Annotated in this window: 48 protein-coding genes (2 of these 48 running past the window's edge); 34 read left to right on the top strand and 14 right to left on the bottom strand. The window is 40.9% G+C overall.

What is annotated here, in order from left to right; all coding sequences use genetic code 11:
• The 6 genes from QTN47_RS08285 to QTN47_RS08260 all read left to right on the top strand — a co-directional run.
• On the top strand, positions 1 to 413 hold the 3' portion of the coding sequence (locus tag QTN47_RS08285; protein ID WP_369328880.1) for a hypothetical protein. 310 nt of this gene lie to the left of the window's left edge; 413 of the gene's 723 nt are visible here — the last part of the coding sequence; the start codon falls outside the window, past its left edge; it ends in the stop codon at positions 411 to 413.
• A gap of 30 nt (positions 414 to 443) precedes the next feature.
• Positions 444 to 1,220: a hypothetical protein gene (locus QTN47_RS08280; protein WP_369328879.1), complete on the top strand. Its 777-nt coding sequence runs from the start codon at positions 444 to 446 to the stop codon at positions 1,218 to 1,220.
• A 171-nt stretch (positions 1,221 to 1,391) separates the two neighbouring features.
• Positions 1,392 to 2,111, top strand: a complete 720-nt coding sequence (locus tag QTN47_RS08275; protein WP_369328878.1) for a hypothetical protein — start codon at positions 1,392 to 1,394, stop codon at positions 2,109 to 2,111.
• Positions 2,112 to 2,417: 306 nt separating this feature from the next.
• Positions 2,418 to 2,816 carry a helix-turn-helix domain-containing protein gene (locus QTN47_RS08270; protein WP_369328877.1) on the top strand — a complete coding sequence of 133 codons (399 nt, stop codon included), beginning with the start codon at positions 2,418 to 2,420 and terminating at the stop codon, positions 2,814 to 2,816.
• 287 nt (positions 2,817 to 3,103) lie between these two features.
• Complete coding sequence (locus tag QTN47_RS08265; protein ID WP_369328876.1) at positions 3,104 to 6,070, top strand: SusC/RagA family TonB-linked outer membrane protein; 2,967 nt, start codon at positions 3,104 to 3,106, stop codon at positions 6,068 to 6,070.
• A gap of 15 nt (positions 6,071 to 6,085) precedes the next feature.
• Positions 6,086 to 7,813, top strand: coding sequence for a RagB/SusD family nutrient uptake outer membrane protein (locus tag QTN47_RS08260; RefSeq protein ID WP_369328875.1), 1,728 nt, complete (start codon positions 6,086 to 6,088; stop codon positions 7,811 to 7,813).
• A 165-nt stretch (positions 7,814 to 7,978) separates the two neighbouring features.
• Here QTN47_RS08260 and QTN47_RS08255 read toward each other — a convergent pair whose 3' ends face one another.
• The 3 genes from QTN47_RS08255 to QTN47_RS08245 all read right to left on the bottom strand — a co-directional run bounded on the left by QTN47_RS08255 (position 7,979) and on the right by QTN47_RS08245 (position 9,991).
• Entirely contained in the window at positions 7,979 to 8,617 is a 639-nt protein-coding gene (locus tag QTN47_RS08255) for a DsbA family protein (protein ID WP_369328874.1), read from the bottom strand.
• 188 nt (positions 8,618 to 8,805) lie between these two features.
• Positions 8,806 to 9,342: an AAA family ATPase gene (locus QTN47_RS08250; protein ID WP_369328873.1), complete on the bottom strand. Its 537-nt coding sequence runs from the start codon at positions 9,340 to 9,342 to the stop codon at positions 8,806 to 8,808.
• A 34-nt stretch (positions 9,343 to 9,376) separates the two neighbouring features.
• Positions 9,377 to 9,991 (bottom strand): TetR/AcrR family transcriptional regulator, encoded by a 615-nt coding sequence (locus tag QTN47_RS08245; RefSeq protein ID WP_369328872.1) that lies wholly within the window; start codon positions 9,989 to 9,991, stop codon positions 9,377 to 9,379.
• A gap of 76 nt (positions 9,992 to 10,067) precedes the next feature.
• Between QTN47_RS08245 and QTN47_RS08240 the strand changes: the two genes are divergently transcribed.
• Positions 10,068 to 11,222 carry an FAD-dependent monooxygenase gene (locus tag QTN47_RS08240; RefSeq protein WP_369328871.1) on the top strand — a complete coding sequence of 385 codons (1,155 nt, stop codon included), beginning with the start codon at positions 10,068 to 10,070 and terminating at the stop codon, positions 11,220 to 11,222.
• A gap of 249 nt (positions 11,223 to 11,471) precedes the next feature.
• Here QTN47_RS08240 and QTN47_RS08235 read toward each other — a convergent pair whose 3' ends face one another.
• Entirely contained in the window at positions 11,472 to 13,064 is a 1,593-nt protein-coding gene (locus tag QTN47_RS08235; protein WP_369328870.1) for a S41 family peptidase, read from the bottom strand.
• 209 nt (positions 13,065 to 13,273) lie between these two features.
• On the opposite strand from QTN47_RS08235, the gene QTN47_RS08230 reads away from it, so the two are divergent.
• The 5 genes from QTN47_RS08230 to QTN47_RS08210 all read left to right on the top strand — a co-directional run bounded on the left by QTN47_RS08230 (position 13,274) and on the right by QTN47_RS08210 (position 18,177).
• Positions 13,274 to 14,116, top strand: a complete 843-nt coding sequence (locus QTN47_RS08230) for an N-acetylglucosamine kinase (protein ID WP_369328869.1) — start codon at positions 13,274 to 13,276, stop codon at positions 14,114 to 14,116.
• Between the two features lie 216 nt (positions 14,117 to 14,332).
• Positions 14,333 to 15,160, top strand: a complete 828-nt coding sequence (gene murQ / locus QTN47_RS08225; RefSeq protein WP_369328868.1) for an N-acetylmuramic acid 6-phosphate etherase — start codon at positions 14,333 to 14,335, stop codon at positions 15,158 to 15,160.
• A 167-nt stretch (positions 15,161 to 15,327) separates the two neighbouring features.
• On the top strand, positions 15,328 to 16,074 hold the full coding sequence (gene rlmB / locus QTN47_RS08220; RefSeq protein ID WP_369328867.1) for a 23S rRNA (guanosine(2251)-2'-O)-methyltransferase RlmB: 747 nt from the start codon (positions 15,328 to 15,330) through the stop codon (positions 16,072 to 16,074).
• 242 nt (positions 16,075 to 16,316) lie between these two features.
• Positions 16,317 to 17,330 (top strand): hypothetical protein, encoded by a 1,014-nt coding sequence (locus tag QTN47_RS08215; protein ID WP_369328866.1) that lies wholly within the window; start codon positions 16,317 to 16,319, stop codon positions 17,328 to 17,330.
• Positions 17,317 to 18,177, top strand: coding sequence for a hydroxymethylglutaryl-CoA lyase-like TIM-barrel protein (locus QTN47_RS08210; RefSeq protein WP_369328865.1), 861 nt, complete (start codon positions 17,317 to 17,319; stop codon positions 18,175 to 18,177). The genes QTN47_RS08215 and QTN47_RS08210 overlap by 14 nt, the downstream gene beginning before the upstream one ends.
• A 304-nt stretch (positions 18,178 to 18,481) precedes the next feature.
• On the opposite strand, the gene QTN47_RS08205 is transcribed toward QTN47_RS08210, so the two are convergent.
• Positions 18,482 to 19,189: a FadR/GntR family transcriptional regulator gene (locus QTN47_RS08205; protein WP_369328864.1), complete on the bottom strand. Its 708-nt coding sequence runs from the start codon at positions 19,187 to 19,189 to the stop codon at positions 18,482 to 18,484.
• 172 nt (positions 19,190 to 19,361) lie between these two features.
• Between QTN47_RS08205 and QTN47_RS08200 the strand changes: the two genes are divergently transcribed.
• The 10 genes from QTN47_RS08200 (at position 19,362) to QTN47_RS08155 (ending at position 33,720) form a co-directional block, all read left to right on the top strand.
• Entirely contained in the window at positions 19,362 to 22,664 is a 3,303-nt protein-coding gene (locus QTN47_RS08200) for a SusC/RagA family TonB-linked outer membrane protein (protein WP_369328863.1), read from the top strand.
• 19 nt (positions 22,665 to 22,683) lie between these two features.
• Positions 22,684 to 24,219 (top strand): SusD family outer membrane lipoprotein NanU, encoded by a 1,536-nt coding sequence (nanU, locus tag QTN47_RS08195; RefSeq protein ID WP_369328862.1) that lies wholly within the window; start codon positions 22,684 to 22,686, stop codon positions 24,217 to 24,219.
• Positions 24,220 to 24,260: 41 nt separating this feature from the next.
• Positions 24,261 to 25,202, top strand: a complete 942-nt coding sequence (locus QTN47_RS08190; RefSeq protein WP_369328861.1) for a dihydrodipicolinate synthase family protein — start codon at positions 24,261 to 24,263, stop codon at positions 25,200 to 25,202.
• A gap of 103 nt (positions 25,203 to 25,305) precedes the next feature.
• Positions 25,306 to 26,475 (top strand): Kelch repeat-containing protein, encoded by a 1,170-nt coding sequence (locus tag QTN47_RS08185; RefSeq protein ID WP_369328860.1) that lies wholly within the window; start codon positions 25,306 to 25,308, stop codon positions 26,473 to 26,475.
• A gap of 1 nt (position 26,476) precedes the next feature.
• A complete protein-coding gene (locus QTN47_RS08180) occupies positions 26,477 to 27,694 on the top strand; it encodes an MFS transporter (protein ID WP_369328859.1) in 1,218 nt (405 codons plus the stop codon).
• Between the two features lie 35 nt (positions 27,695 to 27,729).
• Positions 27,730 to 28,926, top strand: a complete 1,197-nt coding sequence (locus QTN47_RS08175) for an AGE family epimerase/isomerase (RefSeq protein ID WP_369328858.1) — start codon at positions 27,730 to 27,732, stop codon at positions 28,924 to 28,926.
• A 97-nt stretch (positions 28,927 to 29,023) separates the two neighbouring features.
• Complete coding sequence (locus QTN47_RS08170) at positions 29,024 to 30,523, top strand: sialate O-acetylesterase (RefSeq protein WP_369328857.1); 1,500 nt, start codon at positions 29,024 to 29,026, stop codon at positions 30,521 to 30,523.
• Entirely contained in the window at positions 30,523 to 31,692 is a 1,170-nt protein-coding gene (locus QTN47_RS08165) for a sialidase family protein (protein WP_369328856.1), read from the top strand. Before QTN47_RS08170 ends, QTN47_RS08165 begins: the two co-directional genes overlap by 1 nt.
• A 214-nt stretch (positions 31,693 to 31,906) precedes the next feature.
• Positions 31,907 to 32,896, top strand: a complete 990-nt coding sequence (locus QTN47_RS08160; RefSeq protein ID WP_369328855.1) for a GSCFA domain-containing protein — start codon at positions 31,907 to 31,909, stop codon at positions 32,894 to 32,896.
• A gap of 17 nt (positions 32,897 to 32,913) precedes the next feature.
• Positions 32,914 to 33,720: a class I SAM-dependent methyltransferase gene (locus QTN47_RS08155; RefSeq protein ID WP_369328854.1), complete on the top strand. Its 807-nt coding sequence runs from the start codon at positions 32,914 to 32,916 to the stop codon at positions 33,718 to 33,720.
• A 3-nt stretch (positions 33,721 to 33,723) separates the two neighbouring features.
• On the opposite strand, the gene QTN47_RS08150 is transcribed toward QTN47_RS08155, so the two are convergent.
• The 3 genes from QTN47_RS08150 to QTN47_RS08140 all read right to left on the bottom strand — a co-directional run bounded on the left by QTN47_RS08150 (position 33,724) and on the right by QTN47_RS08140 (position 36,185).
• Entirely contained in the window at positions 33,724 to 34,719 is a 996-nt protein-coding gene (locus QTN47_RS08150; protein WP_369328853.1) for an N-acetylmuramoyl-L-alanine amidase family protein, read from the bottom strand.
• A gap of 285 nt (positions 34,720 to 35,004) precedes the next feature.
• Positions 35,005 to 35,490 carry a GNAT family N-acetyltransferase gene (locus QTN47_RS08145; RefSeq protein WP_369328852.1) on the bottom strand — a complete coding sequence of 162 codons (486 nt, stop codon included), beginning with the start codon at positions 35,488 to 35,490 and terminating at the stop codon, positions 35,005 to 35,007.
• An 86-nt stretch (positions 35,491 to 35,576) separates the two neighbouring features.
• Positions 35,577 to 36,185, bottom strand: a complete 609-nt coding sequence (locus QTN47_RS08140) for a MiaE family protein (RefSeq protein ID WP_369328851.1) — start codon at positions 36,183 to 36,185, stop codon at positions 35,577 to 35,579.
• A 601-nt stretch (positions 36,186 to 36,786) separates the two neighbouring features.
• Between QTN47_RS08140 and QTN47_RS08135 the strand changes: the two genes are divergently transcribed.
• The 9 genes from QTN47_RS08135 (at position 36,787) to QTN47_RS08095 (ending at position 47,841) form a co-directional block, all read left to right on the top strand.
• Entirely contained in the window at positions 36,787 to 37,893 is a 1,107-nt protein-coding gene (locus QTN47_RS08135; protein WP_369328850.1) for an aminotransferase class I/II-fold pyridoxal phosphate-dependent enzyme, read from the top strand.
• Between the two features lie 248 nt (positions 37,894 to 38,141).
• Positions 38,142 to 40,610, top strand: a complete 2,469-nt coding sequence (locus QTN47_RS08130; protein ID WP_369328849.1) for a penicillin acylase family protein — start codon at positions 38,142 to 38,144, stop codon at positions 40,608 to 40,610.
• Between the two features lie 46 nt (positions 40,611 to 40,656).
• Complete coding sequence (locus tag QTN47_RS08125) at positions 40,657 to 41,010, top strand: hypothetical protein (protein WP_369328847.1); 354 nt, start codon at positions 40,657 to 40,659, stop codon at positions 41,008 to 41,010.
• A gap of 75 nt (positions 41,011 to 41,085) precedes the next feature.
• The gene (locus tag QTN47_RS08120; protein WP_369328846.1) at positions 41,086 to 43,563 is read left to right on the top strand and encodes a DUF5686 and carboxypeptidase regulatory-like domain-containing protein; all 2,478 of its coding nucleotides are present in this window, start codon (positions 41,086 to 41,088) and stop codon (positions 43,561 to 43,563) included.
• A 698-nt stretch (positions 43,564 to 44,261) separates the two neighbouring features.
• A complete protein-coding gene (locus QTN47_RS08115) occupies positions 44,262 to 44,615 on the top strand; it encodes an MmcQ/YjbR family DNA-binding protein (RefSeq protein ID WP_369328845.1) in 354 nt (117 codons plus the stop codon).
• A 181-nt stretch (positions 44,616 to 44,796) separates the two neighbouring features.
• Positions 44,797 to 44,994 carry a 50S ribosomal protein L35 gene (gene rpmI / locus QTN47_RS08110; protein WP_369328844.1) on the top strand — a complete coding sequence of 66 codons (198 nt, stop codon included), beginning with the start codon at positions 44,797 to 44,799 and terminating at the stop codon, positions 44,992 to 44,994.
• Between the two features lie 79 nt (positions 44,995 to 45,073).
• A complete protein-coding gene (gene rplT / locus QTN47_RS08105) occupies positions 45,074 to 45,418 on the top strand; it encodes a 50S ribosomal protein L20 (protein ID WP_369328843.1) in 345 nt (114 codons plus the stop codon).
• 318 nt (positions 45,419 to 45,736) lie between these two features.
• Positions 45,737 to 47,206, top strand: a complete 1,470-nt coding sequence (locus QTN47_RS08100) for a type III PLP-dependent enzyme domain-containing protein (RefSeq protein WP_369328842.1) — start codon at positions 45,737 to 45,739, stop codon at positions 47,204 to 47,206.
• A 176-nt stretch (positions 47,207 to 47,382) separates the two neighbouring features.
• A complete protein-coding gene (locus tag QTN47_RS08095) occupies positions 47,383 to 47,841 on the top strand; it encodes a YybH family protein (protein ID WP_369328841.1) in 459 nt (152 codons plus the stop codon).
• Positions 47,842 to 47,994: 153 nt separating this feature from the next.
• Here the strand turns inward: QTN47_RS08095 and QTN47_RS08090 are convergent, their stop codons facing one another.
• Entirely contained in the window at positions 47,995 to 49,719 is a 1,725-nt protein-coding gene (locus tag QTN47_RS08090) for a peptidoglycan DD-metalloendopeptidase family protein (protein ID WP_369328840.1), read from the bottom strand.
• Between the two features lie 228 nt (positions 49,720 to 49,947).
• Here QTN47_RS08090 and QTN47_RS08085 point away from each other — a divergent pair, with 228 nt between their 5' ends.
• Together QTN47_RS08085 and QTN47_RS08080 are read left to right on the top strand one after the other, a co-directional pair.
• A complete protein-coding gene (locus QTN47_RS08085) occupies positions 49,948 to 50,955 on the top strand; it encodes a sensor histidine kinase (protein WP_369328839.1) in 1,008 nt (335 codons plus the stop codon).
• Positions 50,952 to 51,665, top strand: coding sequence for a LytR/AlgR family response regulator transcription factor (locus QTN47_RS08080; RefSeq protein ID WP_369328838.1), 714 nt, complete (start codon positions 50,952 to 50,954; stop codon positions 51,663 to 51,665). The genes QTN47_RS08085 and QTN47_RS08080 overlap by 4 nt, the downstream gene beginning before the upstream one ends.
• A gap of 19 nt (positions 51,666 to 51,684) precedes the next feature.
• On the opposite strand, the gene QTN47_RS08075 is transcribed toward QTN47_RS08080, so the two are convergent.
• From QTN47_RS08075 to QTN47_RS08060, 4 genes are all read right to left on the bottom strand, one after another.
• Positions 51,685 to 52,707: a LacI family DNA-binding transcriptional regulator gene (locus QTN47_RS08075; protein ID WP_369328837.1), complete on the bottom strand. Its 1,023-nt coding sequence runs from the start codon at positions 52,705 to 52,707 to the stop codon at positions 51,685 to 51,687.
• A 23-nt stretch (positions 52,708 to 52,730) separates the two neighbouring features.
• The gene (locus tag QTN47_RS08070; protein WP_369328836.1) at positions 52,731 to 55,019 is read right to left on the bottom strand and encodes a glycosyl hydrolase family 95 catalytic domain-containing protein; all 2,289 of its coding nucleotides are present in this window, start codon (positions 55,017 to 55,019) and stop codon (positions 52,731 to 52,733) included.
• Between the two features lie 144 nt (positions 55,020 to 55,163).
• Complete coding sequence (locus QTN47_RS08065; RefSeq protein ID WP_369328835.1) at positions 55,164 to 55,583, bottom strand: CBS domain-containing protein; 420 nt, start codon at positions 55,581 to 55,583, stop codon at positions 55,164 to 55,166.
• Positions 55,584 to 55,809: 226 nt separating this feature from the next.
• Positions 55,810 to 56,253: an LEA/WHy family protein gene (locus QTN47_RS08060; RefSeq protein WP_369328834.1), complete on the bottom strand. Its 444-nt coding sequence runs from the start codon at positions 56,251 to 56,253 to the stop codon at positions 55,810 to 55,812.
• 280 nt (positions 56,254 to 56,533) lie between these two features.
• Here QTN47_RS08060 and QTN47_RS08055 point away from each other — a divergent pair, with 280 nt between their 5' ends.
• Positions 56,534 to 57,160, top strand: a complete 627-nt coding sequence (locus tag QTN47_RS08055) for a WbqC family protein (protein WP_369328833.1) — start codon at positions 56,534 to 56,536, stop codon at positions 57,158 to 57,160.
• Positions 57,161 to 57,257: 97 nt separating this feature from the next.
• Here QTN47_RS08055 and QTN47_RS08050 read toward each other — a convergent pair whose 3' ends face one another.
• Positions 57,258 to 57,671 carry the 3' portion of a M56 family metallopeptidase gene (locus QTN47_RS08050; protein ID WP_369328832.1) on the bottom strand. 1,716 nt of this gene lie beyond the right edge of the window, so 414 of the gene's 2,130 nt are visible here — the last part of the coding sequence; the start codon falls outside the window, past its right edge; the stop codon is at positions 57,258 to 57,260.

The following is a 57,671-nucleotide window of genomic DNA, read 5'->3' as shown; positions in this document are numbered from 1 at the left end:
ATGGCGCCGGTACCTATGAAACATTAAGGAACGAGACCTTTGTTTATAAGGACTCAACTACAATCCTCACAAAAACATCTACATTATATCTCGATGGTAAAGGACGTGTTGTTAAAGAAGTTACCAACGCGCACGACAGCACCATTTATAAATATGATGAGCGTGGAAACCTGGTAATTCCAGGCGTTTCCTATACACTCAAACCGAACATAAGGCGGCTGCATCCTGCTTTTCAGTTAATTGATCGTAACTATTCCGTTAATACTGCGGTTGATGAATCAGGCCAGGTAAACAAAGCCGGATTGCCGATCACGTTGGCACGTGTTGGTCGCGACTTTTTAGGAATCTGGTATACGAATCCCAAAGGTGCATCAAACAAGCCTGATGCCACAATCGAGTATATCAATGAGTAATCTATCCTTCATCAATTAACAAAACTAATCATGAAAAATAAAAATATACTTTCTCTATTAGCGGTAATCTGCATATTGGTTATTCAGACGGGCTGTAAAAAGGTAGCCGATTTTTATACAGATATACATCTGGATGTTAAAGGCCGTTACCAGGTGAAAAATGTTTCGTTCACTACTGGCTATGGCCCTGAAGCGGTCAAGAACTACAACTTTTTTTATAGCGATGACAAAAAACTTGAAAAGATCCAATATGGAGAATATGATAGGATTGAATTCACTTATAACCCACAAGGTAAATTGCGCAAGATGATGACATTGGGCTACAGCGCTAAATATGGCGACTATGACCGCGCCGATCTATTTTCTTATCCCGATTCAAATACAATAATACAAACTATCTATTATGGTGGGCAAATCTGGGAACCGATCTGGGGGCTTGACAGTGCTGTTAAAGTAATGAAGCTTGATAACAAGGGAAGGGTGATCTGGGAAAAAACTACGGTAGCCACAACATACTCCGGAGAGATAAAGGGACGCATTCTTACCTACTCATATGATGCGGACGGCAACCGTGTAATTCCTGCTGTTACTTATACAAAGAAACCTTCCATAAGAAAGCTGGATGATGTATTTATGTTGTTGGATAGAAATTACAGCGTTAACACCGCTTCTGATGAAAGCGATCAATTCAACACTGCCGGACTGCCTGTCAGGTTGAAGCGCAATAAACGCGATTTTCTTTCTCTTGGATACTCTAATTTCAAGAACAATAGCATTCAGGACGTGGTTGTTGAATATACAAAATAGCCATAAGCACTGGGTGCGCGTCTGCTTGTTAATGCAGATTGAATGAGCGAAAAAGTGCCAACGTGTCCTACACTTTGAAGTGTAGGACACGTTGGCACTTTTTCGCTGTCGATTTCTCCCCCAACATTATTTAGTAATTTTGTTTCCATTTTTTATTTATTGAATAGAAAGATGATGGATAAAGCTGTTGTTGAAAAGTTGCGCGAAGTATTAATGGATCAAACAAAAGAGCGGCTTGTGCTCGAAATCCTATTGCTTTGTTCGGGTGATAAAGAGATTGAGGCAGATTTTAAAAAGCGGTATTTTCCGCGACCGCCAAAGCCTTCCATATTGTCGGATGAACAGATAAGTGCGATTGCTGAAGGGATTGATATGGGTAATGTTTTTTACGTAAACCTGGAAACCAGGGAAACGGAGGAAATGTTTAGTGATGAACATTTGTCATTATATGGCATTTCGATTGAAGATGACGAAGAGGAAGAAGATGATGATGAAAAAGATGATCAGGATGATGATGATGATGATGATGATGATGATGAGCCCAATCGTGATTTGCCAGATTGGCAAAATGAGATGGAGGAAGACGTAAGAAAGCAGGTAAAAAGAATTAAATCGTGGAAAAGCTCAATTCTAATTAAGGCTCCCGGTTCACACATTGCATACAATTTTATGCAGTTATTTGTGACAAGGAGAATTCCGGAAAATAAGCAGCAATACTTTGAAGATACATTGCAGGGCCGCAAACCTTTTGCCAGGTTCAATCACGCGATTCATAATTCGGCATACCGTGAAGATTGGTTTGCTTTTAAAAAACAAATGATGATGCAGTATGTGAAAGATTGTTTGGATGAAGCAGCCGGCGAACCTGATGAAGGGAGTAAAGGCGAGTGATGAGACAGTTGAGGCCACAAGGTATCCCGACATGCTGTGTAAATCTGTCCTACACTTTAAAAGTGTAGGACAGATTTACACAGCATCCGAAATCCTCCAGAAAGCCGGATCATCAAACAACATACGCATTAAACAATACAGACTTGTTTCGTTTAATGAAACGCTATAATTTTCTGACTCAATATTTCTACTCTCAACATTACCTCGCTGGCGCTAATTTATTCCTCCGCTTACTTTTTAATGCAATAATTAAGTGGCTGCCGCAATGCTTATATCTTACATTTGCGTTTTCGAACCCTACGCGATATGACCGATTATAACATCCATCATGGAAGAAATGTTAAACGTTTTCGTGAAATGCTGGGAATGAAACAAGATACACTCGCTTGCGAATTAGGTGCGCATTGGAGCCAAAAAAAGATTTCGCTTCTGGAAGCAAGAGAAAACATTGAACCCGAAATATTGGAACATATTTCAAAGGCTTTAGAACTGCCAAGGGAAGCTTTTGAAAACTTCAATGAAGAAACAGCCAGGAACATTATTTCGAAAATGTATCGCGACCATTCAAATATCAACGATTTAAATTATCACTCGTCTTTCAATCCGTTTGATAAAGTAATTGAGCTATACGAACGGATGCTGAAAGAAAAGGATGATACCATTTTCAGACTGGAAAAATTGCTTGAAAAACATATTAATAATTGAATAGCATTCTATGGAAGTACTGTTATAGTAAAGCAAACCATTGCCTCAACCTATCTTCCTCTGATTTTTTGTGATATTCCTGATAGAAAAGAATTTCCTTTTCATGTTACCAATGCTTTTCCTGCAATATTCCTCTTGTACTGTCAACAATGCGAAAATGCAATTAAGTTAACGATTCCCGGAATAACTTATGCCCGTCCTGAATAATTTAGATGCCTTTGCTTTATCGATTTAGCCGCACCTTAGTCATCGATCAAAAAATATTCTCTAATCCTTAACCTACGCGCATGAGAAAGAAAAAAAGTCTAAGCTTTTGCTTGCTGATTCTATTAACGTTTTCATTTTCGTCGTCAGCCCAACAATTAAAAACAATTACCGGGAAAGTCACCGATACAAGTAACGTTGCACTTCAGAGTGTTTCGGTGATCGTTAAAAACAAAAGCGCTGCTACAGAAACGCAGAAAGACGGAACCTTTTCCGTCAAGGCCAGCGATGAAGACACACTGGTATTCTCCCACATTGGCTTCGCCGACAAACATGTTTATGTCGGTTCAAAAAGTACTATTGACGTGGTTCTCAGTGAGGGCATTTCAGATCTCTCTAATGTAACCGTTACAGTAGTGAGTATTGGCTACGGAACGCTTAACAAAAAAGAAGTCTCCAGCGCCGTAACACATATTTCGGGAAAAGAGTTGCTTAGTGTCGGAGGAAATGGCGCACTAATGTCATTGCAAGGAAAGGTGGCGGGACTAACCGTTTCAAACACATTTACTGCTGACCCAAACTCTACGCCAACGATCCAGCTAAGAGGTGTTTCATCCAGGAATGCCGGGTTGGAACCTTTGTATGTTATCAATGGAATACCAGGTGGTAATATCAACAATATTAATCAAAACGATATAGAGTCGATAGATGTTCTAAAGGGTGGTGCTGCATCTGCTATTTATGGAACGCGCGGCAGCAACGGTGTAATTATCATCACTACTAAAAAAGGATCATCCGAACCGCGGCTATTTTACGATGGATACATTGGACTGGATTTTATCACCAATAAATTGAAGGTGCTGTCAAGGGATGAGTTCGTTGCACATAAGGAAAGAGGTAATGATTTTGGGCACAATACAGATTGGCTGAAACAAGTAAGCCGCGATCCTGCCATATCAACCAAACATACACTTCAGTTTTCCGGCGGTGGTGTTAAAACCAATTATATGGTATCTGCAGATTATCGCAGGGCAGAGGGGATTGATCTGCGTGCAACAAAAGAAGAATATGGAGCAAGGTTGAATATTAATCACACTGCAGCAAATAATCTGTATACAGCGTCAATAAATATAGCACCAAGGTATTATAAAGTGAATCACGCTTATATGGAAGGGTTCAACTATGCACTAACGCTGAATCCAACAATGTCGCCTTATGACAGCCTTGGCAGATATGCCTATATCCGTACCGGTTTTTTTGCCAACAACCCGATAGAAGAAGCAAAGGCTATACTTAAACAGCAAGATGCCAAACTCATTGACATGAGTGGCTCTTTTAAACTCAACATAACAAAGACCTTAAGCACAACTGTAACGGTTGGAGAAACTGGCTTCTCTTATCGCAATTATGATTTTACACCCTCAACCATTACTTATAAGCAAAAATCAAACGGAGGTAACGGACGCAGCACTGCGCAGCAAAAGCAGGAAGATACCGATCAAAAGAATTTTGAATGGATAGGCAATTATGATGTGAACATAAGCAAGCACGCGTTTAAGCTGGCTGGTGGATATTCTTATCAATATTCAACCTATTCTCAATTTTCTGCCGGTAACGAGGGGTTTCCGTCTGATGTGCTGACCTATAACAATATGGAAGCAGGTTGGTGGGATGCCGAAACTGGCATAAAGGGCGTTAGCTCATCGAAAAACAGTTCCAAACTAATTTCTTTTTTCGGCCGGGTAAACTATGACTTCAACAAAAAATATTATTTGTCTGCCAGCTTAAGACATGAAGGTTCCTCTAAGTTCGGAAAGTCAAACAAGTGGGGTAATTTTCCGGCCGTCGCTGTTGCCTGGCGGCTAACCCAGGAGAAATTCATGCAAAACATTCCCTGGTTGAACGATCTTAAATTAAGAGCGGATTATGGTACAACCGGTAATCAGGATTTTGGTAATTATAAATCATTAAATACATACGGAGGCTATGGCTATTATATATACAACGGAACGACTTACCAGGTTTGGGGACCCAATCAGAACGCGAATTACAATCTGAGGTGGGAGAAAGCGATCAATTTTAATGCAGGCGTGGATTTCGATCTGTTTCAAAGTTTACTTTCCGGTAGCATTAACTATTATCAACGAACCAACAAGGATTTACTAGGTGATTACAATGTGCCGAATCCGCCCAATATCAGACAGCAGACTTACGCAAATGTGGGAACCATGAAAAATGCCGGGCTGGAAATTCAGCTCAATGCAAATGTTGTAAGGCACAAAGACTTCAACTATAATATTTCGTTTGCGGGGGCTACCAATAGCAACAAATTCATCTCTTTTTCTAACGAAATATACAAAGGGCAAAAGTACGTTGATGTAGTTGGTATGCCTGGTCCCGGAACCCCCGGCAATGTTCAGCGAATAGAAGAAGGCAGACGTGTTGGGAGCTTCTATACATGGCGTTCCGCCGGAGTAGATAGCACCGGGGCCTTATTGGTATATACTAAAGATGGAAAGACAATAAGAGGAGATAAAGCCACTAATGATGATAAGCAATATACCGGTAATGGATTACCTCAATTCACTGCAAGTATGGGACACTATTTTAAATACAGGAACTGGGATGCAGGTGTGTTTCTTCGCGGAGTTTTTGGCTACAAGATCTTTAACACCTTCGCATTTAAACTGGGTACACCCGCTACGCAGCAAAATGCCAACGTGCTTACAACGGCTTATGACGGCGGTAAATATTCAAAGCTTACAAACGGCGCTACGTACGCAACTTTATCTGATTACTTTCTTGAGTCCGGCAACTTTGTAAAAATTGACAACATGTCTGTTGGTTATACCTGCCGGTTTAGCCAGAGCATCAAAATTCGGTCGGCACGTGTTTACGCTACTGCCAGAAATTTGCATTGCTTTACAAAATATAAAGGGGGTGATCCTGACCTTGTGCCAATCAATGGCTTATATCCGGGAGTAAACAACAGGCTCAATTATTACCCCTCGTCACTTCAGCTACTTTTCGGACTTCAGGTTAATTTCTAAGCAAAACCTTTAAAAATGATACATAATAAATTTATAAGCCGCGTGTTTAAATCTGCATTTTATATTGTACTTACACTTTCTGTAAGCTGTACAAAACTTGATGAGACTTTATATGATACGATCGATTCCGGCAATTTTCTGCAGACGAAAGAGGATGTGATCAGAGATTTTTTAAGGGCCTTTGAACATTCTTACTGGAGCATACAGGGCGGCAACACATTTATGTTGCAGGAAAACAGTACAGATGAACTAATGACGCTGAACAGGCAGGGCGACTGGTTTGATGGCGGGCAGTTTCAGCGGGTTCATTATCATACATGGACACCAAATGATGGATTTACAAATGATGCGTGGAACGCGCTGTATGAGGGCATTTGCCTTGCAACAAATTCATTGGAAGATCTGGAAGGAATTACTGATCCTGCAAAATTCAGTATGACACAAACAGAACTTGACGGCATGATTGCAGAGTTAAAAACGCTAAGAGCCTGGCTAAATCTACGGGCAGTCGATTTTTACAGGAATATTGTGTTGGTAACAAAAGTTAAAGGTGAAGTGCTCGGCGGTCCGCAGGTTTCACCACAAGAGACTTTTGATTTTATTGAAAAAGAATTGAAAGATGCGTTGCCAGCTTTGTTCACAAGGGATCAATTAGGCAACAATGCGATTGGGCGGTGGACAAAAGGTGGCGCCGCTGCTTTATTAGTGAGACTGTACCTGAATTCCAAAGCATATACCGGCATTGATAAATTCACTGAATGCGCTGCTCTTTGTGAAGATCTTATTAACGGCAAATATGGTTCCTATGCACTTGAGCAAAGATGGGACGCACCATTTGATTACAACAATGCACAATCATCCGAAACAATCTTTGGTTTCCCCGGAAGCTTTGGGCTTACACACTGGCAGTACGACGGTGGTATGTATTTTAATGCCATAACTTATGAGGCTCCCCGATATTTTGGTTTTACTGATTGGGGAGAAGCTAATCCAAAATTTGCCCTACAGCCAGGAAGAGATGTTGATAGTGTTGAATACAGCTTTGCATTAGGCAAACCTGTTGTTAAGTTTCAAAAATATCCGGATGATTTTCGGTTGAAAAAGTATAAAAATTTAGGCAATAGTAAAAGGGAAGGCATGTTCCTTTTTGGTTATCTCCCTTATACAACTGTTGATGGAAGAATAGACACTGTGCGTGGCAACAAAGGACCATATCCGTTGTTTATTCGTGACCAGGCAGGCATGTTCCTCGACGCAAAACCTGGAACTAAAATAGCAGACAAAGAATCCAACATGAATCATGGAGATCATAACTCCGGTTATTTTCCTGTAAAGTATCCGTTCTATCCAAGTGATGATGCTAATAAGATTTCGTCTGCTTATGCAGAAATAAGATTTGCAGAGATCTATTATTCATTGGCAGAATGCAAATACAGGCAGGGTGATAAAGCTGGTGCTGCTTCTTTGTTAAATGCGGTACGTGTTCGTAATTATCCTGATGGTTCCCCAAGTCTTTATAAAGCAGACGGAAGTCAGTTGACCAACCAGGAAATCCTCGATGAGTGGGGCAGGGAATTTTTGGTTGAAGGCAGAAGAAGAACCGATCTTGTTCGATGGGGTGTGTTTCATTCTGGAACGTGGTGGGATAAAAAGCCCGATGCAGACGACCACACAGTTATTTTCCCAATTGGTCAGAACGTATTAAATGCATCAAGACAATTAAAACAGAACCCGGGTTATTAGGATCAAACACCGTAGAGACGTTGCACTGCAACGTCTCTTTTTTATTGCATGACAACGTCATGCAACGGCGTTTTGGAATAATGTGAACGTTGCGGTGCAACGTTTTTGGAACGAGACGTTGCGGTGCAACGTTTTTTTAGAACGAGACGTTGCGGTGCAACGTCTCTACAGTTCTGTCAAAACATTATCAATCGTGTTTTTAAATTGTTCGTATTCCGTAAATCCGCGCGTTAACAAATAAAATTTTGATTCGCTAACCTGCAAAAACGCGGTTGGAAAACCTGTTACCTGTAACTGTTTACACAACGCAAATTCGTAATAGGCTTTTTCTTTGTATGCTTCATCACGCAGCTTGCGGTAAAAATCCTCTGCATCTATTTGATATTTCTCCAGCAAATGCCGGTAGGCTTCATCGTCGCACAAATCCCTTCCTTCGTAATGTAATGCATATTGCAGATCGGCAGCAAAAGCCACCTGCTCATCAGGATATATCCCCTTAAAAATACACATAGCTATAGCAGGTTTTTCAGAACTGGGGAACCAGTCACTTTTATCCGGATTGAAAACATGCCAGAGATAATCCTGACCAAATTCAATGCCGGTGCGTTCTTCAACCGTTTTATATGCTTGTTGAATATAAGAAGCTGTAGCGCCAATAGCTACAGGCTTTTCTGTAATGATCATGCCGCCGGATAGCACTTCGAAGGCCAGGCGATCTTTATATTCTTCAGCAATTCTCTTAATGATCGGACTAAATCCGTAACACCAGCCACAATAGGCATCGTAACAATAATAGACTGTCATGAGGCAAAGATAAGGCCGTAAGACGAGTAAGACGAGTAAGACGTGTAAGACCGTAAGACCGTAAGACCGTAAGATGGTAAGACAGTAAGATAGTAAGGCAGTAAGATAGTAAGACAGTAAGATAGTAAGACAGTAAGATAAAGCCTGAAACCTGACATCTGAAACCTGATACCCCAACGCCTTACGCCTTAAACCTCACACCTCAACTCTTTCTTCACAAACTCCACCCTTTCCTCTACACCCTGCCGCGGCACTTCGATGGGAGTGTAGCCGCAATCTTCATAAACCTGCTTCATCAGGTGAAAAGTGTATTCCGCCTCCTGCCAGTCCTGTTTGCGCTCGGAATCTGTATGATAGATTTCTGGCCATGGAGGAAGAATAAATACTTTCTCGTTGTACCGGTAACGTGAAACGGCATCGGATAAATGCGCCGTAATTGGTAGGTTAATCAACCGATGATAGCACATAACATCCGGTATGCCACGGTCGAAAAATACAATACTATTGCCTGCAGGTGCTGCATTGTATGAAGCAAGGGATCCGTCCAGCATGAGCGCTGCATACAATTCCCTGTTTTTCCACGGCAAGCCCTCACCATTAGTAGCCGATTGCTCTCGAATGATCTCCCTTGCCACTTCGGGCATGCAAATAAAATTTACTTTTTGTAAGGCCTCAATTAGTGTCGTTTTGCCCGCACCCGGACCTCCGGTAATAACACAAAACATATTGTTTGTTAAAAGAGTTGCGCAAAGCTTGTTCCTATTGCGCTGAATAAAATTTCTTTATTCCTTTGGGAGTAAGATAAGGATAGAAGTTTGAGAAGAAGACGTCCGTAAAAACTTTTATGGCGTTCTTTCCTTTAGCATTGCCAGTTATTGCATTGCTGCTGAGCCAAAAATCTGCAGTGATAAATAATCTTGTGATCAGGTGATGATATTGTTCCTCTGGAATTTCCTTCCTGAAATAACCGGATTCTACAAGCTTATGGATAATGGCCATAAACTGTATTTTCCGTTGACTGTTTATCGCCGCATATTTTTTTCCTATCGCAGGAATACGCCTGGCTATTTCCACAAAATGCAGAAAAATAAACCGGTAGTTGTAAATCAATGGAAATGTTCGATGAACAGAAAGCCACAGTTCCTCCGGTGCAAGATACTCACCTGTTTCAAGTGCTGATACAAGCTGGTTGAATTCCTGGGTTAGATTGCTAAAGAGCGCTTCAATAATCGTATCCACATTTTTATAGTGATATTGAAGATTCCCCTGGCTGATTCCCATTTCCGTCGCGATGGATCTTGTCGTTACAGAATTTATTCCGTTCTCATTAAACAAGTTAAGCGCCGTTTGTAATATTATTTCTTTCGTTGACATAAATGTATTTTCAAAATTAGGTCAATTGACCTAATTTTGAAAAATATTCCTGATTTATTTAAATAAAAAACTCAATATGAAAGCTTTGATTATTGGCGGCGGCATTGGTGGATTAACAACTGCTATAGCATTAAAACAGAGAGGGATCAGCTTTGAAGTGTACGAGGCGGCGGAAGAAATAAAAGCAGTTGGTGCCGGTATCTGGCTCGGTGCAAATGCCATGAATATGTTCGAAAAACTTGGCGTTGCGGAGAAAATAAAAGCTTCATCTGTTTGTTTGAAGAAAGCGTACATCAAAGATTATAAAGGAAATATACTTCAGACGATAGATAACGAAGCATTGCTTGATAAATATGGACACACTTCACAAGCCATACACAGATCCACGTTGCAGAAAATCCTTGCGGAAGAAATGGGTAATGCTATCCAACTGAATAAGCGATGTGTATCTGTAGAGCAGAATAAAGATGGCGTAAAAGTTTGTTTTGCAGATGGAACAACAGCAGCAGGTGATTTGCTCGTCGGAGCAGATGGCATAAGATCCGTTATTCGCGAACAATATGTAACAAATGCTTTTTACAGGTATTCAGGACAAACCTGCTGGCGGGCAACGGTTAATATGCAACTACCAGAAAATGAAATTAATGAGGCTGCAGAAGTATGGGGTTATTCAAGTGGTTTGCGAGCCAGTTATTCACAAGTGGGAGAGAACCAGGTGTATTTCTGGTACACAAAAGCTATGCCTGAGGGTAACCAGCTATCTAACGGAGATGCCTTGGCGCTTATTAAAAAAGATCTGAAACACTTTTACGGTAATATGAATGTTGTTGTTGACAATATAGACCCTGCGATGCTGATAAAAAGCGACCTGTATGATTTTCGACCAATTGATAAATGGTTCAACGGGAGAATTGTGTTGATCGGTGATGCGGCACACGCAACAACACCCAATCTTGGGCAGGGCGCCAGCCAGGCTATTGAAGATGCCTGGGTTTTGGCCGGCTGCTTAAAAGTGAATCAAACAATTACTGGTGCGTTTGAACAATACCAGCATCTTCGCATGAAAAGAGCAAAGAAAATTGTGAAAACATCTTACCAGATTGCCAGGGCTACAAATTTTAAGAGTGGCTTTGCCCGGGCGCTGAGAAACTTTCTTATAAAGAATACGCCGGCATCAATCACACAAAAACAGTTTGAAATGCTGTACAATGTGAACTACGAAATTGGGTGAATGTGCGAATGTGCAAATTTGTAGATGTGCAAATATGCGAATGTGTAAATGTGCGAATGTGCAGATCTGCGAATTGAGATTACAAAAAAATATCTGAAATGAATGAAAATTAAAAAGCTCAATAAACTTTTCTTTATTGAGCTTTCTAATTTCCAGGCTTTATGTGTCTATCAACTTAGATATCTGTATACATCCGGATTTTACAACCGCATTTGCACATTCACACACATGCAAATGCGCACATTCTCCTTACTTCACTGCCTCCAGCGCCTTACTTATCATCGGGTCAGTGATATTGTTCACTTCAAAAAATCCTTCAGTTCTCCAGATCTGGCGGGCAATTAGTGCTTGCAATCTTTTAAGCATATCAGTTTTTGCAGCAGTTGGAACTGTGGCAAGATCGATTGAATCTTTTTGTGCTGCAGATTCCAGTTGTTGCCATTCTTTTTCTCCCGCAGTAAACCCTTTGGCAAAGTCGACCGGAGATTTAAAAGACTGCAAATAGCTTTTATTCTGTATATAGTAGTTGTACACAAACTTGTTCAAAGTGCCTTTCATGTACATTTTGGTTATTTCTTTTGGTTGGGTTGTTGTGTCAAAAGGAACAAACACATCTGGTGTAATTCCGCCACCGCCATATACCAAACGTCCTGCCGGTGTTTTATATGCTTTTCCGGACGGTTTGCTTGTATCGCCCATCACTACTTCTCCATTATGAAAACGTTCTATCAGCTCGTCCTCGTAGGCATCTTTACCTTTGTTGTAGGGTTTTTGAATATTCCGTCCGAGCGGTGTGTAATAACGCGCTATTGTTAACCTTAGTGCAGAACCGTTAGTGAGCATAAATTGTTGCTGAACCAGGCCTTTACCGAAAGTTCTGCGGCCAATGATCGTTCCTCTGTCCCAATCCTGTAAGGCTCCGGAGAGAATTTCACTTGCAGATGCAGATGTTTCATCAACCAATACCGCAAGTTTGCCGCTTTCAAAAAGACCGTCACGCTTACATTTGTACTCCATTCTGGGAACGTGCGTGCCTTCTGTATATACGATCATTTTTTGATCGTTCAGAAATTCATCAGCAATATCTGCTGCTTCCTGTAGAATACCGCCACCGTTGCCTCTCAGGTCTAGTACAAGGCTTTTCATGCCCTCTTTTTGTAGCTTTTCCAGGTTCTGCATAAATTCCTCATACGTTGTTTCGGAAAATTTATTGATGCGAATAAAACCTGTCTGCGGAGTTAGCATATATGCAACGTCTACCGATGGTAAAGGAATAGTTCCTCTTTCAATATCGATCTTCTTTATCTCAGTACCTCTCAAAACAGTAATGCTCACTTTGGAGCTTCTAGGTCCGCGTAACAGGTTGCGGATCTCATCCGGTTTAATCTTGATGCCTGCTATTTTAGAAGTGTCATTTACAGTAATGATTTTGTCTCCAACCTGCACCCCGGCTTTATAAGATGGTCCGTCAGCAAGTACGTTCAGTACATTCACTGTATCATTAAATATCTGGAATTCAACGCCAATGCCTTCAAAATTGCCCTGCAGATCCTCGTTCACTTCCATCAGGTCCTTAGCAGGTATATATACCGAATGAGGATCAAGATGGGCCAGCATGTCCTGGATTACAAAATCATTAATACTATCCGGAATATTGTCAACATACTTGCTTTTTACAAGATCCATTATTTCCTGAAGTGTGCTTCTTTTTGTATTTCTCAGAAAGGTCATGTTATTGCCATTTCCCACATCTCCCTTAAGCTTAAACCCGAGCCACATTCCCGCTGTTAAAACAACAGCCATCAGAAACGGAAGCCCAATTTGTAATTTTTTATTGTTCATAAAAGTTGCTTCTTTGTACCTTAATTCTACAGAACACGAATATCACTATTAAATATTCACGTCAAAATAGTTTAATGTTAACATCGTGTTTTTGTGCGCTGAGTGGCAAAATGAGGGCCTTGAAGGCAGATTTTCAACAATCCGCAAACAATATCCAATGTAAACACTTACTTTTTAATGCTTCCTTACCGGAAGATAAATAAATTTTTATGGGTACAAAATTGATAGCAGACAGCGGTTCTACCAAATGTGAGTGGAGTTTTTTACAAGAAGGCAAAAAAAAGAAGATAGTTACACAAGGGATAAGCCCTTACTTTTTAAACAATGAGCAGATAATTGCAGTTCTGCAAAAAGAGCTGCTCCCCAGGCTGCGGAAGGTTGAAGTTGATGAAATCTATTATTACGGGACCGGACTTGCGAACCCGGATAATGCGAAATTGTTGAAATCTGTTTTTAAAAAATTGTTTCCCGCTGCTAAAGTGCAGGCCGAAATTGATCTGCTTGCGGCAGCCCGCGCGCTTTGCGGCAGCGAAAAAGGTGTGGTTTGTATTTTGGGGACAGGGAGCAATTCCTGCTATTATAACGGCAAAAAAATTATCAAAAACAGTCCCGGATTGGGATATGTGCTTGGTGATGAGGGCAGTGGCGCTTATATGGGCAAGAAAGTTATTCAACATTACCTCTATAATACTTTTGATGAAGATCTTATGTCGCGCTTTGTAGCCAGATTTCAGACAAATGCTTCTGAAATTTTGGAAAAGGTTTATAAATGGCCCCAGCCCAATCGTTACCTGGCTTCATTCGCGCTCTTTCTTGCAGAAAATAGAGGTCATTATATGATTGAAAACATTATTGAAGATAGCCTGAATGATTTCTTTTTTAACCATTTATACAAATACAGGGAAAGCTGGACATTACCCATTAGTTTTGTCGGCGGCATAGCTTACGGCTTTAAAGACGTGCTGAAAGACATGTGCTACACGTACGAACTGGAATTAGGCAGGGTGTTGAAAACGCCTATGGACGGGCTGATTGAGTACCATGGTGAATAGTGAAGCATGAATGGTGAAAGGTGAGGCAGGGTGTTGGTCTAAGTACGAATTACGAGGTACGAAGTACTTAGATTTGAGCAGGTTCACTTCTGGTAACAACGTAGAAGTGAATAGTGAGCATGCCTGCACCAAACGTACTTCGTACTTAAAATGGCTTATTAGAATCAATATATAAAAAACTCGCTGACGGCTAAAAGCTGACAGCTAATAGCTTTTATGTCACAATTTGTAAAAGTAACTGAACAACCATCCCTTTACAGGCATTTGGAAAAAATGTCGGTGAAAGAGCTGATCACACATATCAACGAAGAGGACCAGAAAGTACCTCTGGCAGTTGAAAAAGCATTGCCGCAGATAGAAAAATTAATAACTGCAATAGCTGATAAAATGCTTGCAGGCGGCAGGTTGTTTTATGTTGGCGCAGGAACAAGCGGAAGATTGGGCGTGCTTGATGCAAGTGAATGTCCGCCTACTTATGGTGTGCCTTTTGGGCTGGTGCAGGGCGTGATTGCTGGTGGTAGAGATGCGATTATCCGTTCAATTGAGGATGCCGAGGATGACACTGAACAGGCCTGGATTGATCTGAAAAATTTTGGTATTTCCGATAAGGATTTTGTTGTTGGTATAGCAGCCAGCGGAACTACGCCCTATGTTATCGGCTGTTTGCACAAATGCAGGGAAAATGGTGTATTAACCGGAGCCATTGCATGTAATGATAACAGTCCTATGGCGGCTGAAGCTGATTTTCCGGTTGAGGTGGTCGTAGGGCCTGAATTTGTTACCGGCAGCACAAGAATGAAAAGCGGCACTGCACAGAAACTGATTCTGAACATGATCTCTACAACAGTAATGATACAGTTGGGCAGGGTAGAGGATAACACCATGGTGCATATGCAACTGACCAATGACAAGTTGGTTGATCGTGGTGCGAAAATGGTGATGGATAAGCTTGGTATTACTGACTATGACCAGGCAAAGTCACTGTTGCTTAAACATGGCAGTGTTATTAAGGCGATAGAGGAAGTGAGAGGAAGGCAAATGTAAGATGTTAGATGTACGATTTTAGATGTACGGGTCAAATGTAAGATGTTAGATGTGCGATTTTAGATGTTGAATGTGTGATGTCTAATGTCTGGCTATGTGAGATGTAACGAATAATTAATGCTGTAGCCAAAGCTCATAGCTGATGGCTGACAGCTGAAAGCTTATATATGTTTCAATCAAAGAAGAATATTATTGCAGGGCGTAATCCGGTAGTGGAAGCGCTGAAAGGTGGTCAGCGTATTGACAAAGTACTGATGTTCAAAAACGCCAGTGGCGATGTAATTAACGAGATAAGACAGCTCGCGAAAGATAACAATGTACCGGTTCAATATGTACCGAATGAAAAACTGAAAGCGCTTACAAACGTGCAGCATCAGGGTGTGCTTGCTTTTAAGGCCTCAGTTGTTTACCAGGACTTACAACAGGTGATCGACTGGTTGAATGATCAGGGACAGGCACCTTTGTTTGTGATGCTGGATGGCGTTACCGATGTACGTAATATAGGCGCCATTGCGCGTAGCGCGGTATGCTGCGGCGCACAAGCTATTATTATCCCTGACAAAGGTGTTGGAGCACTTAATGAAGACGCAATGAAAAGCAGCGCTGGTGCGCTTGAGCGCATTCAGATATGTCGTGTAAATAGTCTTATGAAAGCTGTAGATACGCTTCATCTGAACGGCATTAAAGTATTTGCAAGCGAAATGGAAGCCAGGACAAAGCTGTATGATCTGGGACTTACAGAACCTTGTTGCATTGTAATGGGCGGAGAAGAAAAAGGTGTTTTTCCGGCTTTGATGAAAATATGTGATGAACAGTTCAAAATTCCAATGGCCGGCGATTTTGAATCACTAAATGTATCTGTTGCAGCCGGCATGATATTATACGAAGCCATGAAGCAACGCACCATTTCCTAAACCTATTATATCCTGCTATGCTTAAATCTTTATTAAACTAATATTAATGTCAGTTGATTAATAGCGCATTACAGTTTAAAAAAATGAAATTGTGACTTTGGCTGTAAAAGAATTATTTCCGATATAATCTTTTAATTATATTTCAATATTGTTAGCCGTATTTTATTCCAGGGTTATTTGCGCAGGTAGTTGGAGGCCTTTAAAATAACCAGGATTTTGACCCAGATATTAATCCGTTGCCCATGCAAGCTTTAGAATTGCAAACCGGTTTCTTTAAACTTATTAAAGAACGGTTACCTGCCCATATGTCACTGGTACATGAGATAGCTCAATTGCTTAACATCAGCAGCGATAGCGCTTATCGCCGCATACGAGGTGAAAAAACACTGCGCTTTGATGAAATTCAGTTACTCGTTTCCCACTTTAAGATTTCGCTCGATCAGTTTTTTCAATTGCCGTCCGATACTTATTTCTTTTTTGGCGATCTGCTGGAAAAAAATAAAATGGATATCAGGAAAACTTTCAGGAGTCTGAATGAGCATTTATCGATCGTATTACATTCCTACAAAAAAGAAATCACTGGTTATTTCAACGATATACCTTTTTTGTACAGCTGTAACTTTTTGCCATTAGCTGCCTTTCAATGCTATCTGCTTGAAAAGAAATTAATGAACGGAACCGAACCGGGTGAAGCAAAATTCAGAGTATCTGCTTATGGAAACTCTCTAGGCCTGGAGTTGGATAAAATGGCCGATGCATACTCACTTATTCCATCCCGTGAAATATGGAATGCCGGTTTTATGGATCATACGCTTAATCAAATGGAGTATTGCATTGCGAAAGGGTTGTTTGCTTCAGACAGTGATTTGAATGCAGTAAGAGATAGTATGGCAGGATTGATTGATCTTTTGGAAAATCAGTCATTGAAAAAATCCAAGACTGTATCAACCAAAACGATAAGCGAAAAAAACGAAGCTGAATGCCTGATGTATATCAATTACGATTTGCCTTTAAGCGACATGCTCCTGGTAGAAGCGGACGATCTTAGAATCGTCGGCTTGCAGCACAACATCATTAACTATGCATTTACCAGTGATGATTATTTTGTAAAATATACAAAGAATAGTATTGAGCATGTGATAAATGCATCTATAAGGCTGGATACGCTTAGTCCGGATGCTCATCAACATTTTTTTAATACCTTGCGTAAGACGCTTTACGATAAAAACGCAAGGAATGGTTATGCCTACTATTGAGCTTGTTGAATGTTCAAGAGATGCAATGCAAGGGTGGCCACGCATCATTGATACTGCTGAAAAAATAGCTTATCTGAATAGCCTGCTTAAGGTTGGTTTTGATGTGCTTGATTTCGGTAGTTTTGTTTCCCCGAAAGCCGTACCTCAAATGGCTGATACGGAGGCCGTGTTGCAGGGGCTTGATCTGGCAGGCAGCAGAACCAAACTGCTGGCCATTGTTGCAAATCTTCGCGGAGCTTCAGCAGCGGCCGAATTTGAGCACATAACGTATCTTGGATTTCCTTTCTCCATTTCACCCACATTTCAGTTAAGAAATACCAATAGTTCAATCGGGAAAAGTGTAACTACCATTGAAGAGATCCAGGAGCTCTGTGTAAAGAATAATAAAACGCTTGTTGTTTACCTCAGTATGGGATTTGGAAATCCTTATGGAGATCCCTATAATGAGGAGATCTTATTTAAATGGGCTGATGAAATGGTGGCAAGGGATGTTGAATTTATTTCCCTGGCTGATACTGTTGGATTGGCGATGCCGGATCAAATTACAGGGGCATTAAATGCCTTGTTGCCTGCGTACAAACATGTAAAGTTTAGTGTTCATCTGCATTCGCGAATGGATAACCGTGCAACAAAAATTGATGCTGCAATAGCTGCGGGCTGTACAAGATTTGAGGGTGCACTAAAAGGTATTGGAGGATGTCCGTTTGCTCAAGATGAATTAGTTGGGAATATTGATACAGCGTACTTAATCCGATTGTTTGAAGAAAAACAAATGTTGGGATCTATAAATCATACAGCTTTAAACACAAGCCTTGAAATGGCTGAAAAGATTTTCAGCGGGTTTTAGATCCGGTATGATGTTCGTGAGCTTTATTGGGATGCAATCATCAGTAAACGTGTACCTTCCCGAACTGAATATTTTATCTTCTCTTTTTACGTTCTTTCGGCTTGATCCAAAAGAACCCCCGCCTGAATGACTAGTCGGGTAGGAAAAGATCAAGGCAAACATCCGCCCGGATGCGGTCGTACGGACGGGCGAATTGCCGGAAACGGAAATGCCGTTTATCACGCTGTTCATTTTTTACTTTTAAATTATTCCACCGCGCTCCACTCCGAGAGAAACGTACTACGTATAACTTAGAACATACAACTCATTCAAACAGCCGCGCAAAATGATTCTCCAAATGGTTTCTCATTGCGTTTCTGAATAATTCAGGCGATCCATCTTCAATAATATCAACCAGTCCTTTGTGGGATACGAATTTTTTTAAGCTCCCCGGTTTTTTTAACAGCCCGCTGTGGTGCACATAGTCAAAAATAGGTAGAAGCATTTTCTGGAATTTCTTCATGGTATTGTTGCCTGTTATTTCATACAGTTTACCATGAAAAGCAATTTCATGTTCAATATTGAATAAGTGATACTGCGTTGCAGGAGGTTCATTGCGCACAATTTCTTTCAGGTCCTCAATATCCTTTCTTGTAATGCGCTGAAAAATGAAATCGGCCATACCAATTTCCAGCACAAGCCTTATTTCAAACATTTCCTTCAAGGTCTCCTGGTCAAGAATATGCGGGTTCATACTCTTACTCATCACGCCAAAAAGATCAGGGCTGGTAATAACGGCACCTTTCTTCTTTTTAGATTCTATCAACCCCATCACCTTAAGCCTTAGCAAAGCTTCTCTTATAACCGTCCGGCTCACGCCAAGCGTTTCAGCCAATTCAAGCTCCTTCGGAATTGAATCACCCACTTTTAGCTTTCTTTCCTGCAATAAAGCCACAAGGTTTGCCTCTACTTTATCGACCAAAGAACTGGTGTCGATAGATTTAAAACTCTTCTTGATCTCTTCAATCTCCATAGATATGTATTACTTAAAGCAAAAGTAGATAAACAGATTACAATTTCAATATTTTTTCAAATCACTGGAAATCACTTGTCTCGCAATAATTTAAGAAAAATCACTAAAAATTATTTGGTCAAGTTAATTTTACTTCTACCTTTATTATGTCATACATAATAAATTTTAAGCCATGGCTAACAAACTTGCTTGTTTTTTAATTCTACTCACTTTAAGCTGTTCACTTTTTGTGTTACAGGCGAAAGCACAAACCGGGAAAGTAACCGGTAAAGTGCTATCTGAAAATGGCTCCGCGCCGCTTCAAGGAGCAAATGTTAACGTTAAAGGAAAATTGACCACCGTCGAAACTGGTCCTGATGGATCCTTCACCATTCAGGCATCCGATGATGACATCCTCGTCATTAGTTATGTAGGCTATGTAAAAAAGGAGACGCCGGTGGCTGGCAAGACTTCCTTTTCTATCAGTCTGAGCCAGCAGGATGCTAAACTGGATGAAGTGGTTGTTGTTGGTTATGGCACCCAATCAAGGCGTAATGTAACCAGTTCAATTGCCAAACTTGATAACGCTGTTCTGCAAAATGCACCGCGCGCAAACGTGGGAGGTGCACTCCAGGGTACTGTTCCCGGTTTGCAGGTGGTAAACGCAAGTGGCGCTCCCGGAGCTGCTCCTTTAATTCTGTTACGGGGTGGGGCTTCTATTAATAGTCCCGGTGCTCCGCTGGTGGTTGTTGATGGTGTTATCCGTCCGTTTAATGACATCGCTGCGGAAGATATCGCTTCCATTGAAGTGTTGAAAGATGCCGCTTCCACGGCTATTTACGGCGCCCGGGCAAGTAATGGTGTAATTCTTATTACAACTAAACAGGGTAAAGCCGGCGCTGCACAGATCTCGTATAAATTCACCGGAGGGTATAACAAAAGAAGAGATGGCTACGAGTACATGAATGCGAAAGATTATATCTACTACAATCGTTTAGGCAATCTGAATGCAGGCAGAACCTTAAATGCAGTAAATGGCTCCAGAGGATATGGCTTGCTTACCGATGCAGCCAATCTTGCTTCTTTCGATATAAGAGCGTATACACCGGATAATTCAAATTTGCTTTCGATGGGCTGGGATACGGTTGGTGATCCCTATGGAGGAACGATTATTTTTAAAGATCATGGTAAAGAAATTGAAAACCTGGTATTCAGAAACACTTACACGCAAGATCACTACGTAAATGTGACCGGAGGTAATGATAGAGGTCGCTATTTCGCCAGCTTCGATTATTACAATGAAGATGGTGTGATTGTAGGCTCAAGCTATAAGAGATATTCAGGTGATTTAAGTGGCTCCTACAAAATAAAACCAAATGTGGAAGTTGCAACCGGTGTAACACTCTCTACTTCTTCGCAAATTGGTGCATTAGCTTCGGATGCAAATACACTATACAGATCAATGGCATTGTGGCCAACTTTTAATCCCTGGCTGGATTCTGCTAAAACAAAACCCAATCCGGGAAACAGCATCAGCGATGGTAATCCCCTTTACTGGTTAGGTAAATATAAAAGAAGCAATGAAGTGAATCGCATTGCGGCAAATGCATCTGTTAAATGGGACATTCTGCCTGGTTTGTTTTTCAAGGCTTCCGGAAATATTTATTTACAGGAAACGGTAAACCAATCGTTCACTCAATTTACTCAAACCTATTCGCAGTTGTTTGGTAATCCGCCTTCGGGAGATACAACAAGAACTGCTACTGCAGCTTTTTCAAGGAACTTTCAGCAGACATATAATGGCATCCTGAACTATACCAAAAATTTTGGAAAACATGGTTTCAATGTTATGGTTGGAGCTGAGTCGTATAATATTAAATCCCTTGGCATGCAGGTGCAGGGTACCAAAGCGGCAACAGATAATATATCTACAGTAAATGCATCAACACTTTTTGCCGCTGGCAACAATACAAGTTCATCTTCGGAGTTTGCTATTCTTTCAACATTCGGAAGATTGAATTATGATTATGCGCAAAAGTATTTGCTTACTGTGGTGTTCAGGCGTGACGGTGTTTCGAGCCTGGCGGCGGCTAATCGCTATGGCGTTTTCCCGGGTATGTCTGCAGGATGGAACATGCACAAGGAAAAGTTCTATACAAAAGCGGGGTTGGATAGAATCGTTAACACATTTAAGCCACGTATAAGCTATGGCGAAAATGGCAACGTAAACCAGAACAGCATTGGACCATATGATGTGCAGGGTGTTTACAGTTCACAGGGAAACTATAACGGTAGCGCAGGATTTTTGAATACAGGTATTATAAATTCCAGCCTCGAATGGGAGAAAAGTAAAACAACAGATATTGGTGTTGACTTCAGCGTATTGAATAACAGGGTTACAGTGATGTTTGATTATTTCGACAGAAGATCTTATAACCTGCTTACGAATTTGGCACTGCCAAGCTATGCCGGATTCAGTTCTGTATTAACCAACTATGGAACCTTTCAGAACAAAGGCTATGAGTTTAATGTGAATGCCAACATACTTAACCTGTCAAACGGTTTTACCTGGAACATGAGTGCCAATGGCTCTTTTGTTAAGAATAAGATATTGCAGCTACCTGCAAACGGTCAACCCAATAACAGGCAGGGTGGTTTTGACGTATGGGATGAGCACACAAAGCAGTTGAAGCATGTGGGCGGCCTGCAGGAAGGATCTGCAATCGGCGATATTTACGCCTACAAACAGGTTGGAATTTTTAAAGATGATAAGGAGATTGCTGCTGTAGCGGGCAACCGTTATGATGCAGTTGCTAAAATTACGGGACCTAATCTGGCTGCAGGCTCCGGTGGACGCATCACGCCTGGTGATGTTAACTGGCTGGATGTAAAAGGCAATGATACAATTGATTCGCGTGACCAGGTTTATATCGGTAATATTTATCCTAAATGGACAGGTGGTTTCACTACAACTTTTGGCTACAAAGGCTTTACATTATACAGCAGATTTGAGTTTGCTTTAGGACATACAATTTACAACGATCTTGTTGCGAGAACATTGGGTAACTACCAGGGTACATTCAACTACATAACGCTGCAGAAAAGTGCATGGTCACCACAGCATACAGAAACAGATATTCCTAAAGTTTATTACGCGGACCAGGTGGTGGGCAGTAAGCAAAATTATACAAGAGGTAACAATGCAAACGCTGTGCTGAACGGTAATAACTCTCGCTTTTACGAGAAAGGAGATTACCTGGCATGCAGGGAAATTACACTTTCATACGATTTTGCAAGACAGTTACTCGCACATACAAAAGTACTTTCCCAGGCAAGGGTTTATGTAAGCGCCAATAATTTGTTCTATGTAACAAAATTCAGCGGACCAAGTCCTGAACCTCCTGTTGCGCAAGGAACAAGCTCTATCACGGGTGTGTATGTAGGTTCTTATCCCACACCAAAAACATTTGTATTGGGCGTGCAGGTTTCATTCTAAATCAATAATAAATCAACTCATGAAAAATAGATTAATAAAGTTGCTGTACGCAACAACCTTAATGGCTTTGATCACATCCTGCTCCAAGCAGCTTGATCTGACACCGGTGAGCAGCATAAGCGATGCAAACTATTGGCAAACTCCAGATCAGTTTGATGCTTTTGTAACGGGCATTCACGCACGATTCAGAACAGATAATTTGTCCATGCAATATCTCGGCGAAATGCGTGCAGACATCTTTGGTACAGATCCGGGAAATAACGGTGCATCCTTTACGGGAGAAGCCACGCAGGGGCTTGAACACATGTGGCTGCAAACGCTTGATCTGGATAACGCGCTGGTAAATAATTACGGAGGATTTTATTACAATATTGATCAGATCAATCTGCTGATCAGTAAGATCAAATCGACAAATGTAATTACTGGAACAAACAAGAGTTATTATTTGGGTGAAGCGTACGGCATGCGCGCATTCTACTATTTTCAGATGTACAGATCATGGGGAAACCTGGTGATACAGACTGATCCGGTTACTTCAATCAACGTAGGAAATCTGAACAAGCCTGCAGATTCCAGTGAGCAGGTAATGAAGCTGATCAAAGCTGATATTGACAGTTCTGCAACCAGTTTTGCGTCTGACTATTCGTTCAGAAACACAAAATCATTCTGGTCTAAGCCTGCCACATTAATGCTGAAGGCTGAAGTTTATTTGTGGACGAGCTATCGCGGAGGCGGCGCAAATGATGCCACTACTGCGTTAAATGCTTTGGATGAAATTCAAAACAATACAGCGCTTTCTTTATTGCCTTCTTATGCGAGTGTTTTTGCAACAGATAATAAAGGAAATAACGAAATTATCTTCGCATCGCGTTATAAGCTAAATGAGGCAACGCTGGGATTTGTACAGAACTCTTTTGTTCCTCAAACCGGGTTTATTGCCAATTATTACGATTCGCTGAACAGCCGGAAATTTACAGTTACTACGGATAACTGGGGTGGATTGTTGCGGGCGCCTGTGAAGACCTCAACCTACAGAATGTTTAATGACAGGGACAGCCGAAAGTGGTCATCTATCCAGGGCGCATATAACTTTACTGGCACTGACTACACTATCGCAGGGTGCTTCTCTAACAAATACCAGGGCGAACAAAATGCGGGTAACAGGCAGATGACAAACGATTTTCCTGTTTACCGTTATGCTGATCTGTTGTTGTTGAAAGCTGAAGCTAAAATTGCATTGGGACAAAGTCCTGCAACAGAAATCAATTTAGTGAGGGCGAGAGCTTATGGTACAAATTTCAATGCAGCTGTTGACGGATACCCAAATCAAACTATCGATGCAAACCCACGCGAAGCGATTTTGCAGGAACGTTTGTTTGAATTTGTCTTTGAAGGAAAACGCTGGTATGATTTAAGAAGAATGGGTGATAATTTTGTTTACGAACATACAACGTTGCAGCCGTCCCAATCGTACAAGCTTTTATGGCCGATAGACCGGAACTCGCTAATCAACAACAGGCTTTTGACCCAAACTCCGGGATATACAACGTTTTAATGATCAGGAATTTCAACGGCATCAATAATAAAACAATTTAGATGGAACATTTAGAAGGATTAATTGCGGCGCCCTTTACGCCTATGCATAGTGATGGAAGCATAAACCCGGAACTTATACCTGCATACTATCGTTTTTTGAAAGCGAATGGAAATACCGGCGCATTTATTTGCGGCTCAACCGGAGAAGGTGTTTCTCTTACGTTAGAGGAGAAGAAGATCATAGCAAATGCCTGGGCCGATTGCGCAAAAGGAGATGCGGCATTCAAGGTGATTACGCTTGTGGGTGGGACGTGCATAGCGGATGCAATAGTGCTTACAAAGCACGCAAGGGAAATAGGATTAGATGCAGTGGCGTTTACCGCTCCGTTTTATTTCAGACCTGCTAATGTGCAAATGCTTGCTGCTTCATGCATTGCAGTTGCGGGTGCGGCGCCGGATCTGCCTTTTTATTACTATCATATTCCTGTGTTGACCGGGGTTAATTTTCCAATGATCTCCTTACTGGAGGAACTTGATGGACAGTTGCCGAATCTTGCAGGCATAAAGTATACACATGAAGATTTTATGGACTTTCTATCCTGCCTGAATTTCCGCGAAAATAAATACGACATGCTTTGGGGAAGAGACGAAAATTTGTTAGCGGCGCTGGCTGTAGGCGCAAAAGGAGGGGTGGGAAGCACCTTCAACTATGCTGCTCCGTTATATCATGAGTTGATAGACGCTTATAACAACGGAGATATGGAAACTGCCAGGAAAAAGCAACAGCAGTCAATTGATATGATTGCGCTGCTCGGTAAGTACGGGGGTATAGCTACCGGAAAAGCCTATATGAAATTGGTTGGTCTGGATTGCGGTCAGTTCCGGTTGCCGGTGAAAAATTTGACGGACGAGCAATTTACTTTGTTTAAGAAAGATGCCGAAGCACTTGGTTTCCGCGAATTTCAATCACAAATGGTTAATGAGCTATTAACAAACAAATAGAAGTTACAATTTAATAACCAGTTTTTAAGATGCTACAAAAACTGGACAGATTCGAGATTAGGTACTTCGTACTTCGTAAATCGTACTTAGTTGGCTTTCGCTTATGAAAAAGGTTTCTTTCATTCATTTATTTTCTTCAATTGCTATGTTGATATCAACGCATATAGTTGCACAAAAGGATTGTGGTATTCAGGTGAAGTGGGAATTGGCAGCTCGTATGGAGAATGCTGATGGTTCTGTTTCAACGGGGTTTGCAGGTGCAATATTCGGGAAACTTGGCAATGCAATAATTATTGCAGGCGGTGCAAATTTTCCGGATAAGAAGCCCTGGGAAGGAGGAAGAAAGAATTACTCAAACGAGATTCATGTGCTGGAAAGAAGTGCAAATGGATTTGTTTGGAACAAGCTACACACAAGTAAACTTGCAGAACCGGTTGCTTATTGTGGTAGCACACAAATAGATGATTGTATTGTTTATGCCGGTGGCGAAAATTGCAATGGCATAACGGCCAGGGCTTTTATGTTGGAATTAAATAAAGCGAACGATGGAATCACAGTTCATGAGGTGCCTCAACTTCCTGTTGCGTTGACAAATGTTGCACTTGCATCAATCGGTAAGGTTGTATATGCATTTGGCGGAGATATGACTTCATCTTCTTCAGATGCTTTATATAGCCTGGACATTGGTAAAGAAAAATTGCAATGGAAGCAATTAGCATCTCTTCCGGTGGCACTGGCTAATACAACGGCTGTTGTACAAAACGGTTGCTTATATGTAATTGGTGGTAGAACAAAAACAGCATCAGGCATTAGTGAATTGCACAACGCAGTATTTTCGTTTGATCCCCAAAAACAGGCGTGGAAAAACTGTTCTCCAATAAGTGATGGTAAGAATGTAATGAATTTTTCAGCAGGAAGCGGCGTGGCTGTCAACGATAGTTTAATACTTATAGCCGGAGGCGACAATGGAAAAGTGTTTCATGAAATTGAAACATATCTGTATAGAATAGCACATGCATCAACAGATGAAGAAAGGATGAAATTGACGGTAGAAAAGAACAAACTCAATACAGATCACACCGGCTTTTACAAAGGAATGCTCTTGTATAATACTGTTGCCGACAGCTGGAGAAAAATCGGCGAATTACCTTTTCCTGCACACGTTACAACTAAGGCAATTGTAGAGGGGAATAATATTTTTTTGTCGACAGGCGAAGTTAAACCCGGCGTTCGTACGCCCGATATAATGACCGGTAAAATACATATTGATTAGCATGAAGTATTCAAAGAGATATCCCTGGGTATTGGTGATGCTGTTATGGGGCGTTGCGCTGCTGAACTATATGGACAGGCAAATGCTTTCTACCATGCGGCCGGCGATGCAACAGGATATTGCCGAGCTTAATTCTGCGGCGAGTTTTGGCAGCCTGATGGCCATATTTCTGTGGATCTATGGTTTAATGAGTCCCGTGTCTGGTTTTGTGGCGGACAAGCTGAGTAAGAAATGGCTGATTATAGTAAGTCTTTTTGTGTGGTCAGGTGTTACTTATGCAATGGGATATGCAACTACTTATTCGCAGATCCTCTGGTTACGGGCGTTGATGGGCATTAGTGAGGCGTTGTATATTCCCGCAGGCCTGGCACTTATCAGTAGCTACCATCCGCCCAAAACAAGATCACTTGCAATTGGAATTCATATGACTGGATTGTACACGGGACAAGCACTCGGCGGTTTTGGTGCGACGATCGCAGCAGCCTTTTCCTGGCACGCTACCTTTCATATTTTGGGTTTCGCCGGAATGGTTTACGCGATCGTACTCATCCTGCTTTTAAAAGATAAGAACAAGGAAGAAAGAGAAGAGTATGTGATAGCAAATGATAATGCTGCATCCGGAGAAAATATTCTCACATTGTTGCTTAACATCTCCTTTTGGATATTGGTGTTTTGTTTCGCCATAACAAGCTTACCGGGTTGGGCTGCAAAAAACTGGTTGCCGACGTTGTTTTCTGAAAATCTGAATCTTGATATGTCGCATGCCGGGCCGGCTTCAACCATTACAATCGCTGCATCGTCGTTCTTAGGTGTTATATTCGGAGGAATTCTCTCAGACAGATGGGTGCAAAAGAATATCAAAGGGCGCATCTACACAAGTGCATGTGGGTTAGCTTTTACTGTTCCTTCGTTGTTGTTAATAGCGCTTGGGCACTCAGCTTTTAACGTAATTGGTGCCGCGTTCTGTTTTGGATTTGGATATGGCATGTTCGACGCGAATAACATGCCGGTACTTTGCCAGTTTGTGCCTGTTAAATACAGGGCTACAGCTTATGGAATTATGAACATGGCCGGGGTGTTTGCGGGCGCTTTTGTTACTGAACTTTTAGGAAGATCAACTGACGAAGGAAATTTAGGAAGCAGCTTTGCGGTGCTTGCCCTGATCCTGATAGTGGTGATTACCGTTCAATTATTTTTTCTTAAACCCAAAGTGAACTAGACTTATTGGGATATAAACTTTCAAAATAAAATTTTATGAGCTATACTTTGCAAGAGCTAAATGCGCTTAGGGATTTCTATGCACATCAGTTACTGAATGATACGGTGCCCTTTTGGTTTCCCCATTCTTTTGATAAGGAATATGGTGGCTTTTTATTGATGCGTGATGCTTGCGGAACTTTGATAGATGATGATAAAGCTGTTTGGATTCAGGGACGCGCAACATGGTTGCTTTCAACTTTATACAATACTGTTGAGCAAAAAGACGAATGGCTGGATGGTGCAAAACTGGGCTTCGATTTTTTGAATCAGCATTGTTTTGATACCGATGGCCGCATGTTCTTTCATGTAACACGTAAGGGCAGTGCCATTCGCAAGCGCCGCTATTTCTTTTCTGAAACATTTGCTGTTATTTCCATGGCGTCCTATGCCAAAGCAACAGGGTGTAAAGCCGCTGAAGAACGAGCCCGCAGCCTATTCGGTAAATGTATTGAATATGCATCTGCACCGGGAATACTTCCTGCCAAGTATACGGATGAAAGACCTTCTAAAGGGATCGGCGTTCCAATGATCATGATCAACACTGCACAGCAATTGCGGGAGACGATAGGTGACGACCGTTGTGATGAATGGATCGATAAATGGATCAGTGAAATTGAAAAAGATTTTGTGAAAGATGACATCCGTTGTGTGATGGAACAAGTTGCGCCGGATGGAAGTATTATTGATCATATCAATGAAAGAACACTTAACCCCGGACATGCAATGGAAGGTGCGTGGTTTATACTGCATGAAGCAAAATATCGCAACAACGATCAGCGGTTAATTGACCTTGGTTGTAGAATGCTTGATTACATGTGGGAGAGAGGTTGGGATGAAAAGTATGGTGGCATTTTTTATTTCAGGGATGTGTATAACAGACCGGTGCAAGAATATTGGCAGGATATGAAATTCTGGTGGCCACATAACGAAGTAATTATTGCAATGCTGCTGGCCTATTTAATGACGGGTGATAAAAAATATGCAGAACGCCACAAGATGGTGCATGACTATGCATACAAACATTTTCATGACAAGGAAAATGGTGAATGGTTTGGATATTTACACAGAGATGGAACAATTGCACAAACAGCCAAAGGCAATTTATATAAAGGTCCTTTTCATTTACCAAGGCAGGAATGGTATTGCATGTCCATATTAAATGAATACCTGGAAGAAAACAAGCATTGGTAATTGTCAACTCGTATGCTTTGAAAAACATAGCGTGTCCTCTGGGAAACGCCGTGTAATGCTTTTATTTATTAAACAAAGTAAACCTGATATCGAAAGAATGAAATTTGTGTTAGCTATATTTTTTTTATCGCCATTCGCACTCAATGCTCAACTGCAAGTGGCTAAAATATTTTCGGACAACATGGTTTTACAAAGAGATAAACCGGTAAGTGTTTGGGGCAAGGCAATCCCTGGCAACAGCGTAGCAATCCACTTTGCCCATCAGCAAAAGGTGGCACTGACCTTACCTGACTCAAGCTGGCATATTGTTTTTCCTGCGCAGCACGTAAACACAAATCCCCAATCAATTTCCATTACTTGCGGCAACCAAAAGATTGTGCTGAAGAATATTCTGGTTGGAGATGTTTGGCTTTGTCTTGGTCAGTCCAATATGGAATTTCCAATGAAGAATGAAGCGCACTATTCCGAAGCGCTGCAGTCCGCCAGTCAACCGCTCATCCGTTTTTACAATCCCACTTACATTGGTAAGAATGTTTTTGGCAGCGTATATCCAGACTCCATGCTAAAGCGTCTGAATGCAAAAGAATTTTATAACGGTTCCTGGCAGGTATCGGATACCAGCTCAATAAAAAACATGAGCGCTGTTGCCTGGTATTTTGGCAAAATGATAAAAGATTCAGTCTCCGTTCCAATTGGCCTTATCAACCTATCAATAGGAGGGTGCCCGATAGAAACCTTTACAGATGTAGCTACCCTGGCAGGCAATCCTGCTTTCAAAGAGAAGGTGAAGGGAAATTGGTTGCAAAATAAGTTTTTACCAGAATGGGTAAAGGAACGGGGGATTCAGAATCTCGGCGGCAATTCGCTACAAAAGAATGATGGATATGGCCCTGATCATGCTTACAAACCAGGTTTTGCATACAAAGCCGGAGTGCAGCCAATATTACAGATGCCAATAAAAGGAGTGCTTTGGTACCAGGGAGAAAGTAACGCACAGGAAATTGGCACTGTAAAAGAATATGGGCAATTATTTAAGTTGCTGGTATCTGATTATAGAATTAAATGGCAAGATGCCAATCTTCCGTTTTACTGGGTACAGTTATCGTCTATTGATTCAACAAATTACCAATCCCAATTGTGGCCAGTCTTCAGGGATGAGCAGCGAAAAATGCTTTCGGAGATAGTGCATAGTGGCATGGCCGTATGCAGCGATATCGGCGCAAAAAATGATGTACACCCTACTAATAAAAAGAATGTTGGCGAACGCCTTGCAAGATGGGCGCTGTATAATGATTATAAAAAGAACATCATGCCTTCAGGGCCTTTGCCGCAAAAGGCAATTTTCAAGGATGGGAAAGTTATCATCACATTTCAATATGCATCAGGAGGTTTGAATACTTCCAACAACGTAGTTCTCCGGGGATTTTCTTTTGATGGCATTAAAGAAGTGAATGCAGCAATTGATCACGATAAAGTTGCCATTAATAGTATTAATAAACCTGCGTATGTTTACTATGGCTGGAAATCTTTTACGGATGCTAACCTGGTAAATAGCGCGTTGCTACCTGCATCAACATTTAAAATAAAAGTTCAATAATGAGAAAGTTTTTTTCAACGCTTACTATGTCCGTTTTGCTTGTGTGTTTTGCTTGCGCACAGGAAAACAAAGTGTCCGTATTTACTTCAGGTGATGAAGGTTACCAAAGCTATCGCATTCCTGCAATTGTAAAATTGCCAAAGGGTGACCTGCTTGCCTTTTGCGAAGGAAGGGTAAATGACTCTGATGATTTTGGAAACATTGATATCGTTATGAAGCGCAGTCAGGACAATGGTAAAACCTGGTCAAAGCTGCAGGTTGTGGTTGATAACGACCATCTGCAAGCCGGCAATTGCGCGCCTGTTGTTGACCTGACCGATCCTGCCTATCCAAAAGGAAGATTATTCTTGTTTTACAATACCGGTAACAATCACGAAGGTGAAGTTAGAAAAGGAAAAGGATTAAGAGAAGTGTGGTACAAGACATCTGCAGATGGTGGAAATACCTGGTCAGATGCGGTGAATATAACGCTTCAGGTGCATAAGCCTAATCAGCCACAGATAAATCCTGCGTATCATTTTTCAGAAGATTGGAGAAGTTTTGCGAATACACCTGGTCATGCCATGCAATTTGAACAGGGCAAGTACAAAGGCCGCCTTTACGTGCCTGCAAATCATTCTGCAGGCAATCCATTGCCGCATTTTAATGATTACAAAGCAAATGGCTACTATACCGATGATCACGGAAAAACATTTCATATCAGTGAAGATGTTTCCACTCCGGGCGGAAACGAATGTATGGCAGCACCGTTGTATCCTGACGGACTTGTTATGAATATCAGGAACCAAAGTGGCAGCGAAAAAGCCCGGATCATTGCTTATAGTAAAAACGGTGGTGAAAACTGGGATACTGCTTATAACGACAAAAATTTACCTGATCCTGTTTGCCAGGGCAGTATTCTCAGGCTGGATAGTAAAAAAGGCAAAAATGTACTGGCATTTTGCAATGCTGCAGATACCAGCAAACGTGATAATCTTACCTTACGGATCAGCCTTGACGAAGGCCGCACATGGGATCGTAGTATTACGGTTGACAGAAGTTCTGACGGTCAAAAAAACAATTCAGCCTACTCCGATATTGTTCAGATCAGTAAGAATAAAGTAGGCATTTTGTATGAAAAGGATGAATATAAAAAAATCGTCTTTACGGTCGTATCAATTGACAATTGACAGTTGATAATTGGTAATGAAAAAGCGGGAGGTTCAACACTCTGTGTAACTCTGTGTCTTCTCCGTGTTTCTCCGTGTAACCTTTTTATTACATGGCGGAATACAGATACAAAATTTCACAGAGTTTTTCGTGTCGAAATCTTTTCAATTCTCAATTAACTAACTTTGCACTTAGTCACATTTTTCAATTATCAATTATCCATTTTCAATTAACATGCAGTTCCAGGTTCCCATCAATATCAAAAAGCTAGAGCCATCAATCACTTATAAGGATAAAATTCTTTTGATCGGTTCATGTTTTACAGAACATATCGGTAATTACCTGGAAGGCACAAAATTTAACGTGCTGCAGAATCCTCATGGTATTTTGTTCGAGCCCGTAGGTGTGTGTGATTCATTGGTGTCATATATTGAGAACCGGAAATACACAGAAGATGATCTTTTCTATCTGAATGAAGCATGGCATAGCTGGCACCACCACAGCCGTTTTTCATCAGTTAAGAAGGAGGATGCCATTACTGAAATAAACAAGTCGCAGCAACAGGCGCATGAGTTTCTTAAAGATGCGGACTGGCTTATCATCACACTTGGTTCATCATTCGTATACAAGCTGGTTAAAAACATGAGGCCGGTGGTTAACTGCCACAAAGCGCCAGCGCAAACCTTCATCAAACATTTATCTACCATTGAAGAAATAATCACAACATTAGACACCACCATTCACAGGTTATTTCACTTCAATAAAAAACTGAGGATCATATTTACCATAAGCCCGGTCCGTCATTTACGTGACGGAGTTATGGAAAATAACAGAAGCAAGGCAAGACTGATAGAGGCTGTGCATCACATGGTGAACAAGTTTGAGCGGCTTTATTATTTTCCGGCTTACGAACTGGTTATAGATGTGCTAAGAGATTATCGTTTTTATGACATAGATATGGCCCATCCCAACTATTCGGCAACGCAGTTTGTGTTGGAGAAATTTGCCGAATCCTGCATGGATGAACCAACGCAAAACCTGATGGAAGATATCCGCAAGATAGTAATAGCGCGTCAGCACAAGCCCTTTAATCCATCATCACAACAGCACAAACAATTTATGCGCACCCAACTCCAGAAGGTGGAGGAGCTTCAAAAAGAATATAATTATATTGATTTTACTAAGGAATTAGCGTATTTTTCTAAAGAGGAGCAGGCACCGTAATCTTAAAGCCATTAACCATGGACGAGAACACCTCTTTTTCAGGCACCATACCGTTTAACTATGACAACTGCCTGGGTCCGATGCTGTTTGAGCCGTTCGCTATTATCATGTCTCAACGTATAAAAGCGTTGGCTCCCGATTCAATACTCGAGATTGCCTGCGGTACCGGCCGGCTTACAAAATTTCTTCCCAAGATCCTTCGGGAAGGCGCCAGGGTTATTGCGACTGATCTTAACCCGGCTATGATAGATTATGCACGACACAAACATTTAATGCTGAGAGATGTGGCTTTCTTTGAAGCCAACGCGCAAGCACTCCCGTTTGATGATGGCCTGGTTGAATGTATCGTCAGTCAGTTTGGTGTTATGTTTTTTGAAGATAAGGTCGCCGCATTTAAGGAAGCATATAGGGTTTTATCGCCAAATGGAACGCTGCTTTTCTGTGTGTGGGATAAATTATCAGCCAATCCCGCCTCCGCAACGGTTCAGGATATTATGAAAGAGTTCTTTCCTGAAAATACACCACTCTTTATGTATCTGCAATTTTCTTATTTTGATGATGAAGTTATCAGGTTTGATCTTGAGCAGGCCGGTTTTGAGAAAATCAAAATATCAACTGTGCCGGCTGAAGGGTTTTCTGTGGAAGCAGCAGCTGCAGCACAGGGCATGGTATATGGAACGCCTTTATTTAATCATCTTTCGGACCGTGCGCCCGCTTTAATACCGGCAATTGTGCGAAAGCTGGAACAGACTTATACAGAGAAATACGGGGAGCGTTTTGCTACCCCGCTGAGAGCGCTTGTTGTAGAGGCAACAAAAGCATAAGCGTTATTGTTGCTGTCCCGATCCGGCAGCTTCGGTGATCTTCCCTGCTTCTACATTTTTCTTATACATTAGCACCGCGTTAAAGATCGCAGAGGACACTTCTTCCTTTCCAAGATCACTGTTCATATAATCTTCTTCTTCAGGATTGGTTATAAAGCCAGCCTCAACAAGAATGCTCGGCATTGCTGTGGCCTGTAATACCCAGATCCCTTCATTATTACGTTGCTTAACACCGCGGTTTACTCTTCCCTGCCTGATAAATTCATTTTGAACAAGGTCTGCAAGCATTAAACTTCTGTCAAAGTATTTCTTTGTACGCAGGGAGGCCATGATCCTTGCTTCCGGAGAATCGAACAGATCTTCTGCTGTGGAGTCGGTTTGCTCGCCCTGAAGCTCAGTAGTATCAACGGCTGTGTTACTTTGTACAAATTGAATTTTTGAGTCATTCTTGTTAATGGCCCATATAAAAGTTTCGGTGCCGGTAACGTCGCTTGGGGTTGTCCAATAACGATATACAGGTACCCGTTTTGTGTGTTTTTTTCTTTTTTTGCCTTTGCCGGTGTAGTAGGTTGAAGTTTTATAGTCTATTATTTCCGAATGATGCTTTGCAGGTGCATCATTACAGTGAATGCTGATGAAAAGATCTCCGTGGTTTTCATTGGCAAAATTTGCACGATAACGGTTTGCGTCACGTGGATTGGCAATGCCACCTGCATCATTCCGGTCGTTCCGTGTCATTAACACTTTAACGTCTGGCAATGAGTCCTGGATTTTTTTTGCGAGAGCCTGTCCAAAAGCCAGTGTTAAATCAGATTCATAACTGTATTTTCCATGCGCATTCAACGTAGGATATCCATGGCCCGGATCTATTATTATTGTTTTAATGATTTGTTTTTTTACAGCCTGGGAGTAGGTATCGGGGCATGCCATCAACAAGAGAGCTGACAATAGTACGGGTAGAGTGAATTTTTGGGTAGCTGATTTAATTCTTTTCTGCATTTCCTTTGTCTTATAATGATAAACCGGTCATAAAACGAATTAGCTATACCGGCAAGGTATAACTTCCTCATTATACGACTACAAAGTTGAGTTTTTGTTTTTTAATGTACCGTAGAAGCTGTTTTGCGACGCAAATAAAGCAACTCGAAAAATAAAAGTAACGATTAAAGCAATTTTACGCGTTTTCTTTATAAGAACATTGTTAAAAAATGTTATTTAACCCAAGCGCCTGTATATTGTATTAATCAAAATTATAATTTAAGTGTAATTCTTTAATCGTAGCTGTTATTTTGCAGTAACCGCTTGTTCACTTAAAGAAATGGTATAAACAAAAAAACTGTTGTCCGCCGGTTTTTTCTGAAATCCAATTGATTCATACAGTTTTTGAGCATTGTAATTGTCAGTTGCAGTTTCAAGCTGCATATAGGTGGCTCCGTTAGTTTGGGCAAAGTCCATGGCATTTTTGATCAGTTGATATCTGGCGCCTTTTCCGCGATATTCTTTTTTCACAAACAAATCATTCAAGATCCAGTTTTTGCAGGCCCGGACTGATGAATAAACAGGATATAGTTGTGTAAAGCCTACAGGCTTTATTTCCTGGCCATGCTGTTCAAGAGCAACAAATATTACCGACTCATTATTTTCCAGCCTTGTGTTGATGAATTTTTCCGCGAGTGAAAGATCCGGAGACTGACCGTAAAACATCCTGTATTCATTGAATAATTCTGTTACGAGATCGCTTTCAGATTGGTCGATCCTTTTGATGGTCATGATAGTGATAAGTTATACGTTATACGTTGTTCAAATCGGAATTAAGATCATGTTGTTGCAGGCTTTAAGCTTTAGACTTTAAGCTTTTAATGTATCCTGTCACCTCTCACTTCAATTCCGTTCATTACTTCGGCTTCATAAGCCAGCCATTCTTTCCAGCGTGATCTTACTTTTTCCGGGTCGACATAAGTTTCCGCCAGTTCAATGAACAGTGTATAGTGCCCCGCTTCACTCTCCATAAAACGTCTGTAAAAATTGCGCATGTATTCATCTTCCAGCCCTTCACTTAAGCGTTTGAATCTTTCGCAACTGCGCGCCTCGATGAGTGCCATCGTGAGCATTTGATCCAGAAAACGATCTTCAGGATGTCCACCTTTCTTCTGAAATTCCAGCAGCTTGTTTACATATTCGTCTTTGCGTTGTTTACCAAGCCTGAGATTGCGTTTTTTCAGTTCCTGCAATACAAGCCTGAAATGGCCCCATTCTTCGGTAACAATAGGTGCCAGTTCGCTCACAAGTTCCTCTTTGTCAGAATATTTCTGAATGATGGAGATGCAGCTTGTTGCAGCTTTCTGTTCGCAATAAGCGTGGTCCGTTAGGACGTCTTCGAGCTTCATTTCCGCCAGGTTCACCCAGCGTGGATCTGTTGGTAGCTGAAGTCCAAGAATGTTTTTTGTATCCTGCGAAAGTTCCATCCTGCAAATGTAACCATATAAGCATGTTTTTTTTGAACCATATAAGGCATGTAAGGACATTTAAGCCATTGTTTGCTAGAGACGCTAGAATTGTTAGGAGACTCAGTCACTCGAAACTTTCGGCTGTTGTTCGCTTGGGGTTCCCTTATATCCCTTCTATATATCTAGTGAATAGTCAATGGTCAATGGTGAAGGTTCGAGCTGGTTAAGTAAATATATTGTCGTTTAAGTGTTATTATTATCCTGGGCAAAAGCTCTTATTTGCTCTTATATTTCTTCTATACAACTAGTGAATAGTGAATGGTCAATGGTGAAGGTCCGAGCTGGTTAAGTAAATATATTGTCGTTTAAGTGTTACTATTATCCTGGGCAAAAGCTCTTATTTGCTCTTATATGTCTTATATGGTTTAAAAAACTTCGCTTAGGTCAGCTTTAGGCTTTAGGCTTTGGGCTTTAAGCTTAATCAGTTGTTAACAAAGAAACGTTGGCGCGGCCGACACCTTACTTATATGCCTTATATGGTTTAAAAAGCGCTAAATGTTTTATACGTTTCAAGTCTAGTTTAAAACTGCTACCTTTCGCCGGTTAATGTTTTGGCTTTATGTACAACGATGATTTTTTACAACACAAACTTGATGAGCGTATTCAGCAGGATGCATTGAGGGCATTGACGCTACCTTCAGGCAAAATTGATTTTTGCAGCAACGATTATATCGGCATCGTGAAAAATGGTCTGTTAAAAATCAACGATGCTGACGCGTTTAGCTATTCTTACGGCAGTACAGGGTCAAGATTGCTTGCGGGCAACTACGAGTTGATTGAACAGACCGAAAAGCAGATAGCGACGTTTCACAAAACCGAAGCTGCAGCTATTTATAATTCCGGATATGATGCGAATACAGGCGTGCTTTCCTGCGTGCCACAGCGTGGAGATACAATTTTATACGATGCACTTTCTCATGCATCGATAAGAGACGGCATCAGGTTATCTTTTGCTCAAAGCTTTTCTTTTGCACACAACGATATGGATCAGTTAGAGCTGCGGTTACAGCAGGCAAAAGGGAATGTGTTTATCGTTACCGAATCCGTTTTTAGCATGGATGGAGATGTTTGTCCTTTAAATGAACTGGTTGCGCTAAGTAACAAATACAATGCGCACCTGGTTATTGATGAAGCACATTCTACGGGCACCATAGGCGAATCAGGGGAAGGTTTGGTTCAATCGATGGGATATGCCGATCATGTGTTTTGCCGGATTCATACTTTCGGGAAAGCGGTGGGTTGTCACGGCGCCGCTGTTGTAGGATCAACCCGGTTAAAAAAATACCTGGTTAACTTTTCCAGGAGTTTTATTTACTCAACGGCGCTTCCGGAAGAAGCGGTTCATCGTATTTCAACTTCATATAACGTATTTCCAGGGTTGTCAGAAGAAAGAAAAAAACTGGGTGAGCTTATTCAATATTTCCAGTCTGCAGATATCGCTTACGAAAAATTCAAGTCATTAACGCCAATACAAGTTGTAATGGTGCCAGGAAATACCGCCATAAAAGCACTCGCTCAAAAATTACAGGAAAATAACATTGACGTACGGGCCATACTCTATCCCACAGTTCCCAAAGAAAAGGAGCGCCTGCGCATTGTACTGCATTCATTCAACACAGTGGAAGAGGTGGAGATGCTGGCTGGGTTGCTGAAGAGTGAGGTGTAAGGGGTCAGGTGTCAGGTTTCAGGTATCAGGTGTCAGGCGTGAGGCATAAGGTGTGAGGCATAAGGAAAAGGTTTCTAATCAACTAATCATAAAAATCCTCCAATCCCGGTCCAGAAAACCCGGCTGCAAGCCGGTTACTTTTAATCATAATCTCCCCCTGTCCATAAAATCCTCCAATCCCGGTCTCAAATCCGAATCAAAAGTTTTAACATTGCTGCATCAATTCAATTTTCAATCTAATACTTGCTATGCGGGTAGTCTATTTTATTCTTAGCCTGGCATTGACCGTCGGTTTAATCATCGTATTAAATGTTCCGTTACCTGCGGGAAAAACCAAAACGCCGCGTATGGGATATTTTCTTTCGCCTCAAAAAGGCTTTTGGCAAAATGCCGAAGCTGCGGATAAAGAATTTAACGCTGCCATTCATGCGTCCGGACTTAAAGGGAAAGTGAGTGTATATTTTGATGAAAGACTGGTCCCGCATATCTATGCAGAAAACGATCATGATGCCAACTTTGTACAGGGATATCTCCACGCACGTTTTCGCTTATGGCAAATGGATTTTCAGACATATGCGGCTGCCGGAAGGTTAAGCGAAATAATGGGCGCACAGGGTAGTGGTTCAGACTTTTTAAAAATCGATAAGTTCTTTCGCCGTCTCGGAATGGTTTATGCCGCAGAAAATTCACTGAAGCAAATGGAATCTGATCCTGAAAGCAAAGCTGCAGCAGATGCATATACTGCCGGTGTGAATGCATACATTAGCGCACTTGATGAAAAAGATTATCCGTTAGAATATAAGATGCTTGACTACAAGCCGGAACAGTGGACGAATCTGAAAACTGCACTGCTGTTGAAATATATGTCTTATGATCTCGCCGCTTATGAACAGGATTTTGAAATGACAAACGCCAGGAGCATTTTTACAGCAAAGCAGTTTGAAAAATTATATCCTTATGGTCAGGATTCACTTGATCCTATTGTTCCTAAGGGAACTGTTTTTGCAAAGGCGGGACTGGTGGTTAAAAAGCCTTTGAATGCAGATTCTGTTTATTTCACATTTAATGCAGATACAACTAAATCCCAGGCATACAATCCAAAGCCTGATCCTGCGAATGGAAGCAACAACTGGGCTGTTAGCGGAATAAAAACCGCGAGCGGCAAACCAATATTATGCAATGATCCACATCTCGGTTTAAATCTTCCTTCATTGTGGTATGAGGTACAAATATCAACACCGGGAAATAATGTTTATGGCGTTGGCTTACCCGGCGCGCCAAATGTGATCATTGGCTTTAATGATAATGTGGCTTTCGGCTTTACAAACTCAGGACGTGATGTTCGCGATTATTATGAAATCACTTTTAAGGATAGTACAATGCAACAATATCTCTATAACGGTGAGTGGCAGAACACTACGTTTAGAGATGAAGTAATTAAAGTAAAAGGGGCAGTAGCTGATACGGAACATATAGCCATGACCGTTTGGGGACCTGTGATGTATGATAAAAATTATCCCAACATCTTAAAAGATGGCAAGGCATACGCCTGCCGGTGGAAAGCGCACGATCCCAGCGATGAGCTAAAGACTTTCGGAAAGCTGGATAAAGCGAAAGGGTACGATGACTATGTTGACGCGATATCTACATTTAGTTGTCCTGCCCAGAACATGATCTTCGCAAGCAAGAGCGGCGATATTGCGATTCGTCAACAGGGCAGCTTCCCTGCGAAGTGGAGAAGACAGGGTGATTTTCTTATGCCGGGTAATGACAGTTCTTACCGTTGGCAGGGAATCATCGGTGATAGCTTCAATATAACACTTCATAATCCCACGTATGGCTTTGTAAGCAGCGCCAATCAATATCCTTATGATACGACTTATCCTTACTATATAGGTGGTTCTAATCCTCCGTACCGCGGTATTATAATCAACCGGAATCTTACACAGATGGAAAACATTACACCGGAAGATATGCAGCGCTTGCAGACAAATAACTACAACATATTTGCTGAAATGGCGAAGCCGGTGTTATTGAAATATACAGATGAAACAGCTTTGACTGATACGGAAAGAACCTTGTTCGAAACATACAAAAGCTGGAACCTTCGTAATGATATAGATGAAAAAGGCGCGACGATCTTTGCTGTATGGGTAGATAGCATTATGGCTGAAATGTATGACGATGAACTATCCCAAAGCCCGTTGCCAATGCCGCAACCGGTGCAAAGCACTATGCTTGAAAGTATCTTAAAAGATAGCAGCTATGTATTTGCAGACAATATCAATACCCCTCAAAAGGAAACAATAAAAGATATTGTGACAGCAGCATTTAAAAAGGCGACAACAGAATTAAACATTGCGGAGAAAACCGGAAAACTGGCATGGGGCAAGTTTAAAGATTCCGGAATACGGCACTTGCTCCGGATACCTGCGTTTAGCAGACTTCATTTGCCAATTGGTGGGGGAAATCATATTATAAATGCAACCAAACAATTTCACGGTCCAAGCTGGCGAATGGTCGTACATTTAAATGACAAGACCGAAGCTTACGGTGTTTACCCGGGCGGACAAAGCGGTAATCCCGGCAGTAAATATTATGATACATTTGTTGATTATTGGGCGAGTGGTAAATATTATATGTTATCTATAATATCAGAAGCCGAGATAAGTAAACAGAAAGGACTTAAAGGGAAAATGACGTTTAGTAACAGTTAAAATCAGCTATCGAAAGATAATCAATGCTGAACTAAAATAACCTCCAATGAAATTAGTTGTTTCAATAATACTTACGGCCCTGCTGGGATATGCAGTTTGCTTATTTCTCCCGTGGTGGGGCTTTGCCGTAAGCTCATTCCTGATAGGAATAATCATCCACCAAAAGCCATCGAAAGCTTTTGCAGCAGGCTTTGCAGGCTTGTTTTTGTTATGGGGATTTCATGCTTATTTCATTGATTTAAATAACCAGAATTTACTGGCACCTAAAATAGCTGATGTGCTGGGTATTGGAAGTTCAGGGGCTCTTATAATAATTACCGCAATTGTTGGCGGCCTGGTATCTGCATTTGCAGCTTTATCAGGTAGTTTCGGACGGACGCTCATTAAAACGCAGAATTGATGGCGTATAAATTGCATTTATTATTCCCCGGAACCTTGTTGCTTCGCACGCAACCGCAACAGCCTTCTATTTTTAATGAAGATTCAGTGTAGACTTGCATATCTGATTGGTATGCTGTTGCTGACTTTTTTTTGTTCGGCACAGCATATTTCCGGGCGGATCACAGATAGTTCCGGCGCAGCTTTGAGTTTCGCATCCATTTCAATTAAAGGGAGTAGTATTGGCGTTTCTGCCAATGCAAAAGGAGAATACAGTCTGCAGGTTGATCCGGGTAATTATGTTTTGCAGTGTATGCGTGTGGGATTCAAAACCGCTGAAAAAGAGATCATTCTTGATCAGAGAGATATTATAATAGACTTCATTTTATCTGAACAGCAATATGCACTTGACAATATTACAGTAAAAACAGGGCAGGAAGATCCCGCCTATGCCATAATACGGAAGGCAATAGAAAAAAGACCCGATTATGAGCAAGAATTGCAACGGTTTCAATGTGAGGTTTATATAAAGGGAACATTGAGATTAAGGAAATACCCCAAAAAATTTCTCGGTAAAACAGTCGACTTTGAAGACGGTGATACCAGCCAGCAAAAATTCCTCTATCTCTCCGAATCCGTGGCCACCTTCGCACAGCAGCCGCCTGATAAAGTAAAAACAGATGTTGTTTCAACGAAAGTAAGTGGTAACAATAATGCTTACGGACTAGCCTTGCCGCAGATGTTATCATTGTATCACAACACTATCAAAATAGGAGAGAACCTGAATCCCCGCGGATTTATTTCGCCCATAGCAGACAATGCACTTAAGTTTTACAATTACAAGTTTGAGGGAACTTTTTATGATGGTAAGAAAATGATCAATCGTATAAAAGTGAGTTCCAAAAGAACTTTTGAACCCACTTTTTCGGGCTATATCAATATCATGGAAGATGACTGGCGTATACACAGCGTACAACTTATGGTCGCCGGGAAAAGACAAATGCAGTATTTGGACACACTCAGGCTGGAGCAAATTTATATTCCATATGATAACAAATGGGTTTTAAAACACCAGGTGATCTACCCTCAGTCCAACGTTTTCGGATTCGATATATTTGGCAACTTTATCCAGGTGTTTGACAAGTTTAATCTCAATCCGATATTTCCGGACGATTACTTTAATAATGTAGTTGTAAAATACGACGTCAGTTCCAACACAAAGCCTGCTCCGTACTGGGACAGTATTCGCCCAATCCCGCTTCAACCGGAAGAAGCGAGGGACTATCGCTTTAAAGACAGCCTCGAAAATATGAGGCAGCAACCTGAATATATCGATTCTTTGGATCTGAAGCGAAACAAAGAATTCCGGCCCATCGCTTTCGTGCTGGGCGGCAAAAAGTTTATCAGGCGCAGGTTAAACAGGACAATAACTTTTCCGGCGATATTTGACATATTGAGCTACAATACAGTTGAAGGAACAGTTGTAAATTTTAGTCCTGAGTATTTTAAGGAATTCAAGCAATCTCACAGTTATCTTGATATAAGCCCCAATATCCGCTACGGCTTTACCAATCATCATTTTAATGCGCGGTTGTCTGCGGTTTACGGCTATGGCAAAAGACACGATCAGTCAATAAGTTTTTCTGCGGGCAAAAGAGTATTTCAATTTAACCCGCTGCAACCTATTACCTCGCGTGATAACACCATTGCAACACTTGTGTATGAAAGAAATATCATGAAGTTGTATGAAGCATGGTTCACAAGGTTCAGGTATTCCAACGAAATAGCCGACGGGTTTACGCTTAAGTTTGGAGTTGAATACCAGCATCGTTATCCCTTGGAGAATACCGGCGATTATACAATTTTTGACATCAAGGGCAGGGAGTTTACACCCAATTATCCAACAAATATTGTGTCCTCCAATATTCCGGAACACAAGGCGCTTGTAGCCAACATCAATTTTCTATGGCAGCCTGGTATCAAATACATTCAGAAAGGAGGCGAAAGAACTGCGCTCAACTCCGGCTATCCTACTTTTGAGCTTGGGTTTACACAAGGCTTCAATAAATGGTTGGGCAGTGATATACAATATAATAAATGGAACTTTTCGGTATCGGATGACATAGACCTTCGTTTGGGAGGTAAATTACAATGGCGCTGGAATGTCGGTGGTTTTATAGATACCACGCAGTTATACCTGCCGGATTACCAGCACTACTATGATAACCGCACTGTTTCTGCCAGCCCGTATCTGAAGAGTTTCCAGATAATGCACTATTATGATTATAGTAATAAAGAGCGTTTTCAAACCTCTGCACACTTAGAGTATCACCTGAATGGATTTCTATCCAACAAGATTCCATTGATGAAAAAATGGAACTGGTTCTTTGTTGCCGGCGGCAATGCGCTCTATGTTAATAAGGATAAGCAGTACGGAGAGATCTTCTTATCCATTGAAAACATTCTTAAAATTTTCCGCATAGATTTTATAGAGGCCTTCCAGAAAAATCAAACACCCACGTCAGGTGTAAGGATTTTGTTTGCGGGAATACTTGGAGGTGTGAGGGAAGACTAAGTTTATGGAGAATGGAGAATTGAAAATGGAGGGAATGGGCGAATGTGCGAATTTGCAAATGTGCGGATGTACAAATTTAAGGTCGTTTAGTTAAGCATATATCGCCAACTTTGGGAGATGCCTCATGTCGTCGACATGACGATCCTGGCTTATCAGAAAAAGTAATCACAGCAGCACTATCACGAGTATGTAATACTGCGGAATCTGCACCTGCATCGTCGCCTCGACCAGTAATTTGGGATAACCACAATCAAAAAGAGATGATAGGACACTTTTCGTCGATAGTCCGTAGGACTTTAAGCTTAATAGAAACCAAAACAACAAGGCCTTTCTTGTCCGTAGGACATTAACCCTTTTATTTGGTTAAAGTCCTGACGGACTATGATGTTCTCAATTCGCAAATTTCTATTAAGCTTAATTCCCTACGGGAAAAATTGTTACTGCTATGAAATCTGTTATTGACACGGTAGGAGAGATCTCCCGAATATTGATCTGATCGCGATTTTATGAGGCTTGATATTAACACTCGCAACTAAACGACATTGCTATGCGAACTGGCTCAATTAGTGTCAGTGATCAATAAATCAGACATCAGCAAATCAGACATCAGCGATCCTTAAATCAGCGATCAATTTGTAACTTAGCTTTCAATTCACCAGATCGCATTATTCACTTTTCACCATTGACCATTCACTACAATGACACTCGAAGCACTTCGTTCTTATTGCATCAGCCTGCCACATGTCACCGAAACTGTGCAGTGGGGCGATCACCTTGTTTTTAAAGTTGGAGAAAAAGTGTTCTGTATAGCATCAGGAGAAGATCCTTTAACGGCCAGTTTCAAGGTGGAAGAGGAGACCTTTTTCGAGTTAACTGAGCGAAATAGTATCGTTCAGGCGCCTTACCTGGCCAAAAAACAATGGGTATTGGTGGAAAAACCGGGTGCACTCAAGGTCGACGAATGGAAATCTTATATTTACAACTCATATAAGTTGGTGGTAGCCAAGCTTACCAAAAAATTGCAAAAGGAATTGGGACTGAATGATTTGTAAACGCCGCGAGATCTGATAAAAAGGCCACTCACAGGGCATATATAGTATTTTTGCTCATTTATTCCTTAAAACTGCATTTATAATTAATAAATCCTTACCTTTGCGCCTCATTTCCCGTAAGGCTCAACAAGTTTCCGCATGAGTGGAACGCCAGCAGGGAGTAATTCTTAACAGGATTATAATGCCTAAAGTTAAAACAAACTCTAGCGCGAAGAAGCGCTTTAAGGTGACAGCTACAGGAGAAATCACCTATCAGAAATCTTTCAAACGTCACATCTTAACCAAGAAATCTAAAAAACGCAAAAGAGCTTTAAGAAAAGATGGTCTTGTTGTGCCAGCAAACAAAGACTTCGTTATGCGTTTATTACGTTTGAAATAGTCTAAACCGTCAAACCGGTAAAAATCATTTTAAAAATCCTGTTAGCTGGTTAATCACCTCTAACGCAAAATAATCAGATATGCCACGTTCAGTAAATGCTGTAGCATCAAGGGCAAGAAGAAAAAGAATTCTTAAGAAAGCCAAAGGCTTTTATGGTAAACGTAAAAACGTTTATACCGTTGCCAAAAATATTGTTGAAAAAGGTCAGACTTACAGCTATGTAGGCCGCAAATTGAAAAAACGCGAATACCGCCAGCTGTGGATCGCGCGTATCAACGCTGCAGTGAGAGAAGAAGGTATCACTTACAGTGAATTTATCGATAAACTGAATAAAAAAGGTATCGAACTTAACCGTAAAGTTCTGGCTGATATGGCTATGAACGAACCTGCAAGCTTCAAAGCACTTGTAGCTTCAGTTAAGTAATCATACTTCAATATAGTTAAGGACCGCTGTGCTGATAAGGCATGGCGGTTTTTTGTTGGCTGTCAGCTATCAGCTATTAGCCATCAGCTTGTCAACTCTCCAGTTCGTGACTTATCTACACCATTGTGTTAACTGTATGGTTGAAATTAAAATGGAGTCACCTTTGTTCGCCAAAACATTTATGGCTAATAGCTAAAAGCTGATAGCTAATAGCTGAATGCTGACAGCTCCCCATTTTTTTTCCCGCATTTATTTTCCAATCATTTACTTTTGCTACGCTAAAATTCTTGTTCACAGCTAATAATTCACCCGCAAAGGATGAACAATACCTACACCGGACTGGTTAAGCAGACATTCCACTTCCCTCAGGAAGGTTTTGATGTTAATGACAATGGCTACCTGGAGTTCAACGGTCTTGATTTACAAGCCCTCATTAAAAAGTATGGTACACCAATGAAGCTAACTTATCTGCCCAAGATTGGGATGCAGATAAATAAGGCTAAAAAAATGTTTGATACGGCCATTAAAAAGCACAAATACGAGGGTAAGTACTTCTATTGTTACTGTACCAAGAGTTCTCACTTTTCTTTTGTGGTTGAAGAAGCGCTTAAGCATGAAATTCACCTGGAGACTTCTTATGCGTACGATATCGAGATCATAAACAGGTTATACCAGAGAAGAAAGATCACAAAAGACACTTTCATCATTTGCAATGGGTATAAGCAAAAAGCTTACACATCAAGAATTGCAAAGCTGATCAATAGCGGGTTTAAAAATGTAATTCCCATTCTTGATAACAAGGAGGAATTGCAGATGTATAAGCGAAGTGTTAAGCAACCATTTAAACTGGGCATCCGCGTTGCTGCGGAAGAAGAACCAAGCTTTCCATTCTATACTTCAAGACTTGGCATTCGCGCAAAAGATATCCTGGAATTTTATGTAGATAACATTGAAGGTTACGAAGACAAGTTCCAGCTAAAAATGCTTCACATCTTCCTGAATAAGGGTATCAAGGATGATATCTATTACTGGAGTGAATTAAATAAGATCATTAACCTGTACTGCCAGTTAAAGAAGATCTGTCCTGAACTGGATTCGATTAACATAGGTGGTGGTTTTCCTATTAAGCACTCGCTTGGTTTTGAATACGATTATCAGTTCATGATCAACGAGATTGTTGGCAATATTAAGAATGCCTGCAAAAAAGCAAAAGTGCCGATGCCGAATATCTATACAGAATTTGGAAGTTATACTGTAGGCGAAAGCATGGCTCACATTTATAGTGTGATCGGCCAGAAAATGCAGAATGACCGCGAGATCTGGTACATGATCGATTCTTCTTTCATCACTACTTTGCCTGATACCTGGGGCATTGGAGAGAAATTTCTGATGATGCCCGTTAATAAATGGGATAATGAGTACCAGCGAGTCGTCTTGGGGGGACTTACTTGCGACAGTCATGATTACTACGATTCTGAAGAACATATCAACGAAGTGTTCCTGCCCAAGCTTTCATCCAATCATACAGTAGGCGAGGCGAGAACTCCTTTACAAAAAGAAAAAGAGCAGGAGAAAATAAAAGAGAACGAAGAACCATTGTATGTTGGCTTCTTTCACACAGGAGCATACCAGGACCAGATCAGTGGTTACGGTGGTATTAAGCACTGCCTGATCCCATCTCCAAAGCATATCATCGTAGAAAAAGATAAGAACGGAAAATTGGTTGACTGGGTATACGCTAAAGAGCAGTCGGCGCAGAGCATGCTGAAAATCCTAGGCTACCTGTAAATTAGAAAAAGTCAAAAGTAAAAATTCAAAAATCAAAATAGCTGCACGCTTTTTGAGTTTAAGTAAAGCTGCAAAATGTGCGGTTTTTAATTTTTACTTTTAAATTTTGACTTTTCTTCAATATTATTGAAACGTGACACTAACCTTGTCACGTTTTTTACTTTTAAAAACTGTTTATGAAGACTATACTAGCCTCTGTTATACTTGTGATATTAAGCTCCCAACTCTATGCACAAACGCAAGAAGACTCAGTAAAAGCAGTAATAAACAAATTCTTTGCAGCTATGAAGGATGCTGACGCTGCCGGTATGCAGGCATGTTTTGCAGATAGCGCACTATTGCAAACTGTGGTAAACAAAAACGGAAAGGTATCGGTAAGAACAGAAGCCATTAAAGAATTTGTTGCTTCTGTGAGCAAATTAACCAAAGGCGACGCCGATGAAAGGATCACTTTTGAGACCGTAAAATCTGACGGATCATTGGCCATCGCATGGACGCCCTATAACTTCTTTTACAAAGGGCAATTCAGCCACTGCGGCACTAACTCATTCCAGGTAGTTAATATCAATGGGCAGTGGAAGATCCAATACATTATTGACACAAGAAAAAAGGTTGGATGCGCTGAAGCTAAATAGATATCAAAGAAGGGACAGTGGTTCATCGTAAAAGCTCTGTGTATCTCTGTGTCTTCTTAGTGCCACTCCTATGTAACTTTTTTTTTTACACAGAGAAACAGCCGAAGAAGACACAGGAGGTGCACAGAGAGAGTAAGCATACATTCAAATCCCCTATTCTTTTGTAAAGAAAAAATCCTTGCTCGTTATATTCCCCGCAATATCCCTTACTGTTACTTCTAACCGGTGTTTGCCGGGCTGCAGGCGATTATCAAAATGATAAGTAAATAAATTATCTTTTCTGTATAACAATATCCATTTGCCATCGAGCAAGGCAACGGCATTGTCAACAGCGCCAAGATTATCTTTGGCCAGTAACTGAAGTTGTGCATTTTCATCTGTGAGCGTTGTGTTATTCTTCCATCCTTGTGTCGTAATTGCCGGAGCTATTGTATCAACCAGCAATTCAATATTTCCGAGCTCATCAAACGAACCTTTCATATAATTGCCTTGCCAGTTGCCTTTTATTAACTGGCTTGTGTTACGGTTTGTAATACGCATGACCGTATGCCTGCGCAGTAATGAACGCTCGGACAATGAAGTTTTTATCTGAACAATGTAATTTGTATGTACCGGTATGTTTGGATAAACAGCTTTCATTATAAGTGACGCTGCATCCTTCCGTGTACTTTTCTCTTCATTTATTTCAAATGGTACGTTATCATAAAATGCCGTTGCAGGAAAGTTGTAAATATAATTTGGCTTTTGAATTATATGCGGCTTTCCAAATGCCAGTAGGCTGCCCTTATTATCTATTAGCCGTTCCGGAATATTTCTGCCAGTGTACTTAACAGCGAGAGAGACAGTTGTCAGATTTCCAGCCGCGTCAGCAATCTGAATCCGTATACGATGTGTCGATGTGTCGCGTAATCTTATTGTACCGTTGCCCGCGCGCCGGTCAAAAACTGTCAGCCGGTTACCAGGTAAAATGGATAAGTGTTGAATGTATTGGTGGGAGTTAAGCCAGTGCTCGTAGTCGATGCAGGCATTAACATAACGTGTAGTTTCATAGGAGAGTTTGTTTAGCCTGAACGCAAAAATCAGGGAGTCATCCAAAAATAAACTCGCACTATAGATGCCCATTCTAAAGTGCTTGTCAGACATTTGATCAATTGCTTTGATGCCAAAACTGATAACCGGCGAATTGACTAAAAGAATGTTCGAGCCTTTATAGCTGTTCGCATCATTCGCAAGATTTACTTGCCGGGGGGTAGTCAGGTAAATACTTTTTTCCCGATCATACCAATATAAACCTTTTACAACAGGCGGCGTATTGTCTTTAACCGGATAGGCAGATATAAGCGGGTTAATTACATCACCTGTTCGTGTGTCACGCAGCTCAAAATGCAGGTGTGGCCCTTCGGAAGATCCCGTGTTGCCGCTGTAGCCGATCAACTGACCCTTGCGGACACGAAATATGGTTGAATCATACGTAATAGATTGTTGCCAGCTTTTATCAGCATATTGATGTTGTAATACATTATGTTCCAACGGATCGTAAAACTTATTGAGGTGGGCGTAGAGCGAAGTGGTGCCATTTTTATGTGCAATAAGCAGGCATTTTCCAAAGCCGGTTTGTTCCAGTTTAACACAACTTACATATCCGTCAGCTACTGCATAAACCGGAAGATCTTCTTTTCCCCTGGTTCTGATATCAAGTCCCATATGAAAATGGTCCGCTCTTGGTTCCCCAAAATTAGCTGCAAGTTCAATGGGGATGGCTATTGGGGAATGGTAATATCCATATGATGGGGGCATGCGGAAATACAAAATACAGGCAGTTATAATCAGGATAATTATGCAGCCGCTAACTATTGTTCTGGATGAAAAACGGATCATATGAATTAATTGACCGTTTAAAGCTAGAAGTGCACTAATTTGTTGGCAAATGCGTTCTGCCTGTTGGGCATTCATCTCTGCAAACCGGCTTATTTTTCATGCAAGTTGTTTGCAGATAAAAAAATGAGGTTTGCAGAAAAAACAATCCCCAATCAATCATAATCAGTGCTGAACAACTAAGTTGCATTCATCAAAAAAGAAAACCTGATTGTGCCCGAAATAATAAAAATGAGAAAACAATTGTTGTGGCCTTTTATAGGGTTCATTGTATTTTATTATCTGTTGCATATGGCGGTTGATTTGCCCAATATTATAAATAGCAGGGCTACTTTTCTGTGGCTGCCGCTAAGTGCAAAGAGCTTACTGTTCAGGTTAGCTGATATAGCCGCGAATAGCTTGTTTACACTTATTCCTTATCTTATTTTATTATACCTGTATCCTCAAACAAAAATTGTAATACTTATTGGTTTAATAGGGATGGCTATTTCGCTATTGTTTTTTGGCAGATATTTTTTTGAGGCAAATGTGTTATCAAAAAACATGCGGTTGCGGTTTTTCTTTCTGAATAATCTTCTGTACATATTTACCTACACAGCATTTGGTATTGTGTTTTATTTCATGCGGTATTCTCATTTGCAGGTGCTTGAGAAAAAAGAACTTGAGTTAATTAACAGGCAGTCGGAACTATCTTTTCTCCGTGCACAGATCAATCCGCATTTTTTGTTCAATAGCCTTAACAATATTTATTCGCTTGTTTATATACAATCTGGCAAAGCATTAGATGCCATAGCGGTTTTAAGCGACCTGTTGCGCTATATGTTGTACGAAACAAATGAAAAAGTGTCCTTGCAAAAAGAGTTACATTATATAGAACAATATATAGCATTGCAAAAACTGCGCTTTGATTGGCCGGTAAAAACAGAGATCAAAATAGCAGGACAGCCGGAATCGATTTATATCGCGCCCTTACTACTCATTCCTTTTGTAGAAAATGCATTTAAGCATGGAGATTTTAGTGAGCATGCAGATGGACTTTCCATTTCGGTTTCCGTCACCCAACAAAAAATTTATTTTCATTGTTTTAATCAGAAAAGTCATCTGCAAAAAGATGATACGGGAGGTATTGGTCTGGATAATGTGGAACGAAGGCTGGCATTGTTGTACCCCGGTAAAAACAAGCTCAATATAGCTTCTAATGAAACTCATTTTATTGTAAATCTTGAAATACAATTATGAATGCACAGGCAGTGATAAGGTGTATTGTTACGGATGATGAACCGCTGGCGGTAAACTTACTGGCAGATTACGTTAATAAAACTCCCGGGTTTGAGCTGATATTGAAAACCACTAACGTGCTGGATGCTTTGGATGCCGTGCAACAAGGCAGGGCCGATCTTGTGTTTCTTGACATTCAAATGCCGGAACTTACAGGCATCCAGTTCATGAAAATAATTCGCGGAGCATGTAAGATCATTATAACCACCGCCTATCCTGAATATGCATTGCAAGGGTATGAATTTGATGTGGTCGACTATTTATTGAAACCAGTGACCTATGAAAGATTTGTAGCTGCAACACAAAAAGCTATAGCGAGGTTGGAGAATAAATCTGCAGTTGTTGCTACAAATACCATTAAACATATTTTTGTTAAAGCAGACTATAAAATACGCAAGATCGATCTGAATGATATACTGTACATTGAAGCGTTGAGGGATTATACAGCCATTCATCTTCTAAATGAAAAGCTCCTTTCGCTTGAAAGCCTGCGGAACTACGAGAGTTTGTTACCCGAAACCCAATTTGTCCGCATACACAAATCATATATCATCAATACTTCTAAAATTTCATTTATTGAGAGGAGCAAAGTGATCATCAATAAAGAATACCTGCCTGTTGGCGAAACTTACAGAAAGCATTTCTTCTCTCTGATAGGAGTTGATAAATAGGCGGGTTTCCTTGTACCATCTAGGCAGAAGTTCTTTTGATCAGCTCAACGGGAGTAACCACTATTTCTGTTTCAATAGCTGTTTGCCTCGGTTGCTGCAAAATATGCAGTAATTTTTCCACCACCTGCTGTCCAACCTTAACAGGAAACTGTTCGATGGTGGTAATGGAAGGAGTAATAATGGCAGATCTTGGATCATTCGAGTACCCGATCACCTTTAACTGTTCAGGAACAAGGATGTTCTTTTGCCTGGTAAAATCAATGGTTGCAATAGCACTCAGATCATTGGCGGTAAAGATGCCGTCCGGAGTGCGATCAGATGTAAACATGCTGTTCAAAGCATGCATTGCATTGTCATAAGTAAGTTCCTGGTAAAAAGTCCACTTGGGGTTAAGCGAAACGCCTTGCTCTTCCAACGCCCGTAGAAAACCTGCAGTTCTTTCTTTGTACAAGCTGCATGTTAATGGACCAGAAATATAACCGATCCTTGTGCATCCATTTTCAATCAAATGCTTTCCTGCAAGATAACCGCCTTTTTCATCATCGCCTTTTACCATTGTCGCTTCATAAGGCACTATCGGAACCCTGTCATAGAACACAACGGGGATACCATTGTGTAACAGTTTGTCGAAATGTGTGTATTCGGTGGTGTGTAAGGTACAAGCTACAATAACTGCATCCACGCGAGACGCGTAAAGCGTATCGGCCAACTCTTTTTCCAACTGAAGTGAGTCGTTGGACTGGCAAATGATTAAGTTATAGCCTTGTTGATGTAGCAGATTCTGAATTTCTGTAATAACAACAGCGTGAAAAAACATGGAAATACGCGGGACGATGAGCCCGATCGTATTGGACTTGTTGCTTCTTAGTCCTGAGGCCAATGTGTTTTTCCTGTAACCCAGCTCGGAAGCAGCCTCAAGAATTCTTTCCCTTGTTTTCGCCTTAACGTTCGGATTATTGTTCAAAGCGCGGGAAATAGTAGCCGGTGAAAGCTGCAATGTCCTTGCCAGATCTAATATCGTCTTGTCATTCTGTTTCTTCATACACTAGCTCCAAATGTACTTGGTTATTGCTGTTTCTTTTTCAATCCCCAATAATTTGATGTGTATTTGGCTGGAGCAACCGGTGTAATCTTAAAATTACCTTTGAAGCCTGCATCTGCAATTTTAATTGTTTGTCCCGGCTTCATACGCAAATCGACCAACGTTTTACTGCCAGAGCTTGATATGTTATAGTCCAGTCTATTGATGCCAGCGCCGGTAATTTTCAGTGAACTTTGAGGAATATCGCATGCTATTCTGCAGTTACCACCCCTTAAACTTTCGACTATGATAAAAGAAGTTGCTCCGTCATGCCTGGCAGCACTTATTTTGAAAGCGCCCTCAGCAAGTAAATTTTCAAAAGCAGTTTCCCGCCATTCGGCAGGCAGGGCGGGGAATACAGAGATATCTTTTCCTTTACTTTGAAGCAGCATTTCCAAAAGACTTGTTGCTGCTGCCATTGGTGTTTCGAAACAAGGGCCCGATTCTTTGTACAATCCGTTTGCCTCGCCATGCTTTCGCAAAAATTGATCGAGATAATGATAAGCATCATCGCCTTTTCCAAGCAAGGAGGAAATAGAAGAAGCTCCGGTAAAAGAATAGCCCTGCAATGCACCTTCGCTGGAGATCCAATGATGAAGCGAGGTTTCGATCAGTTTTTTATCATTTGCATCATCCGGATCAATCAGTCTGTATGGCCATATCGCCAGCAGGTGAGAAAAATGCCGGTGTGAGGTGGTAAGTGCAACATTACGGCCAATCATTAATCCGCTTTCATCCGAAGCAAAAGGAGCGAGGTGGTCCAGGACTTCCTTCCATTTATCAGTTTCTAATGTCTCAGCCCCTGCGATTGAGGCCGTTTCAAGCAATATTTGTAAACCCCATCGCAGCGAGGATAATGAATAATGTGCGTCTTCAGCATTGGTATATTCAGGCGAAGAAGAAAGTGGAAGATGATAGACATCCTGCTCATCTTTATTTAAAAGATGGATCATATAATTGACAGACCGTTTCAAAAGCGGCTGTATTTTGGTAACAAACGTTGCCGTATCCGACGAATACCTGAAATACTGGTAGTAGTAAAACAGCGTCCATGTCAGGTTACCAGGTTCAAAGCGAAGATTGCGTACATCACCGGTAATGATTGGAGCATACAGATCATAGGAGCTTATGCGACCGATAGCGGCAGCATCATTTCGCCAGCTTTCAGGAACATTGTTGATGAGTTGCTGGCGATTGTTGTACAATACGTCAAATAACGGGTAAGCAATTTCCATATGGTTGGCAGTAAAAACAGGAGCATAGGCCAACTGGGTGTTAAGGTTCCACCATATTGCAGGCCACGGCGTTTTGCTGGTGAACCAGGGGCCCATCAGATCTATCATCGGATTTCCGGCGCCGGTAGCAGAAGCCAATTTGTACAACTGCAGCCAGTAATAACTTTCCAGTCTAGAGTCGGGTATTGAAACAAAGCTTTTTTGATAATAACTATTCCACCAGTTCCGGTGTTTTGCTATTACTATTTTTAAAGGCGAGCTGATAAAATGTTGAATAAACTCAATACTCTCTTTTGTCGCTGCTCCTTTTGAGGAGTTGCCAACTGCAATAATTGCAACTTTGGCCGTACCTTCCGGTGAAAACTTCCAGCTTGTGGCATAATCCCATCCTTCAGAAAGGGATTGATGACAAATACCATAACCAGAACTGTCTTTTATGGTCGCGGATGGATTTGGTATATAATGAAAAGCGGCTGCCCTGGCTTCGCCGATTGCCGCTATTCTTGGGCTCACACTTTCTTCCGCCTGCCATTTGTACCGGATGTCTTTTTCGTTTCCGCTACCGGAAGTACGGATATAAATGACCTGTTCATTTTTTGGAACCAACGCATAAAAATTGACCTTACCTTCTGTTGTTATGATCTCACCTTTTGCCTCTGCATTGTAAATGTCCAGCCGCATGTTAGCCGAAATGATCTTTCCTTTTGTTTGAAGAAGCATTTTACCGATGGGAAGTCTTGGCTGGGAAATTAGTTGTTCGGCAAAAATGCTGTCCGCAAAATGTGGCCGGTGATCTGTCACATCTGTTCTGCCCACATCAAAGCGTAGCGAATTGTCGCTTTCCTTATAAATGTTTGTTCCTAACCTGCCGTTACCGAGAATAATGCCGGTGTAATAATTAGAACTTATGCTATCCCATGTTAAGGCCTGACGTTGCATATAAGTTCCATAATCAATAGCAGAAGGTTGGCCGGAAAGTCTAATTGTGGCAATTAAAAATGTTGCAAGAAAAACCGGAACCGAAAAAAATTGTTTCATGTTGTCAGCAAATCGGGGTTAAAAAAAACGCGAATGCCGACTAAGATAAATTAAAAAGTAAGGGGATATGCAGCAATAAAAAAGAGCCGGATGAAGAACAAACGGCCCCTGGGGGTATGAAAAGTGAAATTTTACTATAATTTTCTAATCGTATTGATCAATTAAATACTTAATAACATCTGTTGTGGTAACGATACCTACGAGCTTGTTGTCATCAACAACAGGTAATGCATGGAATTCTGCCTGGGCAAGGTAGGTTGCGACATCGCGGATGGTGTCGTTAGGCGATACCGTTTTCGGGTGATGCACCATCACCTGTTCAATTTTTAGCATATCGAAGATGGCCTCATCGGCTTCAGTCTGACCATCAAAAAGATTTCCGAAGCTCAGTCGCATTACATCAGTTTGACTGATCACACCTGCTAATTTATCTCCTGATACAACCGGAATATGCCTGATATGATGTTTTTTCATCAAATCGGAGACTTTCCTCAAATCATCATTTGTATTTACAGTTACCATTTTGGAGGTCATTATGCTGGATACTGGTGTTCTCTTTTTCATAACTCAACGTTTTGAATGCAGATCAAAGCTAACGCGAAACGCGTGGCTAAAAGATGAAGAGAATCATGTGAGAAGATGATAAAAGTCAGTATCAGACTGACACGTTCTCGAATGTTAAGAAACACAAAAACAAAATATAAAAATTTTATTAATGTATAATGATTGAAGACTTTATCTGTAAAAGGATCTTGCAGAATGGGTTAGGGGATCTGTCATTTTTTCGGTATCAAAAGAAATCCAGTTTCTGCCTGGTTGAATAATTGAAGGGTACATTCACAAAAATTCCGGCCTTGCCCACCCTTGTATTTCCTCTCAACTCCAAAAGTACATCCGTAGCAAAAATGGCATTAAGCGTGTTTTTGTAAAGGTTTTTCATATCCACATCCATTTTGGACGGAATGTAAAATTCTGCCTTTTTCGGGATTTGCATGGTTGTATCCAATAAATACTTGCCAACGAAAATGTGATCGACATACACGTCACAGTCGATGTGCTTAAGGGCAACTCCAAAGTTGTTCGGATTAAAATAAACCAACTCTAAACTAACACTTGTTTTGTCGAAACCCAGTTTGTCAATTTTAAAATTCCTGATCGACCGGTACTCGAATCCCTGCGGTTTGGAACAACCCATAAAACCGGCAATCAGGAGGAGGGCAAGAATTTTCTTCATTAAAAAATTTTGACTGCAAAATAGGGGAGTTTTTATTTCAAATTTAATGTCACCAAAATTTTTATCGTAATTTTATTGCTAATATTTTGTGCAAATACCATTCTTCACATGAGCTCGAATGGGTAAAATGAGAACTATATAATTTAGCATGAATTAAATTTTGTTATATTTTGTTTATCAAAATAATAAACAGACTATTCAATATTTTATACAAAAATTTTAAGACCGTAATTGGCAATTTTTGAGAATAAATATTTACTGAACTGACAAAATAACCTACATGACTGGAAACAACCAATTATTGATTGATTTACAATACTTTCCGTGCATAAACTATTTTAAAGTTTTGTCAGATTCGACATATTGTAAAATAAACTTAAGCGAGCCCTATAAAAAAATGTCTTTTCGCAACAGATGTGTGATTGTCGGTAGTAATGGGCTGATCAATTTGTCTGTTCCGGTAGAAAAAGGGAGGAATCAACGTATCCCCTACGCGGAGGTGAAGATCGCCTACCAGGAAAACTGGCAGGTGCAGCATTGGCGCACTATTGTGTCCTGCTATAACAGGTCCCCTTATTTTGAGTATTATGCAAATAAGCTGGAGCCACTGTTTCTTAGCCGTTGGGAACATTTAGTTGAATTGAATCAACGAGCCTTGAAAATAGTAACGGGAATATTAAAAGTTAACATGCCGGAATTCATTGACAATGTGCATGTTGAGAACTTGGTTGATTACAGGGACAAATGGCTGCCGAAAGACTATGATCAGGATGGGGAGTCTGTTAAGTATGTGCAATTGTTTGAAGACAGGATAGGATTCAAAACCAATCTTAGCATTTTGGATCTTTTATTTATGGAAGGACCGAATGCTGCTGCATTATTAAAAAGACGAATTAGTCCAAAGTAACTTATTTATTAATAACTGTTTATGTTGTTGTGATTAAATAAAAAAGAAGGCTATTTATAGCCTTCTTTTTTATTTAACATTGTCATTGGTGGTGTTACTAAAAAACTCCAATTGTAAGGATTTTCGCAGGCCTTTTAGGCTCGGGGCATGCTGCCGGAACAGCTTGTGCGCCCGGTGCATCTGCAGATATACGCCTTTGTTCGTTTAGCACATACATAACATGTATCAGCTTAGCCATCTTAACCTTATTTAATTGTAAAGTCTCTTTTTTATCATCTCTATTTATAACTACTTTACATACAGCAGGTAATACAGCAGTAGTGTTGTTACTATTACGAACATTTATAAATGCCTTATGTTCATTAACCGGATACTCCTCGTTCCATGAATCATACCTGTTTTTAGCTACTTTATAATCTTCCCAGGTATCGTTCGAATTCCAATTGTATAATGTATCATATTGTGAATCAAACAAATAAGGTGAGTAATTGAAATTAAAACTGACATTGTC

Origin of the sequence: Danxiaibacter flavus (assembly GCF_041060425.1) — a bacterium.
Classification (GTDB): Bacteria; Bacteroidota; Bacteroidia; order Chitinophagales; family Chitinophagaceae; genus Danxiaibacter; species Danxiaibacter flavus.
This window is presented reverse-complemented; position numbering and strand designations above follow the sequence as displayed.

What these genes read in the sequence shown, in the direction of transcription:
- QTN47_RS08280 (WP_369328879.1), top strand. Translation starts at nt 444, where the DNA reads ATGAAAAATAAAAATATACTTTCTCTATTAGCGGTAATCTGCATATTG.
- QTN47_RS08275 (WP_369328878.1), top strand. Translation starts at nt 1,392, where the DNA reads ATGATGGATAAAGCTGTTGTTGAAAAGTTGCGCGAAGTATTAATGGAT.
- QTN47_RS08270 (WP_369328877.1), top strand. Translation starts at nt 2,418, where the DNA reads ATGACCGATTATAACATCCATCATGGAAGAAATGTTAAACGTTTTCGT.
- QTN47_RS08265 (WP_369328876.1), top strand. Translation starts at nt 3,104, where the DNA reads ATGAGAAAGAAAAAAAGTCTAAGCTTTTGCTTGCTGATTCTATTAACG.
- QTN47_RS08260 (WP_369328875.1), top strand. Translation starts at nt 6,086, where the DNA reads ATGATACATAATAAATTTATAAGCCGCGTGTTTAAATCTGCATTTTAT.
- QTN47_RS08255 (WP_369328874.1), bottom strand. Translation starts at nt 8,617, where the DNA reads ATGACAGTCTATTATTGTTACGATGCCTATTGTGGCTGGTGTTACGGA.
- QTN47_RS08250 (WP_369328873.1), bottom strand. Translation starts at nt 9,342, where the DNA reads ATGTTTTGTGTTATTACCGGAGGTCCGGGTGCGGGCAAAACGACACTA.
- QTN47_RS08245 (WP_369328872.1), bottom strand. Translation starts at nt 9,991, where the DNA reads ATGTCAACGAAAGAAATAATATTACAAACGGCGCTTAACTTGTTTAAT.
- QTN47_RS08240 (WP_369328871.1), top strand. Translation starts at nt 10,068, where the DNA reads ATGAAAGCTTTGATTATTGGCGGCGGCATTGGTGGATTAACAACTGCT.
- QTN47_RS08235 (WP_369328870.1), bottom strand. Translation starts at nt 13,064, where the DNA reads ATGAACAATAAAAAATTACAAATTGGGCTTCCGTTTCTGATGGCTGTT.
- QTN47_RS08230 (WP_369328869.1), top strand. Translation starts at nt 13,274, where the DNA reads ATGGGTACAAAATTGATAGCAGACAGCGGTTCTACCAAATGTGAGTGG.
- murQ (WP_369328868.1), top strand. Translation starts at nt 14,333, where the DNA reads ATGTCACAATTTGTAAAAGTAACTGAACAACCATCCCTTTACAGGCAT.
- rlmB (WP_369328867.1), top strand. Translation starts at nt 15,328, where the DNA reads ATGTTTCAATCAAAGAAGAATATTATTGCAGGGCGTAATCCGGTAGTG.
- QTN47_RS08215 (WP_369328866.1), top strand. Translation starts at nt 16,317, where the DNA reads ATGCAAGCTTTAGAATTGCAAACCGGTTTCTTTAAACTTATTAAAGAA.
- QTN47_RS08210 (WP_369328865.1), top strand. Translation starts at nt 17,317, where the DNA reads ATGCCTACTATTGAGCTTGTTGAATGTTCAAGAGATGCAATGCAAGGG.
- QTN47_RS08205 (WP_369328864.1), bottom strand. Translation starts at nt 19,189, where the DNA reads ATGGAGATTGAAGAGATCAAGAAGAGTTTTAAATCTATCGACACCAGT.
- QTN47_RS08200 (WP_369328863.1), top strand. Translation starts at nt 19,362, where the DNA reads ATGGCTAACAAACTTGCTTGTTTTTTAATTCTACTCACTTTAAGCTGT.
- nanU (WP_369328862.1), top strand. Translation starts at nt 22,684, where the DNA reads ATGAAAAATAGATTAATAAAGTTGCTGTACGCAACAACCTTAATGGCT.
- QTN47_RS08190 (WP_369328861.1), top strand. Translation starts at nt 24,261, where the DNA reads ATGGAACATTTAGAAGGATTAATTGCGGCGCCCTTTACGCCTATGCAT.
- QTN47_RS08185 (WP_369328860.1), top strand. Translation starts at nt 25,306, where the DNA reads ATGAAAAAGGTTTCTTTCATTCATTTATTTTCTTCAATTGCTATGTTG.
- QTN47_RS08180 (WP_369328859.1), top strand. Translation starts at nt 26,477, where the DNA reads ATGAAGTATTCAAAGAGATATCCCTGGGTATTGGTGATGCTGTTATGG.
- QTN47_RS08175 (WP_369328858.1), top strand. Translation starts at nt 27,730, where the DNA reads ATGAGCTATACTTTGCAAGAGCTAAATGCGCTTAGGGATTTCTATGCA.
- QTN47_RS08170 (WP_369328857.1), top strand. Translation starts at nt 29,024, where the DNA reads ATGAAATTTGTGTTAGCTATATTTTTTTTATCGCCATTCGCACTCAAT.
- QTN47_RS08165 (WP_369328856.1), top strand. Translation starts at nt 30,523, where the DNA reads ATGAGAAAGTTTTTTTCAACGCTTACTATGTCCGTTTTGCTTGTGTGT.
- QTN47_RS08160 (WP_369328855.1), top strand. Translation starts at nt 31,907, where the DNA reads ATGCAGTTCCAGGTTCCCATCAATATCAAAAAGCTAGAGCCATCAATC.
- QTN47_RS08155 (WP_369328854.1), top strand. Translation starts at nt 32,914, where the DNA reads ATGGACGAGAACACCTCTTTTTCAGGCACCATACCGTTTAACTATGAC.
- QTN47_RS08150 (WP_369328853.1), bottom strand. Translation starts at nt 34,719, where the DNA reads ATGCAGAAAAGAATTAAATCAGCTACCCAAAAATTCACTCTACCCGTA.
- QTN47_RS08145 (WP_369328852.1), bottom strand. Translation starts at nt 35,490, where the DNA reads ATGACCATCAAAAGGATCGACCAATCTGAAAGCGATCTCGTAACAGAA.
- QTN47_RS08140 (WP_369328851.1), bottom strand. Translation starts at nt 36,185, where the DNA reads ATGGAACTTTCGCAGGATACAAAAAACATTCTTGGACTTCAGCTACCA.
- QTN47_RS08135 (WP_369328850.1), top strand. Translation starts at nt 36,787, where the DNA reads ATGTACAACGATGATTTTTTACAACACAAACTTGATGAGCGTATTCAG.
- QTN47_RS08130 (WP_369328849.1), top strand. Translation starts at nt 38,142, where the DNA reads ATGCGGGTAGTCTATTTTATTCTTAGCCTGGCATTGACCGTCGGTTTA.
- QTN47_RS08125 (WP_369328847.1), top strand. Translation starts at nt 40,657, where the DNA reads ATGAAATTAGTTGTTTCAATAATACTTACGGCCCTGCTGGGATATGCA.
- QTN47_RS08120 (WP_369328846.1), top strand. Translation starts at nt 41,086, where the DNA reads ATGAAGATTCAGTGTAGACTTGCATATCTGATTGGTATGCTGTTGCTG.
- QTN47_RS08115 (WP_369328845.1), top strand. Translation starts at nt 44,262, where the DNA reads ATGACACTCGAAGCACTTCGTTCTTATTGCATCAGCCTGCCACATGTC.
- rpmI (WP_369328844.1), top strand. Translation starts at nt 44,797, where the DNA reads ATGCCTAAAGTTAAAACAAACTCTAGCGCGAAGAAGCGCTTTAAGGTG.
- rplT (WP_369328843.1), top strand. Translation starts at nt 45,074, where the DNA reads ATGCCACGTTCAGTAAATGCTGTAGCATCAAGGGCAAGAAGAAAAAGA.
- QTN47_RS08100 (WP_369328842.1), top strand. Translation starts at nt 45,737, where the DNA reads ATGAACAATACCTACACCGGACTGGTTAAGCAGACATTCCACTTCCCT.
- QTN47_RS08095 (WP_369328841.1), top strand. Translation starts at nt 47,383, where the DNA reads ATGAAGACTATACTAGCCTCTGTTATACTTGTGATATTAAGCTCCCAA.
- QTN47_RS08090 (WP_369328840.1), bottom strand. Translation starts at nt 49,719, where the DNA reads ATGATCCGTTTTTCATCCAGAACAATAGTTAGCGGCTGCATAATTATC.
- QTN47_RS08085 (WP_369328839.1), top strand. Translation starts at nt 49,948, where the DNA reads ATGAGAAAACAATTGTTGTGGCCTTTTATAGGGTTCATTGTATTTTAT.
- QTN47_RS08080 (WP_369328838.1), top strand. Translation starts at nt 50,952, where the DNA reads ATGAATGCACAGGCAGTGATAAGGTGTATTGTTACGGATGATGAACCG.
- QTN47_RS08075 (WP_369328837.1), bottom strand. Translation starts at nt 52,707, where the DNA reads ATGAAGAAACAGAATGACAAGACGATATTAGATCTGGCAAGGACATTG.
- QTN47_RS08070 (WP_369328836.1), bottom strand. Translation starts at nt 55,019, where the DNA reads ATGAAACAATTTTTTTCGGTTCCGGTTTTTCTTGCAACATTTTTAATT.
- QTN47_RS08065 (WP_369328835.1), bottom strand. Translation starts at nt 55,583, where the DNA reads ATGAAAAAGAGAACACCAGTATCCAGCATAATGACCTCCAAAATGGTA.
- QTN47_RS08060 (WP_369328834.1), bottom strand. Translation starts at nt 56,253, where the DNA reads ATGAAGAAAATTCTTGCCCTCCTCCTGATTGCCGGTTTTATGGGTTGT.
- QTN47_RS08055 (WP_369328833.1), top strand. Translation starts at nt 56,534, where the DNA reads ATGACTGGAAACAACCAATTATTGATTGATTTACAATACTTTCCGTGC.